This window comes from Pontibacter sp. SGAir0037, assembly GCF_005491705.1.
Taxonomy (GTDB): domain Bacteria; phylum Bacteroidota; class Bacteroidia; order Cytophagales; family Hymenobacteraceae; genus Pontibacter.
In genome coordinates this window covers 2,364,287-2,421,957 of sequence record NZ_CP028092.1, presented here as the reverse complement: position 1 = coordinate 2,421,957, position 57,671 = coordinate 2,364,287, and the positions used below count along the sequence as shown (strand labels likewise).

General features: G+C 41.1%; 57 protein-coding genes and 1 pseudogene (2 of these 58 running past the window's edge). 37 read left to right on the top strand and 21 right to left on the bottom strand.

All coding sequences use genetic code 11. The annotated features are described in order from the left end of the window. The 9 genes from accB to C1N53_RS09830 all read right to left on the bottom strand — a co-directional run. Positions 1-355, bottom strand: the 5' portion of a protein-coding gene (gene accB, locus C1N53_RS09870; RefSeq protein ID WP_137759147.1) for an acetyl-CoA carboxylase biotin carboxyl carrier protein. 149 nt of this gene lie to the left of the window's left edge; only the first 355 of its 504 coding nucleotides appear in the window; the start codon lies at positions 353-355; the stop codon falls past the left edge of the window. A 3-nt stretch (positions 356-358) separates the two neighbouring features. Further along, complete coding sequence (efp, locus tag C1N53_RS09865; RefSeq protein ID WP_137759146.1) at positions 359-922, bottom strand: elongation factor P; 564 nt, start codon at positions 920-922, stop codon at positions 359-361. Between the two features lie 184 nt (positions 923-1,106). Further along, positions 1,107-2,219, bottom strand: coding sequence for a hypothetical protein (locus C1N53_RS09860; RefSeq protein ID WP_137759145.1), 1,113 nt, complete (start codon positions 2,217-2,219; stop codon positions 1,107-1,109). A 179-nt stretch (positions 2,220-2,398) separates the two neighbouring features. Beyond that, complete coding sequence (locus C1N53_RS09855; protein ID WP_137759144.1) at positions 2,399-3,397, bottom strand: beta-ketoacyl-ACP synthase III; 999 nt, start codon at positions 3,395-3,397, stop codon at positions 2,399-2,401. A 137-nt stretch (positions 3,398-3,534) separates the two neighbouring features. Beyond that, positions 3,535-4,476, bottom strand: coding sequence for a phosphate acyltransferase PlsX (gene plsX / locus C1N53_RS09850; RefSeq protein ID WP_137759143.1), 942 nt, complete (start codon positions 4,474-4,476; stop codon positions 3,535-3,537). Between the two features lie 54 nt (positions 4,477-4,530). Beyond that, entirely contained in the window at positions 4,531-4,728 is a 198-nt protein-coding gene (gene rpmF, locus C1N53_RS09845) for a 50S ribosomal protein L32 (RefSeq protein WP_137759142.1), read from the bottom strand. A gap of 53 nt (positions 4,729-4,781) precedes the next feature. Beyond that, positions 4,782-5,333, bottom strand: a complete 552-nt coding sequence (locus tag C1N53_RS09840) for a DUF177 domain-containing protein (RefSeq protein WP_137759141.1) — start codon at positions 5,331-5,333, stop codon at positions 4,782-4,784. Between the two features lie 64 nt (positions 5,334-5,397). After that, positions 5,398-6,420, bottom strand: a complete 1,023-nt coding sequence (gene pdxA, locus C1N53_RS09835; RefSeq protein WP_137759140.1) for a 4-hydroxythreonine-4-phosphate dehydrogenase PdxA — start codon at positions 6,418-6,420, stop codon at positions 5,398-5,400. A 5-nt stretch (positions 6,421-6,425) separates the two neighbouring features. Continuing rightward, a complete protein-coding gene (locus C1N53_RS09830) occupies positions 6,426-7,859 on the bottom strand; it encodes a M17 family metallopeptidase (RefSeq protein ID WP_137759139.1) in 1,434 nt (477 codons plus the stop codon). 156 nt (positions 7,860-8,015) lie between these two features. Between C1N53_RS09830 and rsmA the strand changes: the two genes are divergently transcribed. The 5 genes from rsmA (at position 8,016) to C1N53_RS09805 (ending at position 12,462) form a co-directional block, all read left to right on the top strand. Then, the gene (rsmA, locus tag C1N53_RS09825; RefSeq protein ID WP_137759138.1) at positions 8,016-8,795 is read left to right on the top strand and encodes a 16S rRNA (adenine(1518)-N(6)/adenine(1519)-N(6))-dimethyltransferase RsmA; all 780 of its coding nucleotides are present in this window, start codon (positions 8,016-8,018) and stop codon (positions 8,793-8,795) included. A 4-nt stretch (positions 8,796-8,799) separates the two neighbouring features. Further along, the gene (gene mgtE, locus C1N53_RS09820) at positions 8,800-10,152 is read left to right on the top strand and encodes a magnesium transporter (RefSeq protein WP_137759137.1); all 1,353 of its coding nucleotides are present in this window, start codon (positions 8,800-8,802) and stop codon (positions 10,150-10,152) included. 150 nt (positions 10,153-10,302) lie between these two features. Further along, positions 10,303-11,250: an NAD(P)-dependent oxidoreductase gene (locus C1N53_RS09815; RefSeq protein WP_137759136.1), complete on the top strand. Its 948-nt coding sequence runs from the start codon at positions 10,303-10,305 to the stop codon at positions 11,248-11,250. Between the two features lie 334 nt (positions 11,251-11,584). Next, positions 11,585-12,058 carry a transcription elongation factor GreA gene (greA, locus tag C1N53_RS09810; protein WP_137759135.1) on the top strand — a complete coding sequence of 158 codons (474 nt, stop codon included), beginning with the start codon at positions 11,585-11,587 and terminating at the stop codon, positions 12,056-12,058. 2 nt (positions 12,059-12,060) lie between these two features. Next, positions 12,061-12,462, top strand: coding sequence for an HIT family protein (locus C1N53_RS09805; RefSeq protein WP_137761460.1), 402 nt, complete (start codon positions 12,061-12,063; stop codon positions 12,460-12,462). A gap of 88 nt (positions 12,463-12,550) precedes the next feature. Here C1N53_RS09805 and C1N53_RS09800 read toward each other — a convergent pair whose 3' ends face one another. From C1N53_RS09800 to C1N53_RS09785, 4 genes are all read right to left on the bottom strand, one after another. Next, positions 12,551-13,573, bottom strand: coding sequence for an MlaD family protein (locus C1N53_RS09800; protein ID WP_137759134.1), 1,023 nt, complete (start codon positions 13,571-13,573; stop codon positions 12,551-12,553). Next, on the bottom strand, positions 13,574-14,347 hold the full coding sequence (locus C1N53_RS09795; RefSeq protein WP_137759133.1) for an ABC transporter ATP-binding protein: 774 nt from the start codon (positions 14,345-14,347) through the stop codon (positions 13,574-13,576). Between the two features lie 12 nt (positions 14,348-14,359). After that, positions 14,360-15,175, bottom strand: coding sequence for an ABC transporter permease (locus tag C1N53_RS09790; protein ID WP_137759132.1), 816 nt, complete (start codon positions 15,173-15,175; stop codon positions 14,360-14,362). Between the two features lie 258 nt (positions 15,176-15,433). Next, positions 15,434-15,790: an STAS domain-containing protein gene (locus C1N53_RS09785; protein ID WP_137759131.1), complete on the bottom strand. Its 357-nt coding sequence runs from the start codon at positions 15,788-15,790 to the stop codon at positions 15,434-15,436. A 383-nt stretch (positions 15,791-16,173) separates the two neighbouring features. Between C1N53_RS09785 and C1N53_RS22520 the strand changes: the two genes are divergently transcribed. The 4 genes from C1N53_RS22520 to C1N53_RS09770 all read left to right on the top strand — a co-directional run bounded on the left by C1N53_RS22520 (position 16,174) and on the right by C1N53_RS09770 (position 18,770). Next, positions 16,174-16,335 carry a hypothetical protein gene (locus tag C1N53_RS22520; protein ID WP_168194003.1) on the top strand — a complete coding sequence of 54 codons (162 nt, stop codon included), beginning with the start codon at positions 16,174-16,176 and terminating at the stop codon, positions 16,333-16,335. Between the two features lie 635 nt (positions 16,336-16,970). Beyond that, entirely contained in the window at positions 16,971-17,216 is a 246-nt protein-coding gene (locus tag C1N53_RS09780; RefSeq protein ID WP_137759130.1) for a hypothetical protein, read from the top strand. 537 nt (positions 17,217-17,753) lie between these two features. Continuing rightward, the gene (locus tag C1N53_RS09775) at positions 17,754-18,137 is read left to right on the top strand and encodes a hypothetical protein (protein ID WP_137759129.1); all 384 of its coding nucleotides are present in this window, start codon (positions 17,754-17,756) and stop codon (positions 18,135-18,137) included. 219 nt (positions 18,138-18,356) lie between these two features. After that, entirely contained in the window at positions 18,357-18,770 is a 414-nt protein-coding gene (locus C1N53_RS09770; RefSeq protein WP_137759128.1) for a hypothetical protein, read from the top strand. A gap of 124 nt (positions 18,771-18,894) precedes the next feature. On the opposite strand, the gene C1N53_RS09765 is transcribed toward C1N53_RS09770, so the two are convergent. Both C1N53_RS09765 and C1N53_RS09760 read right to left on the bottom strand, forming a co-directional pair. Next, positions 18,895-19,122 carry a hypothetical protein gene (locus tag C1N53_RS09765; RefSeq protein WP_137759127.1) on the bottom strand — a complete coding sequence of 76 codons (228 nt, stop codon included), beginning with the start codon at positions 19,120-19,122 and terminating at the stop codon, positions 18,895-18,897. 36 nt (positions 19,123-19,158) lie between these two features. Continuing rightward, a complete protein-coding gene (locus tag C1N53_RS09760) occupies positions 19,159-19,779 on the bottom strand; it encodes a hypothetical protein (RefSeq protein WP_137759126.1) in 621 nt (206 codons plus the stop codon). Positions 19,780-19,933: 154 nt separating this feature from the next. On the opposite strand from C1N53_RS09760, the gene C1N53_RS09755 reads away from it, so the two are divergent. The 6 genes from C1N53_RS09755 (at position 19,934) to arsB (ending at position 24,244) form a co-directional block, all read left to right on the top strand. After that, positions 19,934-20,614, top strand: coding sequence for a hypothetical protein (locus C1N53_RS09755; RefSeq protein ID WP_137759125.1), 681 nt, complete (start codon positions 19,934-19,936; stop codon positions 20,612-20,614). Between the two features lie 82 nt (positions 20,615-20,696). Then, entirely contained in the window at positions 20,697-21,212 is a 516-nt protein-coding gene (locus tag C1N53_RS09750; RefSeq protein WP_137759124.1) for a hypothetical protein, read from the top strand. 185 nt (positions 21,213-21,397) lie between these two features. After that, positions 21,398-21,733, top strand: a complete 336-nt coding sequence (locus C1N53_RS09745) for a helix-turn-helix transcriptional regulator (protein WP_137759123.1) — start codon at positions 21,398-21,400, stop codon at positions 21,731-21,733. A gap of 54 nt (positions 21,734-21,787) precedes the next feature. Continuing rightward, on the top strand, positions 21,788-22,315 hold the full coding sequence (locus C1N53_RS09740; protein WP_137759122.1) for an ArsI/CadI family heavy metal resistance metalloenzyme: 528 nt from the start codon (positions 21,788-21,790) through the stop codon (positions 22,313-22,315). 26 nt (positions 22,316-22,341) lie between these two features. Continuing rightward, positions 22,342-23,112 carry a metallophosphoesterase gene (locus C1N53_RS09735; RefSeq protein WP_137759121.1) on the top strand — a complete coding sequence of 257 codons (771 nt, stop codon included), beginning with the start codon at positions 22,342-22,344 and terminating at the stop codon, positions 23,110-23,112. Positions 23,113-23,158: 46 nt separating this feature from the next. Beyond that, positions 23,159-24,244: an ACR3 family arsenite efflux transporter gene (gene arsB / locus C1N53_RS09730; protein ID WP_137759120.1), complete on the top strand. Its 1,086-nt coding sequence runs from the start codon at positions 23,159-23,161 to the stop codon at positions 24,242-24,244. Between the two features lie 106 nt (positions 24,245-24,350). On the opposite strand, the gene C1N53_RS09725 is transcribed toward arsB, so the two are convergent. Further along, entirely contained in the window at positions 24,351-25,457 is a 1,107-nt protein-coding gene (locus C1N53_RS09725; RefSeq protein ID WP_137759119.1) for a lysylphosphatidylglycerol synthase transmembrane domain-containing protein, read from the bottom strand. A 215-nt stretch (positions 25,458-25,672) separates the two neighbouring features. Next, complete coding sequence (locus tag C1N53_RS09720; RefSeq protein ID WP_137759118.1) at positions 25,673-27,238, bottom strand: YdiU family protein; 1,566 nt, start codon at positions 27,236-27,238, stop codon at positions 25,673-25,675. Between the two features lie 313 nt (positions 27,239-27,551). Between C1N53_RS09720 and C1N53_RS09715 the strand changes: the two are divergent. The 5 genes and pseudogenes from C1N53_RS09715 to C1N53_RS09695 all read left to right on the top strand — a co-directional run. Continuing rightward, positions 27,552-28,877 (top strand): annotated as a pseudogene (locus C1N53_RS09715) (alkaline phosphatase family protein); the annotation flags it as partial. 70 nt (positions 28,878-28,947) lie between these two features. Then, entirely contained in the window at positions 28,948-29,223 is a 276-nt protein-coding gene (locus tag C1N53_RS09710; protein ID WP_137758840.1) for an IS66 family insertion sequence element accessory protein TnpB, read from the top strand. Beyond that, positions 29,224-29,568 (top strand): IS66 family insertion sequence element accessory protein TnpB, encoded by a 345-nt coding sequence (tnpB, locus tag C1N53_RS09705; protein WP_137759116.1) that lies wholly within the window; start codon positions 29,224-29,226, stop codon positions 29,566-29,568. Positions 29,569-29,614: 46 nt separating this feature from the next. After that, on the top strand, positions 29,615-31,090 hold the full coding sequence (locus C1N53_RS09700) for an IS66 family transposase (protein ID WP_137759115.1): 1,476 nt from the start codon (positions 29,615-29,617) through the stop codon (positions 31,088-31,090). A 19-nt stretch (positions 31,091-31,109) separates the two neighbouring features. Next, on the top strand, positions 31,110-32,345 hold the full coding sequence (locus C1N53_RS09695; RefSeq protein WP_371415966.1) for a phospholipase domain-containing protein: 1,236 nt from the start codon (positions 31,110-31,112) through the stop codon (positions 32,343-32,345). Between the two features lie 108 nt (positions 32,346-32,453). On the opposite strand, the gene C1N53_RS09690 is transcribed toward C1N53_RS09695, so the two are convergent. Then, complete coding sequence (locus C1N53_RS09690; protein WP_137759113.1) at positions 32,454-33,851, bottom strand: undecaprenyl-phosphate glucose phosphotransferase; 1,398 nt, start codon at positions 33,849-33,851, stop codon at positions 32,454-32,456. An 843-nt stretch (positions 33,852-34,694) separates the two neighbouring features. Between C1N53_RS09690 and C1N53_RS09685 the strand changes: the two genes are divergently transcribed. The 16 genes from C1N53_RS09685 (at position 34,695) to C1N53_RS09610 (ending at position 51,519) form a co-directional block, all read left to right on the top strand. Continuing rightward, positions 34,695-36,002 carry a lipopolysaccharide biosynthesis protein gene (locus C1N53_RS09685; RefSeq protein WP_137759112.1) on the top strand — a complete coding sequence of 436 codons (1,308 nt, stop codon included), beginning with the start codon at positions 34,695-34,697 and terminating at the stop codon, positions 36,000-36,002. After that, complete coding sequence (locus C1N53_RS09680; protein WP_137759111.1) at positions 35,983-36,870, top strand: polysaccharide pyruvyl transferase family protein; 888 nt, start codon at positions 35,983-35,985, stop codon at positions 36,868-36,870. Before C1N53_RS09685 ends, C1N53_RS09680 begins: the two co-directional genes overlap by 20 nt. Positions 36,871-36,879: 9 nt before the next feature. After that, the gene (locus C1N53_RS09675) at positions 36,880-37,758 is read left to right on the top strand and encodes a hypothetical protein (RefSeq protein ID WP_137759110.1); all 879 of its coding nucleotides are present in this window, start codon (positions 36,880-36,882) and stop codon (positions 37,756-37,758) included. Positions 37,759-37,802: 44 nt separating this feature from the next. Then, a complete protein-coding gene (locus tag C1N53_RS09670) occupies positions 37,803-38,684 on the top strand; it encodes a glycosyltransferase family 2 protein (RefSeq protein WP_137759109.1) in 882 nt (293 codons plus the stop codon). A 96-nt stretch (positions 38,685-38,780) separates the two neighbouring features. Then, positions 38,781-39,731: an NAD-dependent epimerase/dehydratase family protein gene (locus tag C1N53_RS09665; RefSeq protein WP_137759108.1), complete on the top strand. Its 951-nt coding sequence runs from the start codon at positions 38,781-38,783 to the stop codon at positions 39,729-39,731. Between the two features lie 81 nt (positions 39,732-39,812). Beyond that, positions 39,813-40,898 (top strand): glycosyltransferase, encoded by a 1,086-nt coding sequence (locus C1N53_RS09660; RefSeq protein ID WP_137759107.1) that lies wholly within the window; start codon positions 39,813-39,815, stop codon positions 40,896-40,898. A 9-nt stretch (positions 40,899-40,907) separates the two neighbouring features. Then, on the top strand, positions 40,908-41,999 hold the full coding sequence (locus tag C1N53_RS09655) for a glycosyltransferase family 4 protein (RefSeq protein WP_137759106.1): 1,092 nt from the start codon (positions 40,908-40,910) through the stop codon (positions 41,997-41,999). 99 nt (positions 42,000-42,098) lie between these two features. Continuing rightward, positions 42,099-42,596 (top strand): acyltransferase, encoded by a 498-nt coding sequence (locus C1N53_RS09650; RefSeq protein ID WP_240773446.1) that lies wholly within the window; start codon positions 42,099-42,101, stop codon positions 42,594-42,596. Next, positions 42,574-43,716 carry a glycosyltransferase family 4 protein gene (locus C1N53_RS09645; protein WP_137759105.1) on the top strand — a complete coding sequence of 381 codons (1,143 nt, stop codon included), beginning with the start codon at positions 42,574-42,576 and terminating at the stop codon, positions 43,714-43,716. Before C1N53_RS09650 ends, C1N53_RS09645 begins: the two co-directional genes overlap by 23 nt. Further along, positions 43,713-44,948: a glycosyltransferase family 4 protein gene (locus C1N53_RS09640; protein WP_137759104.1), complete on the top strand. Its 1,236-nt coding sequence runs from the start codon at positions 43,713-43,715 to the stop codon at positions 44,946-44,948. Before C1N53_RS09645 ends, C1N53_RS09640 begins: the two co-directional genes overlap by 4 nt. Positions 44,949-44,967: 19 nt before the next feature. Then, a complete protein-coding gene (locus C1N53_RS09635; protein WP_137759103.1) occupies positions 44,968-46,329 on the top strand; it encodes a hypothetical protein in 1,362 nt (453 codons plus the stop codon). After that, positions 46,301-47,398 (top strand): glycosyltransferase family 4 protein, encoded by a 1,098-nt coding sequence (locus C1N53_RS09630; protein ID WP_137759102.1) that lies wholly within the window; start codon positions 46,301-46,303, stop codon positions 47,396-47,398. Before C1N53_RS09635 ends, C1N53_RS09630 begins: the two co-directional genes overlap by 29 nt. Positions 47,399-47,434: 36 nt before the next feature. Beyond that, the gene (locus tag C1N53_RS09625) at positions 47,435-48,580 is read left to right on the top strand and encodes an acyltransferase (RefSeq protein ID WP_137759101.1); all 1,146 of its coding nucleotides are present in this window, start codon (positions 47,435-47,437) and stop codon (positions 48,578-48,580) included. Positions 48,581-48,597: 17 nt separating this feature from the next. Beyond that, the gene (locus C1N53_RS09620; RefSeq protein WP_137759100.1) at positions 48,598-49,842 is read left to right on the top strand and encodes a glycosyltransferase; all 1,245 of its coding nucleotides are present in this window, start codon (positions 48,598-48,600) and stop codon (positions 49,840-49,842) included. Positions 49,843-49,854: 12 nt separating this feature from the next. Beyond that, positions 49,855-50,448 carry a WcaF family extracellular polysaccharide biosynthesis acetyltransferase gene (locus C1N53_RS09615; protein ID WP_137759099.1) on the top strand — a complete coding sequence of 198 codons (594 nt, stop codon included), beginning with the start codon at positions 49,855-49,857 and terminating at the stop codon, positions 50,446-50,448. Positions 50,449-50,490: 42 nt separating this feature from the next. Further along, entirely contained in the window at positions 50,491-51,519 is a 1,029-nt protein-coding gene (locus tag C1N53_RS09610; protein WP_137759098.1) for an NAD(P)-dependent oxidoreductase, read from the top strand. Between the two features lie 781 nt (positions 51,520-52,300). Here C1N53_RS09610 and C1N53_RS09605 read toward each other — a convergent pair. Together C1N53_RS09605 and C1N53_RS09600 are read right to left on the bottom strand one after the other, a co-directional pair. Beyond that, positions 52,301-54,430: a tyrosine-protein kinase family protein gene (locus tag C1N53_RS09605; RefSeq protein WP_168194001.1), complete on the bottom strand. Its 2,130-nt coding sequence runs from the start codon at positions 54,428-54,430 to the stop codon at positions 52,301-52,303. A gap of 152 nt (positions 54,431-54,582) precedes the next feature. Continuing rightward, on the bottom strand, positions 54,583-55,389 hold the full coding sequence (locus tag C1N53_RS09600; protein WP_137759096.1) for a polysaccharide biosynthesis/export family protein: 807 nt from the start codon (positions 55,387-55,389) through the stop codon (positions 54,583-54,585). Positions 55,390-56,217: 828 nt separating this feature from the next. Between C1N53_RS09600 and C1N53_RS09595 the strand changes: the two genes are divergently transcribed. Continuing rightward, positions 56,218-57,498, top strand: coding sequence for a WcaI family glycosyltransferase (locus tag C1N53_RS09595; RefSeq protein ID WP_168194000.1), 1,281 nt, complete (start codon positions 56,218-56,220; stop codon positions 57,496-57,498). Here C1N53_RS09595 and C1N53_RS09590 read toward each other — a convergent pair. After that, positions 57,495-57,671 carry the 3' portion of a hypothetical protein gene (locus tag C1N53_RS09590; RefSeq protein WP_137759095.1) on the bottom strand. It continues 99 nt past the right edge of the window, so only the last 177 of its 276 coding nucleotides appear in the window; the start codon falls outside the window, past its right edge; the stop codon is at positions 57,495-57,497. The two genes, C1N53_RS09595 and C1N53_RS09590, sit on opposite strands and share 4 nt — an antisense overlap.

The following is a 57,671-nucleotide window of genomic DNA, read 5'->3' as shown; positions in this document are numbered from 1 at the left end:
TCACTTCGTCGCCAACATTTACAAAGACCGGCTTATCCGGGCTGGAAGAGCGGTAGAATGTACCGATCATAGGAGCTTTAATAGCTACGTATTTGCTTTCATCGTTTGCTGCCGGAGCCGGAGCGGGCGCTGCAGGTGCTGCCGGAGCCGCTGCTGCAGGTTGAGCAACCGGAGCAGCCACAGGAGCAGGGGCTGGTGCCGCAGGGGCAGCAGGCTGAGAAGACTCAATGTATTTTATCTTCTGGTCTGGCTCACGCTTTACCGATATCTTAAACTCTTCAGTTTCAATGTTAACTTTGTTTAGCCCAGATTTGGCTATGAAGTCGATCAGTTCCTGGATTTCTTTAGCTTTCATGTGTTATTTTACTCTCTCTGCGTAAGAATAAGTACGAGTGTCTACTTTAATTTTTTCGTCCTGGCCAATAAACAGAGGTACCTGAATAGTGGCACCTGTTTCCACAATAGCTGGCTTAGAAGCGTTCGTGGCTGTGTCTCCTTTTATACCTGGCTCTGTATACGTAATGGTTAACTCTACAAATGGAGGTATTTCACAGGTAAGCGGAGTTTCTGTCTCGGCATGGAAAAGGATTGTTACTTCCTGGCCTTCTTTCATCAGGTCGGCAAAAGGAACCATTTTCTCCTCCAGAGCAACCTGTTCAAAGGAGCTCAGGTCCATGAAGTTATAGCCAAAATCATCTTTGAAAATAAATTGATGTGGGCGCTGCTCTACACGGGCAGTGGTGATTTTGTGACCTGCAGAGAAAGTGTTATCAATAACTTTTCCTGTTTTAATGTTCTTTAGCTTGGTTCTAACAAAGGCAGGACCTTTACCTGGCTTTACGTGCTGGAACTCGATCACAACATACAGGTCGTTGTTAAACTCCATGCACAGGCCATTTTTAATGTCAGCTGTGGTTGCCATAGTTTACGTTTGAAGTAATGTAAATATAGTAAAAGTATAAAAGTATAGCTCTATTAGCAGTCTTGCAAACAAAGTTAGGCAATAAGCTCGAAAATGCCTTGAAAAAAATATGAGAGCCGTGATTTATACCCATTTCAGGTATCACACAAAATTAAGATAGAAGTTATAACTAAGTTTTTTACTATTATTTCAATCGGTATCCAACCGTAAAGTTTACAATTTTAGAGTCTCTGAAGCCGAAGCCGTAATTATCTATTGATGCTGAAAATTTCATCTTCTGGTGGTATAGGCCTGCACCAATGGTTACATAAGGTATAATATCAATTCCATGTTGATCTGTAGAAAACTGTCCTGTTAATCCAATTTGTAAGAAAGGAATGGAGTTGGAAATGATAGGATCTTTAAGGTTGATCTGGCCCAGGAGCGGAAACCTCACAAAATGAATGGTATTGTTCTCATAAGACTGGCCAAAATAAGTGTAATCGTACTGGAGGTAGAGGTAATTTATACCTAATCTGGATGAGATCCTTCTGCTGACATCTGGTTTTATAATATCCCAAAAGTAACCTAAAGAATAGCCTTCGCTCTTCATAATAGCACTTGAGTTTGGTATAACCAGAATGGCATACCCGGCTTCTAAACCATGCTTTGTGATTGGCTTTACTTTTGAATCGTAAACCATGGATGTTTGCTCGGGAGCTTTACAGGCATTGTACTTTTCAACCACCCTCATAATGGATTTGTCGTTGAATGCCAGTCTGTCCAAATTTTCATTTAAGTTTTCACAATCCGAAAAAGCAAAATTTAAGATGCCAATATACTGCCTAAAGTAGTTTACTTTGTTATTTTCTGCCCAGGATTCGTATTGGCCCAAGGTCATGTACCTATCTTCTTTTTTCAGAACATAAATATGTTTGTTGTCTCTTTTAAGGATGATAAACTGTTCGCTTTCTTTTAACGGAAGCTTGTACAAGCTGCTATAGCCGCTGACCAATAATTTTGCGAATCTGTGCGTTGTACTATTTTTTATTTCGGCTTCTACACTATAAAAATGAATTCTGCTCTCTGTAAACCCGAATCCATCGATATCATCTGGGTAATAGGTTGTAAATGAGCCTGAGTCAGCATTAGGCTTAAATTCAACCGATTGGCTGAGCTCAACGTTGGGAGCACTTTTTATATAACCGTGTATGGTATCGGATTTTTGTAGCAGGTAACCTGGTTCATAATTAAATTTCTGGGCATAGCAGGTGCTGCAGGCAATAAAGGTTAGTAGAATAAGGTAAAGTTTGTACATATGGTGTAAGAATATTGTAATATTATAAGTTTCAAATATATAAAATTTCCTACAGTGATAGCATGTTCATTACAAAATAAAGTTGTCATACAAAATATTTAACATGGCAGCTTTGGCTGGATGATAAAATAAAAAAAGCGACACAAAGGTCGCTTTTACATAGGAGTCTGTGACTTGTTCTATTTCGGATCGTATGCCCACTTCAGGTAGATGGCTCCCCATGTGAAACCTCCTCCAAAAGCAGCCAGCACAATGTTGTCTCCCTTTTTCAGTTGGCTTTCATACTCCCATAAGCAAAGAGGAATAGTACCGCTGGTTGTGTTGCCATAACGCTGAATATTCAGCATAACTTTCTCGCTGCTCAGGCCCATACGGTTGGCCGTAGCTTCTATAATACGCTTGTTTGCCTGGTGAGGCACCAGCCAGGCAACATCATCACCTGTCAGGTTGTTTCGCTCCATTACTTCTGCTGAAACATCGGCCATGCCTTTTACAGCAAATTTAAATACTGTCTGGCCTTCCTGGAAAGCATAATGTTCCCGGGCCTGTACCGTTTCTATTGTAGCTGGTTTACGGCTACCACCTGCTTTCATATGCAGGAAAGGAGCGCCATTACCATCTGATTTCAGTACCTGATCTTGAATACCCAGACCTTCTGTGTTAGGCTCCAGCATAACAGCACCGCCGCCATCACCAAATATAATGCAGGTAGCCCGGTCGGTATAGTCTATGATAGAAGACATTTTATCGGCGCCGATCACAATTACTTTTTTGTACTGTCCGGATTCTATGAATTTTGAACCAGTAGCTAATGCAAAGAGAAAACCAGAGCAGGCAGCCTGTAGATCGTATCCAAAAGCGTTTACAGCTCCTACTTCTGCTGCAACTAAGTTAGCAGTAGCAGGAAATACGAAGTCAGGGGTTGTGGTGGCACAGATAATCAGTTCGACTTCTTCCGGCTGCGTATTGGTTTTCTTTAGTAACTCTTTTACTGCAGGTACTGCTATATGCGAAGTGCCAAGTCCTTCACCTTTCAAGATACGCCTTTCCTTTATTCCAGTTCTTGATTGAATCCACTCGTCGTTGGTCTCCACCATTGTTTCAAGTTCCTGGTTGGTAAGTACGTATTCTGGAACGTAGCCACTTACACCTGTAATAGCGGCAGTAATTTTACTCATTGTTAAAGGGTCTTTGTTGTTAAAGGATTGAGGCGGGCAATTTACAAAAAAAAACTTGGCATAAACCGTCAGTTACCAAAAAAGAACAACTGAAAAGCTTATACCAAGTAGGATATCGCTGGCTTATTAGCCTTAGATTATGCGCTAATGTTTCTTCTAAAGCGCTCTGAAAGGTTTGATGCCACCATTTTCTGAGCCTGAAGTACCATGTTGCAGATGGCTCTTGGAGTAGACACTCCATGGCCAATAACGGCATTGCCATTAATGCCCAGGATCGGGCTTCCACCTACGGCTTCATAGTTAAACTTATCGAAGAAGGGGTCATGCATCTTCTTTTCGTTTAAGATATCATAGATGTTTTCGGCCATCTTTAGGATAATATTTCCTGTATAGCCATCGCAAACGATCACATCTGCTTTATCGTTGAAAAGATCACGGCCCTCAATATTTCCAATAAAGTTAATCGTACTGTTGGCTTTCAGGCGCTGGTGAGCAGCCTGTGTGTTCACAGTACCTTTTCCTTCCTCTTCGCCCAGGTTCATAAGACCAACCTTGGGGTTCGGAATATCCAGTACATACCTGGCGTAGATCGAGCCGATTTCGCCAAATTGCTCCAGCACCTCTGGTTTGCAATCGGCATTGGCTCCAACGTCCAGCATAATACCAAAACCGCCGTCGAGTTTAGGAACCAGACCTCCGATAGAAGGTCTAAGAATTCCTTCAACTGCCTTTACGCTGAACATAGCTCCAACAAGCATGGCACCTGTATTGCCGGCGCTGCAAAAAGCATGAGCTTTCTGCGCTTTTAGCAAACCGTAACCAACTGCAATGCTAGAGTCAGGCTTTTGGGTAAGTGCTTTGGTGGGATGTTCTCCCATTTCAATCACTTGGGTAGCATTAATTACTTTAATGCCAGAGCCTGTATATCCGTATTCTTGTAGCAGCGGATAAATCATTTCTTCCTTACCAATCAGTAAGATTTCATAATCTTTGTCGAGCTGCTCAACGGCTAATAATGCACCCTTAACTACTGCCTCAGGTGCATAATCGCCGCCCATAGCGTCTAAGGCGATCCTCATGTACTGGATTAGGTTAAATTATACAGAAACTACTTTTGCAGCAGATAAAACTGCTTAGATGGCGTTAGTTGTATAATTTTTGATAGCCAGTTTGCCTTTGTGATACAGGTCGCCTTCTACCACATATGCATGGTGATACAGGTGAGGAGTGTCTGTATTAGGGCAAATCGCAATTGCTTTCTCAGAAAGTTTCTGGTGAGTTCTTCTCTTATCCCTTCTGGTCTTCGAAATCTTACGTTTAGGATGTGCCATTTTTAGTTAAATAATTTACTTGCTGTTATTTATTTTTTAATCTGTAATACTCGTTAGTTCAGGTTTCTTAAAGCATCCCAGCGCGGGTCTGTATCATCTTCATCATCGCTGTCGTCACTTTCACCTTCATTAGCTGCTTTGCGGGAAGAGTAAATCAAGATGTCTTCGTCATCGTCTTCATCCTCCTCAGATTCTTCCACAAAACGGGGGTGCAGTTTTTTCATGGGCAGCGACAATCCTATAAAGTCGTAAATGTGCTGAGCCACGTTTATGTTCTGCGTATCGCTGGTAATCTGCCATAAGTCCTCGTCCAGTTCCGTATTCTCCGGCCCATACTTAATGCGGAATACCTCCTGTACATTCACCGGTTGATCAAACTCATCCAGGCTCCTGTCGCAGGTAAGGCGAACATGTCCCTTAATATCAAAATGTAAAGTTAGCAGCGATTCTGTCTTATCCAGCTCCACCTTAGCCTGTAGCTTTCCACCCAGGATCATTTCCTGCTCAAAAAGAGCAAAGAAAGAATCATCTACATCAAACTCGAACTCATGCTTTTTATTGCTGAGTTTAACAAGTCCGATTTCATAATCTCTTAGCTTCTTCACTGCCTTTTTTTATTCCAAGTCGCAAAATTAGCACAATATTCCGACAAAAAAAATACTTCGCTTATTAATCAGCCAGCATTTGTTCTGTGGTGCGTTTTTTTATCACATCGCAGGCCAGAAACAATGCTTCTCTGAAAGAGGTTTCATCGGCAATGTACTTGTCTGCTATGTCGTAGGCGGTGCCATGATCCGGTGAGGTGCGCACAACTGGTAAACCTGCTGTAAAATTTACGCCGCTTTCAAACGCCAAGGTTTTAAAGGGGATCAGGCCCTGGTCGTGGTACATCGATACAACGGCATCTACCTGTTTGAACTGGCGCATTCCAAAGAAACCATCTGCCGGAAACGGACCGAATACCAGGTTTCCCCGTTCTTTCAGGTGTTTGATGGCTGGCTGTATGATGTCTGCTTCCTCGTTTCCTAAAAGACCGTTTTCTCCGGCGTGCGGGTTAAGCCCCAGTACAGCCACGCGCGGTTTCAGAATACCAAAATCATGCTTCAGCGACTCTATCAGGATGGTGATTTTCCGTATAAGCAGGTCGTAGTTGAGTTTTGTCGCAACGTCTTTTACTGGGATATGGCCTGTTACGGTAGCTACACGCAAATCGCCGCTTACGAGCAGCATCAGGCTGTCTGCCGCATCGAAGTAGGTTGTCAAAAACTCGGTGTGGCCGGCAAAACGGAAGTCTTCTGCCTGGATGTTATCTTTATCGATGGGCGCTGTCACCAATCCATCTATCAGGCCCGCTTTCATATCGCGGCAGGCTGCCATTAAAGAATCAAGAGAGGCCTTGCCCGAAGCAGGCGACGGTTTGCCCGGCTCTATAACAATATCTTCTTCCCAGCAACTGATCAGGTTAACTTTCCTGGGAGCCAGTTCCCGTGCCGACTCTGCCAGCTGGTAATGAAAATGATCTGCGCTTAACGCTTTACGCACCTTGTTGAGCACATTTGCGCTGCCGTAGATTACTGGCGTGCAAAAGTTAACGATGCGCTGGTCTGATAAGGTTTTAACGACTACTTCAGGACCAATGCCATTGGTGTCGCCTATACTGATTCCTATTTTAGGTTTATTTCTATTTTCCATTTTACTTAGTTGGCCAGAGATCGGAGGTAATTATAAACCAGCCTTAAACCGGAGCCAGTAGCTAGTTTACCTCTGTAGGAGTCTTCGCTGTGCAGGTAGGCTGTGCCTGCTATATCAAAGTGCACCCATGGGTAACTGGTGAAGGCTTCCAGAAATTTACCTGCTGTGATGTGGCCTGCATCCGCACCTCCAATGTTTTTCAGGTCGGCAATATCCGACTCCAGTTGTTTTTTATATTCGTCCCAAAGCGGAAATTCTACAATGCGCTCATAAACGGCCTCGCCAGTTTGTTTTAAGCCGTTCATCACTTCTTCACCGGCAGTGCCCATTGCTACCAGACCTTCTTTACCAACCGCACGCATGGCTGAGCCGGTAAGCGTGGCAAAATCAATTACTAGCTGCGGGTTATACTTTTGAGCAAAACTCAGCGCATCGGCAAGAATCAGTCTGCCTTCCGCGTCTGTATTGAGTACTTCTACTGTAGTGCCATTGTGCATGGTAATAACATCGCCTGGGGCATAAGCTTTGCCGCCCGGGCGGTTGTCTGTGGCCGGAATAAGTGCAATAACGTGCAATGGCACCTGGTTTTTAGCCAGTGCATACATCACACCGGCCACTGTGGCAGCACCCGCCATGTCAGACTTCATATAGTCCATCGACTGCGGCGTTGGTTTCAGGCTAAGACCACCAGTGTCATATACAACACCTTTCCCAACCAGTATATAAGGCTGCTGGTTTTTGGCATTTTCAGGCTTCCATTCCAGTATATTAAAGGTAGGAGGTTCTTCACTTCCCTGGTTAACAGCAAGCAGCCCACCCATTTTTAAAGCCATAATGCGCAATTCATCCAAGCTCTCTGCCATAAAGCCCGCTTCACTTGCCATTTCGTCGAGCTGCTCGCTTAGCTGGGTAGCGCTCTGGTGGCTGTTAGGCTGATTTACCAGGTCTCGTGTTTTATATACAGCTTCCAGTACATGCTGTAACTCCTGCACTTCCTTTTCAGAGACGTTGGTATCGGCTATGGTGATGGTCTGTAGCTGATGAGGCTTGTGGTTTTTCGTTTTATACCCCTGGAACTGATAATTGCTCAGGAAAAGGCCTTCAGCCAGATATAAACTGGCTTGGGAGCCAGTATAGTCTTTTATAGCAAGAGTCTGTACTTTGTCAGCCTTTAATTGCTTCAGGAGCGTATAACCGGCCTGCCGTAAGGTTTCCCTGGCAGCGCTTTCAGTTTTAGCCTCAGAAGTAATTAGTAAGTATACCCGTTGGGTGTAGCGGTTCAAAGAAATCAGCTTAGCCTCGTTTTCTACCTGTTGTGTTACATAAGAGGCCTCTTCTGAGGAAAGTTCAGCAAGTGAACCTGCTTCGCCGGCCCCCACAATCAGGGCAACGTCCGTATTTTTATCTACCGATGTGTTATAATTGAGTTGTGTTGGCATTTGTCTTTGTATCTTTGAGGGTGCAATATAGTAAGTATCTCATGGATTATGAAAAAGGAGTATGGCTATAGCACAACAGCTTTTTCTTTAATTAAGTAGGTATAACGGTTTTAAGGGCAAAAGTATACATCTCTTTAAAACCATAACAGGTACAACGTGAGTAAGGTAAGTCCGAAAAAACACTTAGGCCAGCATTTCCTGGTCGACCAGAACATTGCCATAAAGATTGTGGAGCAGCTTACGTTGCCTCATGGCGTGAAAGATGTGCTCGAGATAGGGCCGGGTATGGGGGTGCTGACGCAGTATCTGTTGCAGCATCCGGGCTATACGACAACGGTAGTGGATATCGACAGAGAATCTATTGCTTATTTAAAAGAGCATTTTCCCGCTTTAGAAGACCGTATTATTTCTGCTGACTTTCTGAAGACAGACCTTAGCCAGTTGTTTCCGGATAAGTTTGCCATTATCGGCAACTTCCCTTACAATATCTCCAGCCAGATATTTTTTAAAGTGCTGGAGTACCGGGATCGTGTGCCGGAGGTAGTTTGTATGATTCAGAAAGAAGTGGCGGAGAGACTGGCAGCGCCTCCCGGCTCTAAAGCTTATGGTATCTTAAGTGTACTGCTGCAGGCCTGGTACAACATCGATTACAAATTTACGGTGCATGAGCATGTGTTTCATCCGCCGCCAAAAGTAAAATCAGGCGTAATCAGCCTGGTGCGAAACGAGGTGGAAATCCTGCCATGCGACGAAAAACGTTTCTTCGAAGTAGTGAAACTAAGCTTTGGCACAAGGCGCAAAACATTGCGCAACTGCCTTAAAAGCTATAACCTTCCTTCCGAAGTTACGGCACAGCCTGTATTCGACAAGCGCGCAGAGCAACTGTCGGTGCAGGATTTTATTGAACTAACCCAACTGATCGAGCAGCACATTTAAAAGTATGCAGATAGAAATCACACGTGAGTACATAGACCAGGTAGAGGAGGCAATAGAACGCGATGACAAAACCTTTATCCTGGAAACGATGGAGGATATGTATCCGGCAGATATCACGACTGTGTTGTATGAACTCGATACCAACGAGTCGAAATATGTGATGGACCTGTTGCCGGCAGAAGTGGGGGCCGAGATTCTCAGCGATCTTGATTACGATATTCGTACGGATTTCCTACAGTATTTCACCAGTGAGGAAATTGCGCGCTATGTAAACCTGATGGATTCCGATGATGCCGTGGATATTCTGAATGAACAGAGTGTCCAGACACGGGAGGAGGTTATTGCGCTGCTGGATAACGACGACAAGGTGAAGGATATCCTGGACCTGCTGCGCTACGAAGAAGACTGTGCAGGTGGTCTGATGGCGAAAGAGCTTATTAAGGTGAACTTAAACTGGCGGGTGAGGCAGTGTATAGAGGAAATCAGGCGGCAGGCGGAAGATGTGGAGAAGATCTATACCGTTTATGTAGTTGATAACCATGGCAAGCTGGTCGGGCGAATCAGTGTAAAGACATTATTGTTAGCCAAAGACGATAAGCTGGTGCAGGATATTTACAATCCTGATGTAATCTCAATAGAGTCTTTCAGGGACGAAGGGGAGGTAGTGGCCGTGATGCAGCGGTACGACCTGGATGCTATACCGGTTGTAAATATCCAGGGCCGTCTTTTGGGGCGCATTACCATCGACGACGTAATTGACGTGATGCAGGAGCAGGCCGAACTCAGTCGGCAGCTCATGACAGGTATTTCTGAGAACGTAGAGGAAGATGACAGTGTTTTCCGTATCTCGCGTTCGCGCCTGCCCTGGCTGATTATCGGGATGGTGGGCGGTTTACTTGCTGCCCAGTTTATGGGCTTTTTCGAGGCCGATATTGCCATGCTGCCTGCTGTGGCGCTGTTTGTACCCTTAATTACTGCAACTGGCGGAAACGTTGGCATCCAATCTTCATCCATCATTATCCAGACCCTTACCTCCAATGCGGTAATTTTCGAAAACTTTGGCCAGCGTATGTTTAAGGTGCTGATGGTAGCCCTGCTGAATGCCATTATTATTTCGGTGCTGGTGTTTAGCCTGTCGTACCTCTTTCGGCGCGATATTACGCTTTCTATGGTGGTGTCAGTGGCCCTGTTTTCTGTTGTGATGCTGGCTTCGCTTATGGGCACCCTAACGCCCATGGTGCTGGATAAATTCGGGGTGAACCCTGCCGTAGCTGCCGGACCTTTTATTACAACAGCCAACGACCTGCTTGGGCTGGGAATTTATTTTGCTGTAGCGCACATGCTGTATAATCTTTAGCATTGATCCTGAGCCTTGTGGCAGAAGATCAGCATGAGTGTGAGCAGGTTTGAACTGTTTCGGAATCAGCTAAAACAGATACCTTTATTTTTGCAGTTTGTCTTAGTGCTGCGCAAGCTCTACTTTTGCGGCACTATAAAACCCTGATGTATGACAAACCAGATCGCACGTTGCCTCATTATTGACGAAATACACCCCAGTATATTTGAAATGCTGCAGGAAATCGGAATAGAACCTGACTACAGGCCCAATATACTGCCAGGAGAAGTACGGGAGGCGCTACAAGGTTTTGATGGCCTTATTGTACGCAGCAAAATGCGTATAACTGCCGAAACACTGGGTTTAGCCGAACAACTAAAGTTTGTGGCAAGGGCAGGTGCTGGTGTAGATAATATAGATGCAGCGGCACTACAGGAACGGGGTATCGCGCTTATTGGAGCCAATGAGGGCAATAGCCAGGCGGTGGGAGAGCATACGCTGGGTATGCTGCTATCCCTGATGCGCCACATTTCTACCAGCCATCAGGAAGTAAAGCAGCGGATCTGGCTGCGGGAAGAAAACAGGGGAGAGGAGATCAGTGGTAAAACGGTGGGTATTATCGGGTATGGTAACATGGGCCAAAGCCTGGCAAAAGTATTGAGTGGGTTTGGTTGCCGCCTCCTGGCTTATGATCGTTACTGCCCGGATAAAATCAACGATTTGGTTGAGAGTGCAAGTCTGGAAGACATACAGGCTGAGGCAGACATCGTTAGTCTGCATATACCTTATACAGCAGACAATCACCGATTCGCTGACGAAGCATTTTTTAAAGCTTTCAGCAAAAAGATATGGTTTTTAAACACGGCACGCGGTGAAGTGGTAGATCAGGGGGCATTGGTTAGTTCGCTGAAAGAAGGCAAGGTAAAAGGAGCAGGACTGGATGTACTCGAAAACGAAAAGCTAAAGACACTTTCTCCGGACCAAAAGCAGCACTTCGACTACCTTGCTTCTGCCTCCAATGTTATTCTGACGCCTCATATAGCAGGTTGGACCCATGAGTCATACATAAAGATTAACCAGGTGCTTGTGGCTAAAATAGCACAGCTAAGTATCTCGTAATTACAGGCCTTAGCAGAAGATGTAACTTGCAGATGAAGCAACAAAAGAACAGCTTATTCTGTAAAAAGAGCAGCATTTGTGCTGATAATAATATCAGTTGATATGTGGGGCTTGTAAATGAAAATTTGTATATTTGCAACCATCGCCTCTTGAAGAGAGTGCTATGGGTTTTAACTTAATTACCAGTTTATGGTATAGTAAGGCAGAGGAGAGAAGGCTTTATCTGCTTTAAGAAGAGAAAATTAAATAAAATCAACATATTTGAGCAAAAAGAACGGTTATGCAGGCCATAACCGTTCTTTTTGTTTTTGTGTTTTAAACGTAAAGACAAACTATGAGCAAGATTTCTTATTACACGGCAGAAGGTTTACAAAAACTGAAAGAAGAACTGGCCGAGCTCAAAACCAAAGGCCGCGCAGATGTGGCACGTCAGTTGGCAGAAGCCCGCGATAAGGGTGACTTAAGTGAGAATGCGGAGTATGATGCCGCCAAGGATGCGCAAGGGCACCTGGAGCTCAAGATTGCAAAGCTGGAGGAGATTGTTGGAAATGCCAGATTAATAGATGAGTCGAGCCTTGATAACAGTAAAGCGTTGATTCTGTCTAAAGTGAAGATCAAGAACCTGAAAAACAACATGGTAGTTGACTATACATTGGTGGCTGAAGAAGAAGCAGATCTGGCAGCAGGTAAGATTTCAGTTAAATCGCCTATTGGAAAAGGCTTGCTCGGAAAGTCGGTTGGCGAGGTTGCTGAAATTACGGTGCCGGCAGGTAAATTACAGTTTGAAGTATTAGAAATCAGCCGTTAATGATGGAGCAGTCCATTTTCTCTAAAATCGTAAATGGCCAGATTCCTGCTTACAAAATAGCAGAAGATGAGCGCTACCTGGCCTTCCTGGATGTTTTCCCGACAACCAAAGGGCATACGCTGGTTATACCCAAGCAGCAGATAGATTATATTTTCGACCTGGAGGATGAACTGTATCTTGGCCTGATGGCCTTTGCAAAAAAGGTAGCAACAGCTATAGAGAAAGCAGTACCCTGTGCACGTATAGGTATGGCTGTAGTTGGCCTGGAGGTGCCACATGCACATGTTCACCTGATTCCTATAAACAGTATGCAGGATATGAATTTTGCCAATAAACAGCAATACTCGAAAGAGGAGTTTGAGGAGGTGCTTGAAAAGATAAAAGCAGCCTACTCACAGCTATAAAATAATATTAGCTTAAAAAGGGAAGAGGAGCTGATGATTGGTTTTCACCACCGTCAGTTCCTCTTCCCTTTTTAAGCTTTAGCCGAAGCTATTCCTGATCAGGAACAGGGGCCGGAGGCTCAGGCGCTTTTTCCTGGTCTGCCTTTTGTATATCCTGTTGCTGCCTTCTGAAGTACCCTCTGAACAGAAAGTTGCTTTGAAGCGCTTTCATGTTCTCGTCGAGTTTATGCGAGCTGCTTTCCAGGTTATACATGGTTTTACGGATGGTTGCCGCAAAATTAACATCGTTTAGCAGCATACCCAGCGCATTGTCGTTTGTGGTTAAATTCTCGCTGGCGCGTTGTAAGCTGGCCGTCATTTGCGAGGCAGAAGTGCTTGCTTCCTGTAACTGAGCAATAGATGCCCTTAGCTGACTATATACTGTCGTATCGGTTAAAAGCTCATCTACCAGGCCACCCTGTGAATTTAATTTGGCTGTAAACCTGCTCAGCGACTGCGATGCCCGCACCGTGTTATCAGACGTTTGCTGCAGGCTGGCGACCATGGCTTTAAAGTTTTGAGCAATGGCAGTGTCGGTTAGCAGTGCACCCACCGTGCCTTCTCCACGCACAATTCTGGAGCTGAGTTCTTTAAAGTCGCCGGTAATGGCAACCAGGTTCTGGTTGTTTTCCTGCAGCGTCTCCATTAAATCATCGGTATTAAGCGGGTTTACAGCAGCAAGTACATCGCCATCTTCTACAGGAGGAGCTTCCGGTGTACCGCCTTCTATTACTATGTTTTTGTTGCCTATAAAGCTTTCGGAGCTGATTCTGGCTTTGGCGTTTTTTCGCACAAACTCATGATGGCGTTCCTCGATATTCATAGTAATTTCTACCTGTGAATCGCCGTATAAGTTGATACCACGAATGGTGCCGATCTTAACTCCTGAGAACCAGACATTGTTGCCCTGCCGGAGGCCGGCCACATCATCAAAAATTGCTCTGACGGTAACAGTGCTGATAAACCGCTTCTGCTGGCCAGCCAAAATAAAAATGCCTCCTAAAAAAATGATGATAGCCAGGAGTACAAAGATTCCTACTACCACTGATCGTTTATTTTCTATTGCGCTCATTTAGTCTATAAAGTTGTAATTATAAAACGCTTGTACCCGTTTATCGTCTGTGTCAAAAACTTCTTCGAAGCTTCCCTCGCGCTGAAACCACCCATCCAGCAACATTACAATTCTGTCGCCTGTGGTTCTGGCACAGGTTAAGTCGTGTGTAATAATAATAGAAGAAGTATTAAACCTGCTTTGCACGTTGTTGATCAGGTTATTAATATCTATACTGGTTATAGGGTCCAGGCCAGCTGTAGGCTCATCATAAAGCATAATTTCAGGCTTCAGGATGAGCGTTCGGGCAATGCCGATCCGTTTACGCTGCCCACCGGATAATTCAGAAGGCATCTGGTTGATTGCCTGCGAGAGTCCAACAGCATCAAGAACGTTTTCAATCAGGTTGTCCCGTTCTTTGACTGTCATATTCTTGGAATGCCGCACCAGCGGAAACTCAAGGTTTTCTTTCACCGTCATACTATCATACAGGGCACTGTTCTGGAAAGAAAAACCTATTTTCAATCGTAGTTCGTCCAGCTCTTTGGGTTTAATCTGATCGATTCTTTTCCCAAGTACATTTATTTCGCCTTCATCTGATTTTAAAAGCCCGGATATAATCTTGATAAGTACAGATTTACCTGTGCCGGAGCGGCCAAGCACAACCAGATTTTCCCCTTTATACAGGTCCAGGTCTACTCCCCGAAGCACTTCAAAATCATCGAAGGCCTTTTTCAGGCCCCGGATCGAAATTACCTTCTGTTCTTTATCTATGTCAGGAGTTTGTTTTTGCATGTTTCAATCGGTTTAAACTGTACGAAGGGCATTTACCACCTGCAGAATCAGGAGTTCTTCTATGAAAATGAGAAACATTGCCGTTACCACCGAAGAGTTTGCTGCCTTACCTACCCCTTCAGTTCCTTTGGAGGAGTTATACCCTTTGTAACACCCGACCATACCTACGGTAAAACCAAAAACAAAGGCTCTTACAACAGAAGAGAAAATGTCGAGAAAGGTAATGGCTTCGAAAACCTGCGTAAAGTAAGTTGTCAGGCTTGTTAGTTCGTTTTGGTGTATGTTGATATAACCACCCATCAGCGACACAAAGGTAGTGTACATGGTCAGGGCCGGAATCATAAAAGTGGTGGCCAATACACGGCTCACTACCAGAAACTTAAAAGGATTGGTAGCTGAAACCTCCATCGCGTCTATCTGTTCGGTTACTTTCATGGAGCCAAGCTCGGCGCCGATACTGGAGCCAACACGACCAGCGGCTATAATAGCTGTTACGAGAGGCGCCAAAGCCCTGACAATGGCTACCGCAATAAGTGCAGGTAACAAGGAAGTAGCGCCAAAGTCGGCCAGAGAAGGGCGCGACTGGTTCGTAAACACAATACCAATGATAAAGCCGGTTAAAGAAATCAGGGGCAGGGATCTTACACCAACTTCGTAGCACTGCCTGATTATTTCTTTAAACTCATAAGGCGGCAGAAAAACTTCTTTAAAAAAGCGGGTAACAAATGCGTAGACGCCATACAGCTCAAGAAACATGCGATCTATACGTCGCGAGATGAGATATTTTCTGGTTTTAGTATTTTGAGCTTTTTTATCGCTGGAGTCCATTCGCTTTTAGTTGAGAAATTGCAGCCTTACCCTTAAAAAGCGGCAAATTAGGCTTATTTTTTTAATTTACCCATACATACGAATTGCCAGATGTTGTTGGTTATACCAGCTGCTATATTTTATAGGCAAAGCTTTGAAGCTTAACAGGTCCGGAGTTGTTAAAAAGCTTAAGCCTTTACAAAAGTATAAAAATTTAATGCTCGGCTTAGCGGCTATCGTACAGCCGCTAAGCCGAGATCTGAAAAAGGTTGTGATGTCTTATACCAGTTCCTCTTCCGGTATTGGCTTTAAAGCGTCTTCGAGTGAGGGCACAATGGTAAACATGCTGTCCAGGTTCAGGATTCTAAGCAGGCGTTCTGTAATTGTGTTGATGCCAAAAAGAACCAGGTGTACGTTTTCTGTTTTAAGCTGGAGCAGCATTCCAACATAAGTTGTAAAGCAGGTGTCGGAAACGCTGAATTTGCAGACTTGCGAGGAGTCGATGCATATTTGCTTGATTTTATTTTCCGGCAGGCTCTGAATTTTCTGTTTTAGTTCCGATAAATTCTCAGGTCTGATTAATCCTGTTACTTCAACTACTTCTGTATCCTGGTGAGAGTATATCTTGATTTTCATAAGTATTAATCTTTTTGAGGTTAAGCTAAGGCAAATGAAGGCCTATAGTTACTGCACCTATACTGTTAAATAGTTATCTTCTATTTTTATATATTGTGTTTTGTTTATACGAGGTAATTCTATATTTAGATGAGATTGGTGATAAGTAATTGATAATAAGTTTTTCAAAAAGGTTTGTAGAGTAGATTTAAGAGCAGCTATTGTGTAATTGTTTGTATTTTATTAATAGTAGATAGGTTGATTTTTTTAGTGAAGCCCGATTTGGAATGCAGCTTGATGTGCAGGAGCTGCTAATATAGGAGATATCATATTCTGCATTAATACGTATATCAAATAAGTATTAATAGCATAGTCTATAAACTGCACTTCCCGTTAAAGAGTGCATGGCGGAGCTGGAGGGGGATAAAGCAGGAGGTGAATATGCTCCGTCATTTAATAAATTTGATAAGATATTACTGAATAAGAATATGAGTAGCTTAGTAGAAAAAAGCAGAAGGCTTCTGCTGGTTTTAGTAGCATTAGTTGCTGAATCTGATCATAATTAATAAGCTGAGTTAAGGCTGCTAATATGCTAGTATAAGTTTGACTGCAGCCAGTATACATATGGTGTATCAGTCGAATCACTTAAAAAGTCCTTTCTCCAGGAAAGGGTACTTGAACCGGGCTAAGCAAAGCATGGGCTAAATGTTATTTAGCAATGGTGCGAAGGCTCAGGAAGCTGCTTTTCCTGCAAACCTTTGTAGTGCGTAATTGTAAGAATTCGTTTTACTGCCTACGTTTATGTTGTAAAAAATATCCTTAAAAAATTAATATACCTGAAGGCTGAAGCTAATTACTTAAAAAGGTTTGGTATATACAATATAATTTTAAAGTTATTGATTTTCAATTGATTATATGGAGATTGAATTTAAACTGGAACAATTTTTCTTAGAAAATGTTGCTGCTATAGCTATTTAATAAAAGCTGATGCTTTTTCCGGAAGATCAGAAATTTTTGTGCCGGTTCTTGTATTTTTACATTATTGCGCTTAAATTGCATTATCTAGTTTAAGGAATAGCATAAGTTGTTTATTTGTAGTAGCATAATTTTGAAGTAGATATTATAAATTGTAGTGATTAAGTACTTGCTTTTTTGTTATGCTTTAGTTATTCAACATTATTTTAGACGTAGCTTTTAGCCAATGTTAGACATTCTCAATTTCGTTGCAGTTTCTGGAATTTTTAATGTATTGTTTTTCTGGTATGCATCTACTAAAATGAAATCCAAAGCCGATCCGGTTAAAACATTTATTGTTTCTTTTATCTTTTCTATACCACTTAGTTTGCTATTAATTGGCGTGTATACTACTATGTTAATTTATGCCTTCCGAAACGGGATGAACGAAGATGCTATGTGGGAGTATATGGAGCAGGAAGAACTACAGTAAATATTCGCTTTAACTATATAAAGAACTTTTCTCTGTTTAGGGAATTTACAACAAAAGCCACCTTACGAGGTGGCTTTTGTTGTTTTAACCATATACACTCCTCTGTTAAAAGTATATTCCTGATCTTTCTTATCCATGTTTTTCCATTGAAGTTAGGAATCTCCGATAAAGGGAGAAGTTTTCGATAAGACGCAAGTTTATTTATAACTATAATTTTTCATCCTGGTATTGCATGCTGCCTTCAATTATGAAATTCTATTAATTGTCATTCAATTGGAAAAATCATATTTTTATTTATTAATATATATTGGATGAAAATTTGTATAGATTTTAAATTAAGGATATACTATAAAAGTATATTTTGCTTAAATTATATTGATAAATAATGAGTTATGTTGGGAGTGTTTTACTTATAGAATAGTGCTTTATTACGATAATTGTACTGAAATTAAGTATAAATTCTTTGATGTTCTAACAGCCAATCGAAATTATTCTCGTAGAAGGTAAGGTAAAGTACAATTTTAAATGTAAACGACTATGAGAAAATCTTGGATATCAGCGTTAGCTATTGCACTTATTACCTCGTCGGTAGCTTTCACTTCTTGCAACGATGATGACGCTACACCTGGCACAACGACAGGTGGAACAACATCCGCTACAACTACAGGTGGCACAACTACCGGAACCACCACTGGTACGACAACAGGAACTACCACTACTGGTACAACGACTGGAACAACCACCAGTACAACAACCGGCGGAACGACATCCGGTACTACAGGTGGTGATACTACCGGCGGTACGACAACAGGTACCACTACTACTGGCGGCACAACAGCAGGTACAACTACTACTGGTGGCACAACCACAGGCGGAACGACTACGGGAGGTACTACCGGTGGTGGAACAACTGGTGGTTAATTTTGAATAGTTCTATAACAAGCAAAGAGGCAGCCCTTACAGGCTGCCTCTTATTTTAAATAATGAGCCTCCCGCTTAGCCAGAATTTTACCTGTAGAGTTAATTAATGGCTTGCAATGCAACATTTTAACTCATTTACGTAGAGCTATATAAATTTCGTATCAAATTATTCATATAATCGTTTAACGGGGAATATTATTCATTTAAAGTCAATTTACTATGAAAAAGAATTGGATTACAATGGTGGCTGCAGCTTTCCTGTGTTCATCTATGATGCTGACCTCTTGTGGCAACAACACAGATTCAACAACTGGTACAACTGAAGGAACTACTTCCGGTACCGGAACAGATGACATGGGAACCGGTACAACTGCTGGCGGCACCTATGAAGATGATACAACTGGTACAACTACTACTGGAACAACCACTGGCATGACTACCGGTACCACAACAACTGGTACAACAGCAGGAACTACTACTACTGGTACTACCTCGGGCACAACAGCAGGTACTACTACCGGAACAACTACAACAGGTACTACTGCTGGAACTACAACTTCTGGTACAACTGCCGGAACTACTACCGGTACAACTACTGGCGGCACTACTACTGGTGGATCAACCACTATGTAGGATAAGCTTTAACGCTACTGAGAGTATGTTGCTGAACCTCTAAGGTAAAAGATTGATTTACCTGCAGGCAACAAAAAAAGGTCAGATAAACATCTGACCTTTTTTATTAAACTTTACCTTTCGGTTAACGGCTTCCGGAATTACTGCCAATGTCCTGGCCACCATCCTGCACACTTACACCTCCCTTACGCCCGCTTTGAGTTGGCTTAATGCCGCCTATTTCACCAGCTTGCGCTTTAGCATCTGTTACATCTTCTTTAGGAACGGGGTTTATGTTCGGCACTTTGTTGCCTTCATTTACCGTTTTGTTTACGTTTTCATTATTCAATTTATCTTTCTTATCTGAATTCATAGCTTTTGTTTTTTAGTTTAAAAAGAAGTTTAACTATTAATAGCGGTCATCCTCTCTGTACCTGTCGTCCGGCCTGTTGCGTCTATTGTCAAAGTTGTCCGGCCTGCGGGTACTGTAGTTTCCATGGTAACTATGGCGTCGGCCGCTTAACGGATTATACATGCGGTTCGCATCCGGATCGGCGTTGTTGTCTCCATCATATCCAAAGCTTAAAGAACCTGCCATGTTGCCGTAGTTTTCGCCGCGTCCGCTTCTGTAGTTATCAGAACCGTAGTCATTATTAAAATTGCTGCTGTAGCGCTCCCGGTTGTCATAACCCCTGTTCATTCTGTCGTGTACAGAATCCCGGGTGTTACGGTAGTCGTTCCCGCTGCTGTAGTCGTCTCGCTCATTAAACCGGTTGCGGCCAGATACGTTATCTTGTCGCCCTTGCTCATTGCGGTAGTTGTGCTGGTTGCGGTTGCCACTTCTGTCGAAACCATTGTAGGTCGATTGGTTATGGTGGTCGCTTGTATTATCAAAACGATAAGCGCCTCTATAGGAATCTTCTTCATCCTTAGCTGCATTATTACCGAAGCGATTATTGTTTCTATATCTGTTATCCTGATCACGATCATCAAAATCGGATCTTCTTCTATTCCAATTATCTCTTTCCATTGCATTCTGTTATTGGTTGTACTTTCTTTTTAACGGCTCAGATTGGCTTGGGTTTAAGCAAAAAGGCTCAGTTTTGGCAGATATTACTAATCTAAAGCGGCCAAAAGCCGTAATAAAAGAATGAAAGTTTAGTATTACACGTAATAGAAGAACTATGAGAAACGAACAAAATAATAGCCGCGATAACCGATATGATGAGAGAGAACCACGTTGGCTGCACGAGCAGCGACACGGAGAAAGGTCTTCGCGGGGAAATTATAGAACCAATACTCATTTCAATGCAGGATATGATATAGGATCAAACGATCCAACCAGTTTTAATACAAGTGAAGACCATAGCTACACTTCTCAGCAGGGAAGATTTCAGCCTGGAGGTGCAACATACAGTGGAGATGATTATACCCGCAACAGTCGCAGCCAGAGCGATAATATGTATGGTATGAGCTATGTGCCAAACGATGATCGCAACTCCTCCCGCCATTACGACCCCCGTGCGGACTACAGCAACTCTGATTATGATGACATGCGCCAAAAGGGCCGTTCACATGATCGGTATGGTATGCCGGATGAGCGCTTTGGGCACGATGTAAGCAGGCGCGGCAACCAGCAGGACCCGTATCTGGGCAGGAGCTCCAGAGGCGACTACGAATCGTACAGGCGCTATGAGCAAGGCAACAGCATGTATGACAACGATTACAGCACTGGTTTCGCCGGCCGTAACCATACAGAAGGGAGGGACCACTTTGGAGAAGACCGCTATTATAGCAACCTGGACCGCTGGAACGGCGAAACCCGTCGGAGAGACCGTTACGACAACGACCGTAACAGCCGCTAAGCTCAGGCTGTTTAAAGTATAAATACAAAGTGTGGTAGCTCAGTTTTAGCCTGGGCATTTACTTGTTTAAAAAATTAAGACCATGAGAGACAGAGAAATGAATTATGGAAACTTTAACCAGCGTCGCAGAGATCACCAGGACGATGATCGATACCGAGATAATCGCTGGATAAGGGATAATTGTAACAGCAGGGATAGAGAAGACAGGTTCAGGGTAGATTCAGAAGATTACAGCAATTCGGACCAACGACGCAACAGCCGTGAAGATTACTACCAAACCATGTATGAGACAACCAACTATAGTGGGGTGCCACGTAGAGAGAACTATGGGTTACCCTATGGTAGTGAGAACGACGTAGACAGGATAGACTATTATTCCAGAACAGAAGGACCATACAGACAGGAACGCCATCACTTCCATTACAACATGGGCAATAACCCTAATTATGATAACCCGGAAGAAGGAGACCGTTACCGCGACTTCGACAGCCGGGGCAACCATGGCTTCAGGCATGATGCCGCTTATGGAAGTACTGATGAGTTCCGTGATTTTGGGGATGATACCTATGGCCGGGACCGAAGAAGCAGGAACAGGTAAGGAGCGTATGTAATCCATTTTAAATAACTAACGTATACTACGCCATACATTAGTATTAAATTTCCATCTGAGAAAGGCCATAGCGAAAGCTGTGGCTTTTTTTGTGTAAATAAATTCCTGGCGCACATTTGACATTTATTTAACTATGTCGTATGTTTGCGTCATACTTCAAAAGATAAATCAGAATGACTTACACAAAAGCTATGGCGTTTGATTTGGAGCAGCAGGAGGTAGCTAAGCTGGCAAAGGTTTTGTCGCACCCGGCGCGGGTAGCCATACTGCAGCACCTGGCACAGGCAAAAACCTGTATTTCGGGTGATATATCCAATGCACTGCCTTTAAGCAGAACCACAGTATCGCAGCATTTGCAGGAGCTCAAGAACGCTGATCTCATAAAAGGTGAGATTGATGGTCTTACAGTCTGCTATTGCATTAATCAGGAGCAGTTTGAGCGGGCAAAGCAATTGTTAGAAAAATTCTTTGGTAACATCAGTAGCTGCTGTAACGGTTGTGACTGTTAAGCCTGAAGCTTTTTGAATGAGTTTAATATTTCTGTCAATATAAAGGTAAGAACTATGCGTAACCCTGTATTTCCAAGAATGCACGTGAGTCTGTATGTAGCAGACTTAGCTAAAACAATATCATTTTATAACAGTTTTTTTGGCCAGGAGCCTGCAAAGGTGATGCCTCATTATGCCAAATACATGCTCGAGAATCCTTCACTGATTATCTCTTTTGTAGAGAACCGGGAGCGCGTACAGCAGAACTTTGGGCACCTTGGCTTTCAGGTGGAAACGCAGCAGGAACTGGAAAGCAGGTTAGCGGTTGCCAGAGAACAGCAGTTGGTATCGAAAGAAGAAACAGGTACTGCCTGCTGCTATGCAGTGCAGGATAAGTTCTGGGTAACAGATCCGGACGGCGTACAGTGGGAGGTGTATTATTTTCATGAGGATGCAGCTTTCAACGATCCGCACTACGAGTTGCAGGATGCCTCTGCCTGCTGTATGCCTGCCACAGAACAGAAACCTAAAGTACAGTTAGCTTCGCTGGGTTTCCTGGATGATAGTGCTGCTTCCTGTACACCTGAAAGTGGTTGCTGCTAAATGGTAAGCTTTAACATAACTCAAATATGAAAATTGCTTTTTTTAGCGATATACATGCAAATATGCCTGCTTTAGAAGCAGTGCTGGCCGATATAGATCAGCAAAAGCCTGACTTTATCTATTGTCTCGGAGATCTGGTCGGGTATAATGTGTGGGCAAATGAGGTGGTGGAAACTATCAGGAGCCGATCTATTCCTACACTGGCAGGTAACTACGATGAAGGCGTAGGCCTGGGTAGCCCTGACTGCGGCTGTGCTTATAAAACCGAGGATGATAAAGCCCGTGGGGTATCATCGATTTCTTATACCAACAGCATTATATCAGACCAGAACCGGCGTTATTTAAAGCTTTTACCAAGGCACATCTGTCTCGATTTTGAATTGCATGCAGGAGAAAAACTAAGCCTGCTCATGGTGCACGGCAGTCCTCGTAAAATAAATGAGTACCTGTTCGAAGATCGTCCTGAGAAAAGCCTTGTGCGTTTAATGGAAGATGCCGGGGCAGATATCATGCTGTTCGGGCATACACATAAACCTTATCATCGCAAATTGACTTCGGAAACAGACGGTAAAACAAGGCATGCGATTAACCTGGGTTCTGTAGGCAAGCCGAAAGACGGTGATATACGCGCCTGTTATGTACTGTTAACGCTGGATGAAAAAAGCAGTTTAACAGAAGCCGGAAGTATACAGGTAGAGTTTGTGCGGGTAAAGTATGACTTAGAAAAAGCCGCCAGAGCTGTAGAAGAAAGCCCGCTTCCGAACGAGTTTGCAGATATGTTGCGGAAAGCCTACTAACGTGTTGTCACACCAGAAATAATACAGTCTGATAAACGGACATTTTATGCGAAATAATTGTAATCCCACGGTGAACCGTAAGAAACTGTCTTTTCTGGATCGCTTCCTGACGCTGTGGATTTTTTTAGCTATGGGTATAGGAGTAGCGTTAGGCTATTTTGTACCAGCAATGGAAGGTTTTATCAACTCTTTTCAGCAAGGTACCACCAATATACCTATTGCCATAGGGTTAATACTGATGATGTACCCGCCTCTGGCGAAGGTTCGCTATGAGCAGCTGGGGAAAGTTTTTAAAAATGTAAAAGTGCTGTCGGTTTCGCTGGTGCTGAACTGGCTCATAGGGCCTGTGCTGATGTTCCTGCTGGCTATACTTTTCCTCCGGGATTATCCTGGGTATATGGTCGGACTTATTATGATTGGTATGGCGCGTTGTATCGCCATGGTAATTGTATGGAACGAACTGGCAGAAGGAGACAGAGAGTATGCCGCCGGGCTGGTTGCTTTTAACAGTATCTTTCAGGTACTGCTTTACAGCATATTTGCTTACCTGTTCATTACCGTGCTGCCGCCGCTTTTTGGGTTGCAGGGTGAAGTTATTGAAATCAGCATGCCGGAAGTGGCAGAAAGCGTAGCCATTTACTTGGGTGTTCCTTTTCTGGCCGGTTTCCTGACACGCCTTGCGTTGCGGCGCATTAAAGGAGAGGACTGGTATCAGAATAAGTTTATACCTGCTATCAGCCCTGTTACGCTTGTTGCGCTGCTGTTTACGATTGTGGTTATGTTTAGCCTGAAAGGTAATACGATTGTAAATATTCCTTTTGATGTGCTACTGATTGCTGTACCCCTGGTTATATACTTTGCCATTATGTTTATGGTAAGCTTTTTTGCCGGGAAGTATGTGGGGGCAGATTATTCTCAGAATGCCTCCATTGCGTTTACGGCTGCAGGCAACAATTTTGAATTGGCTATTGCGGTAGCGATAGGTGTTTTCGGAATCAATTCTGACCAGGCTTTTGCCGGTGTGGTAGGGCCGCTGGTTGAAGTACCGGCACTAATACTTTTAGTGAATGTTGCTTTCTGGCTGAAGCGAAAGTTTTATGACAAGCCTGCAACGGAAGTTGCTGCGCGATAATTTACAGTTCTTAAAAGAAGAGAGCCAGCAGTTCCTGATTGCTGGCTCTCTTCTTTTAGAAACAGATATGCCGAAGGTTAACTTAAAAGTATAGTTATGTATTATTCTATTTTGTAGTCCGGCTCTCTATTGGAACAGGTGTTTTATTAACGGCTACAGAACTGGAATTGTCTTCCTCTTTAGAAAATACTCTGTCTGCCCATCTTGGAAAGACAAAAGCGCCAATAATCAGGTATAGGTAATAGGTGAATAAGCGATATACCAGAATGATGATAGCCGTAAAGCCAGCAAGATAAGCACCAAAAAAAGCAGGGAAAGACATTTCGGCAAAACCTGCTCCGCCTGGCGTTACAGAAACAAACAGTACGATTTTATACACCAGGTTGCGGGAGAAAATAACTACATGGTCCATCATCTCCAGGTCTGTGAAAGCAGCGATCAGGCAGCTGATAATGGCATACCTGGCTGTCCAGACGAATATGGTAGATATGCTTGCCTTAAACCAGTAACCAAAGGTTTTATGCTTCAGGTGTTGCGAGGCAATTAAGAGTTCATTGGCATGCCTGAACAAGCTTTGTTGCCACCTTCTAAATATTTTAAAGCTGCCTAGTTTCAGAAGAAGCTTTTTAACTGCTCTTGGATGCACGAAAAGTGCGTAGAACATCAGAAAAGCGTAAGAGGCTATAAGCAGGTAACTGATAAAAAAGGCGATACCTAAGCTATCTCTTACAGTCTCACTTAAACCAATTAGTTCTGGCAGTAGATTTCCACTGGTAAAAAACAGAATCAGGGGAAAAACTAATACAAAGTAGAAGTTATCAAGCATAGCAGTAACCATAACCTGAGATAAGGATTTACCCAACGGTACGCCTTCTTTATAGAGGATGTAAGAGGCAATGGTAGAGCCGCCTACAACAGAGGGAAGTGCACAGGAAGCAAACTCCCAAAGCATAATTACTGAAAGGCTTTGTTTCCAGCTCAGAAATTTATCTGTAATCAGCCTTATTCTGTACACATACCCCCAGTCCCGGACAAGCAGGAGGAGTAAAGCCATACCAATCCAGAGAAGATGGGCATTTGCCAAGGTTGAAAACTGATCGGGATCATAATTCTCATAAATCAAAAAACCCATTACGCCTAACCCTAATAATACGGGAAGCATAATTCTTTTGGCGGAGAAATACCGCTGCAGCTTTACTCTATTCAAACTCATAGCAATACAAACTCAAATTTCAGTCCAATTAGCTGGAATAGCAAAACATTTTGGTAGAAGTAGGTATTTAAAGGGTTAAAGATCAGTGTGCTATGAGATTTTGGATTAAAAAAAGCTTTAATAAGAAGAAATTGTTTGAGCAACTGCTATAGAGTTATAACAGCTGCTCAAAGAGTAGTTTTGGAGATTAACTTATATTATAAGATACAGTGAAGTTAAGAGCTGCAGGATAGCATAGAACAACCTGCTTTTTGGCTGGCCCAGGCAGGTCTTTTAGCGAAAAATTTATCGTATTTTGCCGAATAAGGTTCTTTCAGCGCATCCTGCAACTGAAGGAACAAATCGTTATTTCCCCTTTCAAGCTCTTCTATGGCTTGATGTAAGAGGTAGTTTCGTAAAATAAACCGCGGATTGTGCTCCTGCATACGTTTCCTGGCGTCTTCCTCCGAAATGGAATTCTGTGTAAGCCTCTCCATATACTGTTGCATCAGGTTAAAGAGCAGTTCGCTTTCTGCTTTATCTAGGGTATTGTAAAAACTTTGCTGAAAATGATGCACCGTTTCCTCTTCGCCAGCCAACTGCGCAGGAAGGTTGATGAGTAACTGGAAGAAAATAGTCATGTCCGGTTTGATGGTGGAAAGCATTTTTTCAAAAGCCCTGATCAGCTCGACATCCTGCTCTCTGAGCAGATCAAGTCCAATTTTATTTGCCATCATTGTATAATATTTCTCCCAATAGATGTTATCGTAAGCTTCCAGTGCTGCAATCAGTTGCTCAGTTCCGGAAAGGAGTGGAGCTATAGCGCTTGCCAGGCATCCCAGGTTCCATTTTGCTATAGCCGCCTGCTTCCCGAAGGCATACCGGCGGCCGGGCAGATCGGTGGTATTGGGGGTGAAGTTAGGATCATAATCGTCCAGGAAAGAGTAAGGGCCGTAATCAATGGTCAGACCCAGAATGGACATATTATCAGTATTCATCACACCATGTACAAAGCCAACCCGTAACCATTCTACCATTAAAGCGGCAGTTCTTTCTACTATCTCTTTGAACCAGGCCAGCACCTTTTCTTCTCCTTCTCCGGCAATATGGGGGTAATAGCGGCTGATTGTCCAATCGGTTAGCTTTTGAAGGTTCTCCTTCTCTTTCCGGGCTGCGAGTATTTCAAAGTTACCGAAACGTAGAAAGCTGGGAGCCACGCGCATCACAATTGCACCCGGCTCGAAGGCTGCATTCCCGTTGTAAAACATATCGCGCATTACCTGGTCGCCGGTAGATACCAGGCTCAAGGCGCGTGTTGTAGGCACACCTAAGTAATGCATGGCTTCACTCATCAGGTATTCGCGTACAGATGAGCGCATAACTGCTCTGCCGTCTGCCCTGCGTGAGTAAGGAGTAGGACCTGCCCCTTTTAACTGCAGTTCCCAGGCTTTTCCGGCAGTAGTTTCCCATTCACCTAAAGTAATGGCCCGCCCATCACCCAGCTGTCCGGCCCAGTGGCCAAACTGATGTCCGGCATAACAGGCAGCATAAGGATACATGGTTTCCGCTATGCGATTGCCGCTCAGCAGCTCAACTTCTTCCTGAGACGCGGGCTTTAGTATACCGAGTTCTTTAGCCAGTTCTTCCGACCATGCCAGCAGTTCCGGTTGCTTAACCGGAGTAGGAATTGCCTTGCTGTATAATACGCCTGGTGTCTGGCGCGGCTGTTTATCTCCGGACTCGTCTCCGGGAAATGTGTCTGTAAATACTTTTTTATATTTTTTGGAGCTTAGGCTCTGCATATATTCCTGTTTTATTTGTTACTTGGTTAAAGTCTATCCAGGTGGAGTGACCATTGTTTTATGACAACAAGTTTACGCAAGTAATAGTTGACTTTTAGAAACAATAGCGAAAGATGCGAAGTCAGGTTTAATCTAACTGCTCGGCTGCGCGAGTACTTATTGCGGCCTATTGCCTTTCCGATCTAAAAATGGCCAAAAGTTTACCCTCCTTGCTATATTTAACAGCCGCTTAATATTTCATTGGTTACATTTAGTACCGTAACATCCTGCCAGATTTTACAAGGTTTGTGGTGAAATCTTTACTATATACTGTATGTCAGATTCAAGAAGAGAATTTATTAAAAAGGCGACGTTGCTAACAGGTGCAGCTGGATTATTTTGTGCCATGCCGGATTCTATACAACGAGCACTAGCGATACAAGCAGAACCCGGAAGCACTTACCTGGATGCAGAGCACATTGTGTTTCTGATGCAGGAAAACCGTTCCTTCGACCATTCTTATGGATCGTTGCAGGGTGTTCGCGGGTTTAATGACCCACGAGCTATTGAGCTGCCTAACAAAAATAGTGTGTGGCTGCAGTCCAATGCTGCCGGAGAAACCTATGCACCGTTTCGCCTGAACATAAAAGAGACGAAAGCTACCTGGATGAGTGCTTTGCCGCATGCCTGGGCAGACCAGGTAGATGCCCGTAATAATGGGAAGTATGATAAATGGCTGGACATTAAGCACTCTGGTAATAAAGATTATGCGCACCTGCCTTTAACAATGGGCTACTACAACAGAGCTGATATACCCTTCTACTATGCCTTAGCGGATGCTTTTACCGTTTGCGATCAATATTTTTCATCAGCCTTAACCGGCACAAGCCCTAACAGATGCTTTTTCTGGACAGGCACTATACGTGAAGAACAGCACGAGAAGGCAAAAGCGCATGTGTGGAATGGCGAAATAGACTATAAAGACCTGCGGTGGACCACTTTTCCGGAGCGCCTGGAAGAACTGGGTATCTCTTGGAAAGCTTATCAGAATGAGTTAAGCGTTGGAGTAGGTTTTGACGGCGAAGAAGATGACTGGCTGGCTAATTTTACTGATAATGACCTGGAATATTTTACCCAGTACCATGTGAAGCTGCATGCAAAGCACCTGGAGTACGTGCAGAGGAAATTTAAGGTGTTGGAAAGCGAAATAAAGGAGTTGGAGGAGGCTCTGCGCGGCAGGCAATCAGGTCAGGCAGAAAAAGAGAAGCTGGAAAAGAAAAAAGCGGAATTTAAAGGTCTTCGCCAATACCAGGAGGAGTGGAACCAGGAGCGCTTCGAGAAGCTCTCGGAAAAAGAAAAGAGTATTCACCGCAAAGCTTTTGTCACAAATCTGAATGATCCGGATTATCATCAGTTGAGTACCTTAACGTATGATGATGAGGGAACACAGCGGGAGGTAAAGGTTCCTAAAGGGGACATCTTACATCAGTTCAGAAAAGATGTTGAAGCAGGAAAATTGCCTACAGTTTCCTGGTTGGTTGCTCCTTCTAATTTTTCTGATCATCCTGGTTCGCCGTGGTATGGTGCTTGGTATGTATCTGAGGTGATGGATATACTTACCAAAAATCCGGAGGTTTGGAAGAAGACCATCTTTATTCTGTATCCGGCCGACCAAGTGCATATTTTGTAGTTGAGTTGCAGGGCTTAGTTTTGCTGGTAAAAAGAGAGAGATGACCCACCAGGAAAAGATGCTCCACTTAGTGGAGGTTTATGAGCAAAGCGGGCAGAGCCAGCGGGCCTTCTGTCAGGAGCAGGGCCTAAAAGTTTCTCAGTTTATCTACTGGATCCACAAAGTACGGAAGGAAAAGCAGCCGGCTTCCGGTTTTATGCAGCTAAGCGCTGAGCGAGCAGCTAGCTACCTGGAGGTAATTTATCCCAATGGCGTGCAGGTACGGGTCGATTCCCGGGACCTGGCCCTTGTGAGCCGCCTGCTGCACCTTTACTAAATGCTCAGCCTCACCTCCTCCCTCCGCTACCTGCTCTACCGAGGCAACTGCGACATGCGCAAATCCTTCGACGGCTTGTGCGGTCTGGTAGGATCGGAACTGGGCCGCAGTCCCACCAGCGGTGAAGTGTTCGTGTTTCTCAACCGCAAACGTACCCATCTCAAGCTGCTCCACTGGGAACACGGGGGCTTTGTGCTCTACTACAAAAGGCTCGAGCAGGGCACCTTCCCTTTACCGAAAAACACCACTACTGGCGCTATAAGCTGGAGCGAACTGGTGCTGATGGTGGAAGGAATCGAAGTGGTGAAGAGCAACCGCAGGAGAAGATTTTCTTTGCCACCATAAACGCATTATCCTTGGTGCCATGGCTGTTTTTGCTTATTTTTAGAGCATGCAAACGGTACTGGAAAACCTCTCCAAACAGGAGCTGCTGGAGCTTATTTCCAGCCGTGACGAGAAGATCGCCTACCTGGAGGCCCAGGTGGCCATGTACCGCCGCATGCAGTTCGGCCAGAGGCGCGAGCGCTTCGAGGGCGACGCCTCCCAGTTCCAGCTTCCCTTTGAAGCTGCGGCCAAAGAGGTAGAAGAGCAGCACCAGGAGGTAAAGCAGAAGATCGACTACGTGCGCCGTCGCCCCCGCCACCACGGTCGCGCCAAGCTCCCTGAGCACCTGCCCGTGGAGGAGGTGGAGATACACCCCGAAGGAGACCTCTCCCAGATGGTGTGCATCGGCAGGGAAGTCACCGAGGAGCTCGAGTGTGAGCCGGCCCGCTTCTTCATCCGCCGCTACATCCGCTATAAGTATGCCGCCAAAGACAAAGAAAGCGTGGTGATCGGCCAGCTGCCGGAACGGGTGATCGACAAGGGCATTGCCGGGGCCGGACTGCTGGCCTCCATCCTGGTGGATAAGTACATGGACCATCTCCCGCTCTACCGCCAGAAGCAGCGCTTCGCCCGGGAGGGCATCCAGATAGCCTCCTCCACCATTGAGGGTTGGACCAAGGAGGCGCTCTTGAAGCTCGAGCCGCTCTACGAGCAGCTGGTGTTCGAGACCAAGGCAAAAGGCTACCTGCAGGTGGATGAGTCGCCGATCAAAGTGCTGGACTCGGATAAGAAAGGTGCCGCCCATACCGGCTGGTACTGGGTCTACCATGCCCCCCTGGACAAGACGGTGCTCTTCGACTACCAACCCACGCGCGCTGCGGTGGGGGTAAAGGCCATGCTCGATGGTTTCCGGGGCTACCTGCAAACCGACGGGTACGCCGTGTACGAAAAGTACGGCAGGAAAAAGGAGGTCACCCACCTGGCCTGCTGGGCCCATGCCCGAAGAGAGTTCGAGCGGGCCCTGGAAAATGACAAGGCAAGGGCTGGCAAAGCGCTCACCCTCATCCAGCTCTTGTATGCAGTGGAAAGGAAGGCAAAAGAAGAGGGGCTGGAGGCAGCAGCCATTAAAGAACTACGGCTCTCCGAGTCGCTGCCGGTGCTCAACGAGCTGGGCAAATGGATCTTCGAGGAGATCAAGAGCACGCTGCCCAAGAGCCAGATCGGCAAAGCCATGGCCTACGCCTACGCCCGCTGGGACGCCCTCTCGGCCTACCTCTACGACGGCAGCCTGCACATCGACAACAACGGGGTGGAGAACGCCATCCGGCCGCTGGCCCTGGGGCGCAAGAACTACCTGTTCGCCGGCTCACATGATGCTGCAAAGCGGGCCGGTATGATCTACTCCTTCCTGGCCATATGCAAAAAGCATGAGGTAAACCCCTACCAGTGGCTAAAACACACCCTGCAAAACATCATGTCCATCAACCACAAAAACATCAAAGACCTCTTGCCGCAGAACTTCAAAAACAAAGCAAATATGTAGTTCATAGGGCCGATACTTTATTCTGAACTACGATGAGAATGATGGGTACTTTGACCATGTGCCGCCTTTTGTGCCTCCCCATACAGGCAGGCCTGAAACTGGCTTAGCTTCTGCTGGTATAGATACACGTGTAGAATACGTAACAATGGAGCAAGAGAAGCAGAGAGGATACCCAGAAAACAGCCTTCGGGAAAGCCCGATTGGCTTGGGCTATCGGGTGCCGATGGTGGTTGCCTCGCCCTGGAGCCGTGGCGGCTGGGTAAACTCCCAGGTGTTCGACCACACTTCCTGCCTGCAGTTCCTGGAAACTTTCTTGGGTAAAAAGACAGGCCGGAAAGTAGCTGAACCTAATATCAGCGACTGGAGACGTGTTGTGTGTGGCGATCTGACTTCTGTGTTCAGGACATACAACAACGAAAAGATTACAGTGCCTGATTTTATTCAGAAAGTAACCTTTATACAAAGTGTGCACCAAGCCAGATTTAAGAAGTTGCCGTCTGATTTTAAATCTCTGACAAAAGAAGAGGTAGAAGCGAATAACCTCAATCCTGCTTTGTCGGCTTTTATGCCACAGCAGGAGCAGGGCATTCGTTCTTCGTGTGCTATTCCGTATCAGCTGCATGTGAATGGCAAGCTTAGCCCCGATAAGAAATTATTTACCATTGACTTTGAAACCAGGAAAGATGTTTTTGGCGATCTGACAGCTGGCGCTCCCTTTATGGTTTATGCCCCGGGTACATACAAGCGGGCAAATGCAGTAGAAGAACAAATGGCAAACTGGTCTTTTGCCGTTAAGGCTGGTGACCGCCTGGTTAATACCTGGCCGGTGGATGCTTTCGGGAGCAACAACTACCATCTGCGGGTTTATGGGCCAAACGGATTTTTCAGGGAGTTTATAGGCAATGCCCAGGATCCGGCAGTTGAAATCAGCTGTGACTATGAGCGCAGCAGGATAAATAAGAAAAGGCTCGCAGGCAATATAGAGTTGAAGATTGTAAATACAAGTAAAACGCCTTTTACCCTTAACATAACAGACCATGCCTATAAAGCTAATAACCACACATTGGTTGTGCAGGCAAGTGGATCTGGTCGGGAGGTGCAATCTGTTCGTCTAAATTTGAAACAGAGCTTTGGCTGGTACGACTTCAGTATAAAAATAAACGGGAATAACACCTTCGAAAAAAGATTCGCAGGACGTGTTGAAACAGGTAAGCCAAGCTATAGCGATCCCTTTATGGGCAGAGCAGTTGTGTAGTTGGGTAGTGATAGCTAACTATTCAACTACACAACTCATGCTCTAATAAAAAACTGACCTGTGCAGGTAGATCTTGACTTTTACTGAAGAAAATCGCTAAGAAATAATTCAATAAACATTGTCATTTTTTTTCAGTGACTGCCAGAAGGTTAGGAATATTATTTTCATATCCAGTAATACCGACCAATTTTCCAGATACCAAAGGTCAGCTTGGACACGATTGATCATAGAAGTTGTTTCCTTGGTTTCTCCTCGGAACCCATTCACTTGTGCCCATCCTGTTATTCCAGGCGTAAGGAAGTGCCGCACCATATAGTTATCAATGAATTGAGAATAATCATGTGTATGTTTCAGCATGTGAGGCCTAGGACCAACAACGGACATATTACCTAATAAAACATTGATAAATTGAGGAAGCTCATCAATGCTTGTCTTTCTGATGAACTTACCTAGCTTGGTAACTCTTAAATCATCTTTGGAGGCTTGTACACTATCGCTAGTGCTATTTACTTTCATGCTTCTGAATTTCAGACAATAAAAAGGCTTGTTGTTTTTTCCTGATCGTAGTTGTCTAAAAAAGACCGGCCCTTTAGAATCTAATTTAATTGCTAAAGCAACAATAGGTATAAACCAGCTGAGTATAAAAATTATTACAGATAAGGAAAAAACGATATCAAATAGTCTTTTTATAATTTCATTTGCCTTATTTTCTAATGGTTCCTGTCGAGCCTTTAGTACCGGTACATACCCGAATAGCTCTACTAAAAAATTACGTTGGATGGATCCTTTTACATCTGGCACAAGTCTGAAGCGAATCATATTCTTATCAGCCTCTTGCATTAGTTTTTCAATTTTTTTACTATCACTATAGGATAAAGCACAATAAACCTCATCTACATTATTGGCACATGCATAATGAATACATTCTTCAACAGGACCTAAGTAATTAATATGAGGTGGCATTTTCGAGTTATCATCGTCAAAAATGCCCTTTATCTGGTAGTTCAAATCGAGCTGCGGGTTAGAAACTATATGATTATATAAATCAATTCCACCAGATCCTGCTCCTACTATTACAATACTGCGATACCCTGGCCAAAATCTGCGCCGGTGCTTTCTCAGCAATAGTAAAAAGCACCTTATGCTTAATATGAATGCTGGAAAAAGAATAAAAAAATATAAATAAGGTGTAGGAGGTACATAAAGATGAGGGAGTGCGTATTTTAATAAAGCTGCTAATGTGGTAAAAACCAATAATGAGCCAATAGTAGCATTAATAATTAAAGCTGCTTTGTGTTTTAGCATATAGCTATGATCATAAGAAATACTTGTGCTAAAAAACCAGCAGAAGTTAAGCAGTAAGATTGTTAATCTTGAATCATACACGTTCCACCAATCTACATCAATACCTGCTATGAAAAACGATCCGCATAAAATGCCATTCAGCAGTGAATAATCAACTACGACATTAATCCATCTAAGTAAGGTAGAATATTTTTGTGCCATAGAATGTAAGGTTTACATTTCAATTAAGGTTGTTCGCCAGTTTAATGGTGAAAGTTATTATGCTGTTTAGCGAAACAAGTGTTAAAATCGTGCCATATTTATATTAAATATTTGTAAAATGCTTAAATTGCCTTATTAGTTTAATATATAGGATTATGACTTGGTATTATTGTTCTTAATAGAAATAGCAAAGTCTTTCTCTGGTAGAATGATTCCTAAAATGGCAAAATGTGTATCAATATGAGATAAAGTAGTAGCCTATTAGATAGCATAGAGCAGAGGGGATACGCATATATGGTCGGAAGCTCATCCTATAAGGCATAGTATAACATATACTCTTTTATGTTTGCTCTTAAAATAAGATTAATAAATCATTGATCATGTACTAAAGGAATGCAACATAGCTACCATCCATAATTTAGTAGGTGCATTCTCCTGATAATCGAAATACTAGCCTTACTTATATGTAGTAGCTTGTGTCAAAATGGGAAAAAATGTTTCAAAATGAAAACAAGACACAGTTTATTATGAGATTAGTTATACTTATGCTATGTGTAAAAGTTCTATTTGTGGCTAATTTTATGATTATCCAGGTATAATATTGATGTTTTTAAATATTGGCATAGTATTTCTAATGTAAATTGTCAGAGATTAAGCCACTATAGCCTCAGTTGGCTAGCATTAAATCTTTGTTAGTTATTGTTTTATGTATATAAGTGCTGTAGGAGAAAGTAAATCTTTCCTATAAATCCCAAAGAATACTTTTGATCTCTGCAGATTGTTAAACTATCAATTTACAATTGTGTTAAATGAAACTTTTAATATTTGGTTTCCAGCTCTAAGATGATAGGAAAGATAGCACTAGGTGTACAGGAAGAGCGAGAAACTATAAGAAAGTGGGTTAAAGTTCTCGGAGCATTTTTATTAGGACAAGGAGCAATTCAATTTGTACAGTTGCTGAGCGGGTTTTTGTTAATAAGGTGGTTAACTGTAGAAGAGTATGCTCAATATAGTATCACATTTGCCTTTCAATCAACTGCCCAAATGCTAGTTGAGCTTGGGTTTTCAGGTGCCATAGTAGCGTTAGTCGGACCTAAAATTCATAATAAAGAGGTTATTGGTGAATATATAAAAGCTGGTAAATACTATAGGAACAGATTATTTATAATAGTTGGCTTAATCTGTCTAATTGTATTTCCTCTGTTAAATTTTCATCACGGCTGGCCTTTATATATAACGTGTATACTGCTATGTTCAATCTTATTTAATTTATTTTTTTCTGGGCTAAGTGCATATTATACAACTCCGCTTAGAATGCATAAAAGGTTAAAAGATCTTTACTCTGTAGAGCTTAAAAGTAGTTTAGGAAGATTATCAGTGTTAGGACTATTAGCTCTCTTTTCAGGATTAAATGCTTGGATAGCAGCAATATTATCTAGCCTTACTTTGTGGTATAATGGTAGAGCCTTTAAGGAAAAAGCAGGTGTATTGATTGCTGAACCGGAAACTAGTTCTCAGGCTGCTCGAAAAGAAATTTACAGCTATATAAAGCCTGTCATTCCAGGTATTATTTACTCGGCATTCAGTGCCCAAATTGCGCTTTTTATCATAGGAGTATTCGGTAAATCTGAAAGCATAGCTGAGGTAGGAGCACTGGGAAGGTTAGGGCAGTTGTTTTTGATATTGAATGCAGCAAGTTCAATTCTTGTGGCACCCTTTCTGGCAAGGCAATCAGATAAAGTATTAGTAAAAAGATACCTCAACATAATGGCCGGAGCTACTGTGCTTGCCACCGGTATAGCTGCTTTCGCTTATGTATTTCCTGAACCATTATTGTGGATTATCGGAAGCAAGTATGCTCATCTTGAGAAAGAAGTAGGGCTGCTGATACTGAACTCCTGCATCATGATGCTTAATGTTCTTATGTGGGACATGAATTGTTCACGCAAGTGGATATGGACTTGGATACCCATAGTAAGCATAAGTAGTAATATTGTACTTCAGGTAGTGTTGGTATTTTGCATGGACCTTAGCACTACTTATAACGTGCTGGTTTTCTCTATAATTCTAAGTTCATTCAACTTGTTGAATAAAATATTAGTCGCATTCATAGGCTTAAATAAAGTAAAACATGAAGCTAATCTACTTTAGGGAGAATAAAAACTTTGGTGATGCCCTTAATCCTATCATCTTTGGTAAGTTCCTTCCTGATTTTTTTGATGAGGATGATAGCACAGTATTCTTAGGGATCGGATCAATTCTTCAGTTCAGAAGAGATGCTAAACATAAGATTATATTTAGTTCAGGTTTTGCTTACGGCGAGTTACCAACCATAGATAGTAGCTATGATGTGCAATGTGTACGAGGGCCATTAACCGCAAAAAAATTAGGTATCAGCGAAAAGCTAGCTATAACTGATGGTGCTGCACTATTAAGGGCATTCAATATGAAACACCCTATAAAGAAGTATAAATTCTCATTCATGCCTCATCATGGGAGTTTACATTTCTACGATTGGAAGAGGGTATGTGAGGAAGTAGGCTACCACTTTATTGATCCCTTGGGTGAAACAGATGATGTTTTATCTCAGATTTTGCAATCTGAAGTGGTTATTGCAGAGGCTATGCATGGAGCCATTGTTGCAGATACGCTTCGGGTGCCCTGGATTCCTGTTAAGTTCTACAAAAGCATAAATGAGTTTAAGTGGTTAGACTGGACTCAGTCTCTGAATTTACAATATGAACCAACAGTACTCAGGCCTCTGTATGATAAAGCTTCTGTTTCTAAAAAAATAACAACCAGGTTCGGCAATATTCCCGACTTTATTATAAAGCAGAGTGCACAGTTATATACCTCATATCAGGATGCTTTCTTACAGAAGTCAATTATCAGAGATTTTGCAAAATTAAGACACAGTAGAATTTTCTTAAGTAGAGAGACGCTGTTAGATGAAAAGGTTGAAAGATTGCTGTATAAACTTGAGCATGTTCAGCTGAAATACGAGAGAATCATCAAATAAAAATGAACTATGAAATTAGATAAAATCATAACCCTTGCTAATAAGAATGTGGAGTTGCAGTTTCTTGCAATGGAGAGATCTTTACGTGCGACAGGTTGCCAGCTTCCAATCTGGGTTATTCCTTTTGATGATAATAAATTTGATTTGCCTGAAGGTGCTGTTTGGTGGGAAATTGAGCCTTTACTTGCATGGTCAAAGAGCCATAATATGTTCTCGATGTGTCGGAAATATCAATGCTTTTTAACTGACAACTACCAGTATGTAGATTCTGATATTATATTTCTGAGAAACCCGGAGGAGGTTCTGGAGCCTGTCGATGCATTTATTACTTCGTGTACTCATTGGAATAATCCTGATCATACATACAACGATGAAACCAAAGCTTATTTTCTATCTAAAAGTACAACCTGGCAAAAAAATATTTTTAATGCCGGTCAATTCGCATGTGATAGAAAGCTATACACTTTAGAAACTCTTAAGACAACCTGCGAAGGTACATTTAGGAGCACATTAATTGATAAAATTCAAGTTTACAAAGATCAGGTAGCTATTAATCTTTTAGTCAGTTTAACTGGTGTTCCCATTATAAACCTCTCTTTACCGCCATACAATATGCAATCTACATGGGCTGGTGATTATAAAGAAGAAGGTTTTGAAGAAGTGTATTGGGGAGCTGGAAATGTTAAGCCTTATATTGTTCACTGGGCTGGTGTCCCGACGCATAGAAAGCTTGCAATAAACAAGTATTTCTTAAAGCAGCTAACTGCGGAAGAAGCTTTGTTGTGGAACTCAAAGACAGAAGCTGAGTTGCGCCATGATAATGCAATTTCAATAAATAAAATCAGGGGCAAATTACACAGAATCAGGAAAGCGCTTAAACATGCTTAAACTGTTATTCTGAAGGATATTAAACATTCATATCTGTTGATCTCATGCTGGATAGTAATAAGACAAATTCAGACCCATTTATTTCTGTCGTTATACCCACAAGGCACCGCAATGATTATCTGGCTCAATGTTTAGATTGTCTGCATCCTGATGTTCAATCACTAAAAAGTGATAACTATGAAGTTATTGTTTCAGACGATGGCTCCTTAACAACTTCGGAGAGCATGATTAAGGAAAAATACCCATGGGTGAGGTGGGTTGCAGGTCCACGTAAAGGACCTGCAGCTAATCGGAACAATGGTGTTCAGCATATAAGAGCTCCATGGATTGCCTTTACTGATGATGATTGTTTACCGAATTCCAATTGGATTGAGGCTTATGTGAAGGCAATTAAAACCAATCCTTCACACAATGTTTTTGAAGGAAAAACAATGCCAGATCGTGAGCAACAGCGATTTAATGAGGTATCTCCCAGAAATGAAAAAGGAGGGTACTTATGGAGTTGCAATTTGGCTGTAAGGGCAAACTATTATAAAGAAATTGGTGGCTATTGCGAAGATTTTCATTTCGAATTAGAAGATATCGAGTTCAGAACCAGAGTTATAAAAGATGGGCAAGAGCTGATTTTTGTTCCTGAGGCTTCTGCATGCCACCCATGGCGCTTAGTTAATTACCATTATAAAGTTGGAATAGATAGTGTTCTGACACTGCTGAAACGGCATCCGGATCATAGAAAGTACTATTCTTTAACAACGCGGCTTAAAATTCTTATTCCTCAATCAATCAACATTATACCTTATGCCTTTAAGTATAAATTTCGAGGCCTTAATTACGCGATAATAGATTTATTGTATGAAATAAAAAGTGCATTCTTAATTCAGTTTATGCTTTGGAGGCATGATAGAAGATTAAGAACTCAGAGATAGTAAATAAGTGCTCTTAACATAAGACAAACTGATATTTCTGGAGATCATAAAGCATAAAATAAGGCAGCTGTCATTCATTATCTAAATTCAAATTTTATGGCTAAATATTGTGTATTTGGAGGAGCTGGTTTCATTGGTCAGCATGTAGTTAATAAACTGCGGGTTCAGGGGCACGAAGTAATTATAGTAGGTAACAGCAGAAGAAATGATGCTCAACATTATGATTGGTCGAGCTTAGATTATATTGATTTAAAGCGCATTTTAAAGGGAGTGGAGGGCGTTATTAATCTGGCTTATTCTTCTACCCCAAAAACCAGCTTTGATGATCCTATTGCAGATATAAGAGACAACTTACCTTTTGCCATTAATTTTTTTGAGTGGATGGGGCAGTTCCCGATTAGTCGTATCGTTATGGTTTCGACAGGTGGAGCTATCTACGGTAACACCAATGAAAATCCAACTTCTGAGCTTGCAGAAACGAATCCTATTTCTCCTTATGGTATAACAAAACTTGCTGTAGAGAAATATGCACACATGTACTTTAAGCATAAAGGGTTACCCGTAATCTCTGTTAGGCCGGGAAACGCTTATGGTATCGGGCAAACTCCTTTTTCAGGCCAGGGCTTTATTGCTACGGCTACTTATTCAATTTTAGAAAATAAGGCTATTAGTATATTCGGGAAAGAAGGTACAATACGTGATTACATACATGTAGAGGATGTGGCTGAAGGAATAATTGCGGCCTTGTATGCAGGAAAACCTGGTGAAGTTTACAACATAGGTACTGGTATCGGTACATCCAATAAAACCATTTTGGATTATCTTTTTAAGATGGCTCTAGGCGATGGTTTTATGCTACCCGAGGTGTATTATAAGGAACTAAGGCCTTTCGATGTGTTAGAGAATGTACTCGATACGACTAAATTAACAAATCATTCAGGTTGGAGGCCAAAAATAGACCTTTCAGATGGTGTTCAAGAATATTGGAACCATGCTATGGCTAAAGTTTCAAACAGCAGCCTAAATAAAGTGCAGTGGGAATGTTAATTCTAAATGCGGAAAGAATATTAGCTACAGATTTTGACAACAATTTTATCTCTCTAAAAACGAATACTTTTATTATAATCTATGAAATCTGAAGCTATTATTTTCCTCTGTTCATTTGAGGAAATAAACAGAGAGAGAAAAGCTTACTTCGAGGCATTTTCAAAGCTTGTGGAAGTAATTTTCTATGATGGAAGCTTAAACATGCTTGCAAAAGAGATAAGCAGGCTTAGGCAAATAGACGTTGAGCCTATCTTAATACTTTATCCTAATCCATATTTAACTGATATTCCGGATGAAATTGTAGAAATTGACGTTCCAACTGCTTGTTTTCATATAGATACTTATCATGGAACGAAGAGCAGGATAAATGAATCTATGCTATTTGATTACGCCTTTGTTTTCCATCCAGGGTATGAGAAAATTTTCAGAGAAGCAGGACATCCTAATGCATTTCTGCTTCCTCATGCAGTAGAGGGACATCTATACCCTGAGTATAAAATAGCCAGAAAATATGAGGTAGGTTGGGTAGGACGATTAGATGGGAAATTGTATCAGAAGCGAAAGGCTCTTGTTAACCTGATTCATAAAAAATTCTATACTAATAACATTAACCTTTTCTACAATCAGGATGATCTAATAGGTGTTTACACAGATTCTAAAATTGCGGTTAACATATCCAGAGATGATTATTTGCAGGACGCAAATCTTAGGTGTTTTGAAATAATGGCTGCGGGAGCGTTATTAATTACTATGGCTCCTACAGAATTAACTGCACTCGGCTTTGTAGATGGGAAGCATTTTGTTACCTATCAAAACGAAAAGGATTTGGTTGAGAAAATAGCTTATTATCTGGCACATGAAGATGAAAGAAATTCTATAGCCAAGGCTGCTTACGAACTAGTACATCTGGAGCATACTTATCAAAACAGAGCTGCTTACATTCTGGATGTTCTGAAGAAAGAGAAGAGAGAATCAGGCGCACCTGCCAAAAGCTGGACTCCAAAGAAGATAAAGGAAATTTATTTTGAATATGCGACTCAGCAACATAAACTCGATCGAGCTTTCAGATATGGAGGGAATCTTTTAAGTATGCGGGACACCAGAATACCATGGATAGTTTACAGGCTACTGAAGGCAGTTTATGTAGAGTTCAAACTTTTATTTTAGGAAAAAATAATGGCTAAAATCGTACATATAGCAGATATAGATCTCAATCCCACTTCAGGAATGGGTAGAGTAGGATACCATTGGAAAATCGCATTTGAAAATGCAGGACATGAGTTTGTACACATTGGTAAGAAAGAGATAGGCAAAACAAGCCATCCTTCCCAATTTCCTCGGTTGGCCAGATCCTATTTTATTGAAAAACTAAATGGTACTGCAGATGTTATTTTAGCTCATGAACCTGTTAGTGGCTTTTTTACAAAATATCAAATTCCTGTTGTTCTTTTTAGCCATGGCATAGAACAAAGAGAGTGGGAGCTACGCCTTTCAAAGTACAAAAGGTATTATGAGCCTGTTAGTTTAAGAAGCCGTGTATTATTTCCGTTGTGGCGTTTGCGCCCGTGTAATAAAGGATTACGTGGGTCTAAAATTCTTCTACTTTCTAATTCTGAAGACAAGAGTTTTGTTGCGAAGCGGTTCAAAAGGAGGGATCAGGATACCTTTGTGTTTCGGAATGGTATTTATCCCGGCTATTTCAAAAATAGCAAAAGCGATCTGGAAGAAACTGAAACTTGTACCATCGCATTTAATGGCACCTGGATCAAAAGAAAGGGAATTGATTTATTAGTTAGAGCTGCTTCAATTTTAGCACAACGAGGAGTTAAAGTAAAGTGGTTCCTTTTTGGAGTAGTGTTTCCGAAAGATCAGGTACTAGCAGCGTTTCCTGAAAATTTACATGATCAAATTGAGGTAGTTTCTCTTTATAAGCCTGAAGAGGAGCAGGATTTATATAGTAAAGCAGAAATTTTTGTACTTCCCAGTTTTTTTGAGGGACAATCTCTTGCTTTACTTCAGGCTATGGCTTCACAGATGTGCTGTATAACATCGTCTTGTTGTGCACAGATTGATTTGATCAAACATATGCAAAACGGCTTACTTTTTAATCCGGGTGATGCAACTGATCTGGCAAATCAATTACAGTTTGCCGTTGAAAATAAATCAACCAGACAGAAATTAGCTGCTAATGCGCAAGCCTCTGTACAAGATTACCGCTGGGAATCAGTTTCGGAAGAAATTGTAAACATAGTAAAAGCAGTTCTGTAGATGGTATGGCAAGTTATACATAAAGGAATTTTCAGAATCATGATGTTCGGAAGGTACATCAGAACTAAGGTTCAGTTATGGCCAAGTTTACTTGCAGGCTTGCGTGTAGGAAGAGGAAGTACAGTTGATAGCCCCATTTTTACCTGGCCACATCAGGTTCAGATTGGAGATGACTGTGTAATCGAAAGGGATGTTTTCTTTAAATACGATGGCGTTTGGTCAGAAGGCCCTTCCATCATTTTAGGAAATAATACTTTTGTTGGCACTGGGTCAGAATTCAACATCAGTGATAAAATAACTGTTGGTCAGGATTGCCTGATAGCCTCAGGGTGTAAGTTTGTAGACCATGATCATGGGTATGATTTTCGACATTTACCTATCAGACTTCAACCTCCGCAAGAAGCACCTATTATAATTGAAGAAAATGTATGGTTAGGTTTCAACGTGGTGGTTTTAAAAGGAGTTACTATCGGAAAAGGGGCTATTGTGGCTGCAGGTTCTGTTGTAAATCAGTCTATTCCTGAACAGGAAATTTGGGGTGGTGTTCCGGCCCGTAAAATAAAATCCAGAAAATATGAAAAAAGTACTTCTGCTTAATGGTTGCCTAGAGCCTGGTAAAGATGGCGTAGGAGACTATAGCTTACTTTTCGCAGCAGAATTACAAAATCTAGGTCTTGAAGTTCTTTTGTGTAGTTTACATGACTCTTTTATAAAAAAGGTGTCGCAGAAATACTCTAATGGTTTAAATATTACCAGAATACCTGCTACACTTAGTTGGCATAAAAAAACAAAGCTGCTTGAGAGCCTTATTGATGCATGTAAGCCAGATCATATTAGCTTACAGTTTGTGATCTATGCCTTTCACACTAAAGGCCTACCTTTCAGGGCAATGTATTACCTGCAGAAAGTGCTTAAGAGGTTTTCGTCCGTTAGCCTTATGATGCATGAACCATGGATCGGCCGTTCATATCAAGAGCCAGCCAAAAGAAGAGTTATTGGCTTCATTCAGCGGAACATGATAAAAAAATTTATCGCTGAGGTAAGCCCTAAAGTAATACATACAAGCAATTCAGCCTTCCATAAGCTATTGGCCTACTATAAGATTGATGTAAAGATATTACCTCTGTTCAGTAATATTCCCTATATACCACATGCACGTTTACAGGTAGAGGCCTGGATGTTAGCAAATGACTGTATAGGCGTAGGAGAGCAGCTGAGAATTGGAATATTCGGACGAATTCCGCAGCAATGGAATCTTAAAGGACTTTTGGAATGGTTAAGCAAAGAAAATGAAAATGCAGTACTGCTACATATTGGTAAGGCTGATGAGGACCAGGTCAGGAAATTAAGTGACGAAATCAATAGTACTATACCTTCATTAAAGGCTTATTTTCTTGGAGAACGTGACACCGATTTTGTTTCTGGTTTTTTACAAACCATAGATGCCGGTGTGGCTGTTACGGCTACACAAATTTTAGGCAAGAGTGGAGTAGCTGCAGCTTACCGTGAGCATGGGCTTCCAATTATAATTGCCGGTTTGGATGAAAACTTTCGCAAGATTAATCTGGAGACCATCCTGCAGGACGATTGTATTTCGCTTAACCACTCGTTGGACAGCCAGCGGTTGAAATTAAGAAGGCGTGAAGCTACTAATACGCGCTGTCAGGTAGCCAGACAATGGGTTCAAGATGTACAGACAACTAAAGTATTAATATGAAAGTACTAGTCTCTAATCCCTTCAAAGCTTATGCCCACCAACTTAGCTATGCGTTGCAACAGGTAAACAGCCTTAGCTGTTTTGCAACGAGTGTTTGGTATACGCCCAACAGTTTTGATAAACAATTCAGCTTAATCCCAAGCTTTCTTAGAAACAAGCTTGCTAAGCAGTTTCGGAGGAGATCTTTTGATAAACTAAACACGGCATTAGTAATTACATATCCGATACCTGAGTTAATCAGGCAAATCATGCTAAAGTTTGGGTTTGTTGGAGAAAGGTGGTTTTTCTATGTAGAAAGGATTCATGATAATCATGTTGCAAATAAGTTAAGCCTTATTAAGCCAGGAGTTGTCGTAGGGTATGAGAAAGCCTCTCTGCAGACCTTTCGGAAGGCTAGAGAAATGGGAATCACAACTATCCTGGATTTAGCTCAGGTTCATTTCCGGCATATAGAAGCTATAGATACTCGGTATGGTATATTAAAGGGTTTGATTGATAGTCCATCGCTGTTAAAGCGTATAAACAGGATAAAGGAGGAAGAATATCGCTATGCAGACTATATACTTGTTTTATCTGAATATGCCAAGCAAACGCTGCTTCAGGAAGGTGTTCCGGGAAATAAAGTAAAAGTGGCAAATTTAGGTTTTGATCCAAACCGCTTTCAACTAAAGAAAAAATTTCCAACTCAAGGCACTTTCAGATTATTGTTTGTTGGAAGTGTGATGCGCAGAAAAGGCATTGAATTGCTTTTAAAGGCTTTTAAAGAATTAGCCTTAGCCGATACGGAATTAGTAATAATCGGTGCCATGGGAGATGCATCTGACATTATGGAGCAGTATAAAGGATCTTATACCTACATTCCTTTTCTCACTCACGATGAGCTGGTAAAGCATTATCAGCAGGCAGATTTATTTGTTTTTCCATCCTACCTGGATAGCTGGGCAATGGTTGTATTAGAGGCTATGGCCTGCGGAACACCTGTAGTTGTTACAGAAAATACCGGGGCAAAAGAAGCAGTGAAAAAAGGTGGTGGGTCCATTATCCCAATCCACGATCTGGAGGCAATAAAGCAAGAGGTGCTTTTTTATTATTACAACCGGGATCAGGTAGAAGAATTAGGTAGAAGGGCAGCTGCAATTGCAAGTGAATATACTTGGAAAGCTTATTACTCTCAAGTGGTTACTAACATCAGTGAATGCAGTAAAGAAACCACATTTCAAGAATTAGTATAAATTCCTTTTAGGTTAGATTGTGGCTACATTAGAAATAAATAAGTTAGAAGATACTGTAATACCGCTTGCAGCAGACAGTAAGACTCAGTTTATAAAAAAATCAATAGTGGTAGTTTTTCTACTAATGATTTTTGATGGGGCTTTACGTAAATGGGCCTTGCCTTCGCTAAGTACCCCGCTTTTATTGCTAAAAGACGCAGTAGTTGTACTCGTTTATGCATATGCACTATACTATAGGATGTGGCCCAGCAGTACCTCTGCTAAAATTGGATATACTTTATCTATAGTTTTTTTGCTGATAATTCCTTTTCAAGTCTTTCTAAGGGATTTGCCCCTCTTTCCGGTATTTTATGGGTGGCGCAATTATTTCTTTCTTGTACCCCTAATTTTTATAATGCAGGAATACCTGGAATGGAAAGATATCAAGCATATTGCACGACTTATGTGTCTTATAGCTATTCCTTCGGCTATTTTAGTATTTATCCAATATACTTCACCTCCAGATGCTTTCATTAACAGGAGCGTAGGGGGTGAGTCTGAACAGAATATATTTTATGTGGTGAAGGATGTTGTGAGACCTTATGGCTTCTTTTCTTTTACAAATGGGCATGCCCATTACTCCATTCTTGCTCTTTCGCTAATTCTGTTTAATTTTTTATTGCCTTATCATGAGAGATTTCTTGATAAAATACTTAGTCTCATCGTGCTGATGGCTGTATTGGTGAACATTGTGGTAAGTGGTTCAAGAACTAATTTTTTAGAAGCCGGGATTGTCTTTGTAACCCTTTTTCTGTCTGGTGTTTACCTGTTTAGAACACCTGTCGGCTTTAAAATAACAATTGCGACAATTGTTGGAGGTTTACTTTGCGCAGCTTTTATTATGCTATTTTTTAGTGCTAATATAGATCAGATGCAAGAACGGCAGGAGGTAGCAGCACAGGCGGAAGGAGCCATTACGAACAGAATGTTTAAAGATTATACTGTGGTTTTCACAGGCCTGCCTAAAAACATTCCTTTTCTGGGGTATGGGCTCGGAATGGGTACAGCTTATGCCTGGATTGCCTTTGGAAATACAGAAAATGTATACTTAGAATCTGAGTGGCTAAAAGTAGTATTCGAATCAGGAATTTTTTTCGGCTTTTTCTTTCTCATCTATCGCATCGGACTTAGTCTCTATGTGCTGGGGCATGCTTTTAAAATGCTTAGGTTTCACCATAGCCCCGTCTTATTATTATTGCTTATGTCAATTTTTCGGACGGTTATAGCTGGGCAAATGACATTTAATAACACAACATGTTACTTTGGCTGGCTTACTATTGGGTTGTGTTTGGCTATAGTTAAAGAATTTAATCATGACAACAGAGAACAGCAACAGATATAACAATCGAAGATTACTTCTTGTGGTGGACTACAACCCGGAAAAAGGAGGAGTTGCCAGGGTAGGATACCTGATGTACCGACAATTAGCTCCTAAAGTAACTGTTTCTCTTTTTGGCAAATCAAAAAGAAATGAACGAGTTATCGGTTGCGATGGGAATGTTGCGCTTTTCTTTTTCTATGTTTTGTACTACATGGTTTTTAAAGACTGTAGAGAAGTTTATTGTGATATGCTTGGCAAAGCTACTGCGTTGATTTTTATGCCTAATGTCTTTATCTCAAAGTTTGTAATATTCCTGCATGATGAGGAAGCTTGGTTTCGGGCAAAAGGCCGGCATTATATGGCTATGCGCAAAGCGACGCACCTTGTTTGCAATTCTAACTACACATTTCAGCGTTTCATTAAAACGCATCCTGAATTTTCTGATAAAACGAAAGTATGCTTATTAGCAGGAGTACCCACCAGTTTTTACAACACCTATACTTTAGAGGACTCGGAATTCTGGCCTTGGTTCAGTACAAAGCCAAAGTATTGTGTTTTCGTATCCCGGCTATGGAAGAAGCACCGCTACAAAGGTTACCTGGAGTTGTTAGACGCTTTTGCAGCACTTCACTATAACTACCCGGATTCGAAACTTAAATTGGTTATTATAGGAAGGGGAGATGATGAGAGATACGTAGCATCCAGGATACAGCAGTATGGGCTTCAGGACAGGGTTTATTTATTTAATAATGTTAATGATAAAGACTTGGTTCTCTTTTACCAGCACTCAGAGGCCTTAATGTTTCCTAGCTCAAGAGAAGGCTTTGGCTATGTATTTCTGGAAGCGATGTTTGCGAAGAAAGCATGTATTGGTTTAAAAGGCCAACCAGCAGAGGAGATAATTGAAGAAGGTAAGTCTGGTTTTCTGTTGCAAGATAACCAACCAGAAACCCTTTTAAAAGTCTTAAGAGATATTGATGAATTTCCTGAAAAGTACTCAGCAATGGGCGAGATAGGGTACGAAATTTACCATAATAAATTCACTTTTGAGCATTTTAAAGAACGTTTTGAGTCTTCAATTGCCGTTTAATCAAAACTTCAATATAGTTTAAACTATTATATTGATATGGAGCACAACAAAGTTTTTTATTGGTTAGATCTTATCAGAGGTATAGCAGCATTACAAGTCTGTATAGGACATATTAGAAGTCTTTTCTTTCAAGATTATGCCGATGTTGATAAAAGTGTTTTTACTAAAGCCTTTTATTTTCTTACTGGATTTGGACATCAAGCAGTTGTTATCTTCTTTGTGCTTAGTGGTTTCTTTATAATAAGGAGCATTTATACTGCTTATGAAAACTCAAAGTGGTCATTAAAAAACTACTTGATAGATAGGCTGTCAAGGCTTTGGATAGTCTTGATTCCTGCTCTATTTATCACATTAGTATTAGATGTCGTTGGTACAGGGCTATTGCCGGAGTCTCCAGCATATTTAGGAAAGATTGAAAACTTGGCTGACATCAATCCTAATGATAAGCTTCATGCTGGTGTGCTAATTGGTAATTTGTTTTTTTTACAAACCATCTTCATACCAACTTATGGTTCAAACGCTCCCTTGTGGAGTTTAGCTTATGAGTTTTGGTACTATATTATTTTTCCTGTTCTATTTATGGCCTATAAAGTAGAAGATGGTTCTTATAAGAAGATTTTGCTCTGTTTGATCGGATTGCTCTTACTTATAATGGTTGGTAAAAGTATTGCGCTTTATTTTTTAATATGGCTGATGGGAGGTGCAAGCTATTTCCTGCTGAAGCGGTTTAATACCAGATTTTTATCAAAGCCGCACATATTGCTTACTATAATAACCATGTTTGCGGTTGTTCTTAGCTGCGTGCGTGTTGGAATACTACCAGTTTTTTTCAATGATTTTTCATTAGGAGTGGTTACGGCAATTTTGGTTGTGGCTTTGGTAAACTGTAACATGAAGTTTTCCTTCTTAAGAAAAATAGCACTGTTCATTTCTAATATTTCTTTTACACTTTACCTTACACATATGCCATTTGCAGTTCTGATTACTGGACTTATAGTAGAGCAGAGGGTGGCATGGGATATCGATTCATTTTTTATGTTTATTCTTATATGTGTTACCACCATAGCCTATAGCTATACAATGTGGTTACTCTTTGAGAAACGTACTCCGGTGGTAAAAAAATGGATAAAGGCTAAAGTAAACTCTACTAGAAAAGAGACAGCAACTACTGTTAAAGCTTAATATAAACTGTCGTTATAATGAAAATACTTCATATAACTCCAAGTATGGATTTAAGTACGGGTGGGGTATGCCAGGCTGTAAGAACCATGATAAATGGCTTAAGGGAGGAACAAGTTTATAATGAAGTAATATGCTTAGATTCTCCTGATGCTCAACATCTGAACGACTGCCTATTTCCGGTTCATGCTTTAGGGCCAGGAAAAGGTCCTTGGCGGTATAGTTCGAAACTTACGAAATGGCTAGTAAAAGAATTGCCGTCATTTGATGTGGTTATTGTGCATGGCATGTGGCTTTATTATAGCCATGCGGCTATAAAAGCTATAAAAATACTTAGGAAGCGACAAAGCAGCAACAGTTGCAATATTCCTAAACTTTACCTGATGCCACATGGCATGTTGGATCCATACTTTCAACGTGCAAAAGAAAGGAAGTGGAAGGCTATTCGGAATACGGTTTATTGGAAGTTGGTTGAAAGAGCTGTTGTTAACGATGCCGATGGACTACTTTTTACATGTGAAGAAGAGTGTAGATTGGCTAAAGAACCCTTTTCACCATATAAACCAAAAAAAGAACTTATTGTTGGATTAGGTGTCGAGAATCCACCTGCTAAAAATTTTGTAATACAGGAAGCCTTCGAAACGAAGTTCCCCTTTTTAAAAGATGAACCTTATGTTCTTTTCCTTAGCCGTGTGCATGAAAAGAAAGGGGTAGATCTTCTTATCAAAGCTTATGCTCAGCTTAAGAGAAAATACCATCATGAGATGGTGTTAAGCTCAGGTTTAGAAGATTTCATGCCTCCCTTTCCTAAACTAGTTATTGCGGGTCCGGGCCTGGATACTACTTACGGAAAAGAGATGGAAAACCTGACATTAATTGAAGGGTTGAAGTCTGATATACTTTTTCCAGGTATGCTCACAGGAGCTGATAAATGGGGCGTTTTTTACAATTGTGAGGCCTTTATCCTGCCAAGTCATCAAGAAAACTTTGGTATTGCGGTTGTTGAGGCAATGGCTTGTGGTAAACCTGTTCTCATTTCTGATCAGGTAAATATATGGAGGGAAATTGTGGCTGGAGGAGGTGGTGCTGCAGAACCTGACACTCTAAAAGGAACCAGTAAATTATTAGCAGAATGGGTGAAGATGACTTTCGATGAAAAACACTGTATGGGTATGAAAGCCAGAGATTCATTCCAAAGAGATTTTTCTGTTAAGGCTGCTTCAAAACGTCTGCTTTCAATGCTCTTTAACAATACTTCAATATAATGTTATAAGATAATGGCTGTAATTAGTAAAGCAGAGGTAGGTCATAAACTGGTTTATCAGGATTTAAGCACTTTTGATGTTCCGGCTTCTTTCAGAGGTAAATCTAAACTATTAGTGCAGTTGTGGTGGATAGTGCAAGGTACTCTTTTTTCTATGTCGCCGCAGGTATTTTATGGTTGGCGAGTACTCCTGCTTAGGTTTTTTGGAGCACAGATTGGTAAAGGAGTTAAAATAAGATCTTCTGTTAAGATAACTTACCCATGGAACCTGGAGATTGGTAACCACTGCTGGGTAGGAGATGATACTTCTATTTATAATTTGGGAAATGTAAGAATAGGTAATCATGTAGCTATTGCGCATAAAGTGTATATAAACACTGGAGGCCATGCTTATGACAAAATAACCTTCGATATATTTAGTAAGCCTGTTTATATTGAGGATGAGTGCTGGATAACAAATGACGTTTATATAGCACCCGGAACTACAATTGGAAAAGGAACTATTGTTAGTGCGAGAAGCTCTGTGCTAAAGAATTTGCCAGCTGGTAAAATATGTGTTGGAACTCCGGCCGTACCAATTAAAGACAGGACTATTTCTGATAGATAAATAAGAAGTGCACCTTATTACTCAAAAGTAATTAATAAAATAATGGGAAAATATGTGGTTACAGGAGGTTCCGGTTTTATAGGAACTAATTTAGTGAGTAAGCTTATAAACGAGGGGCACGAGGTGCTCAACCTGGATATAGCAAGACCTCAGAACGAGCAACAGTTCCCTTATTGGCGCCAGGTGGATATCCTGGAATTTGAAAAGCTTAAGGTTCTAATTCTACTTTTTAATCCTGATGTAATTATACATCTAGCTGCTGTAACAGATCTGGATGGAACGACCTTAGATTATTACAGGGCCAATTTTGACGGCACAAAGCATATAATCGACATTGCAAATATGTTACCTTCCATTAAGAAAGTAGTTTATACTTCTTCAATGTATGTGTGCAAACCTGGTTATGTACCTCTAAATTATGACGACTATAAACCCCATACACTGTATGGTGAAAGTAAAGTTAAAGCAGAATTACTAGTTAAAGAGAGTGTAAATATTAATCATAACTGGGTACTTATCAGACCTACTTCTATATGGGGGCCTTGGTTTAATATTCCCTACATTGATTTTTTTAATGTAGTGTATCAAGGTAAATACTTTGACTTTGGTAATACCTGTACCAAAACTTATGGTTATGTGGATAATTCGATTTACCAAATACAAACGCTCATCGATGCAGAAAGCAGTTGTTGTAAAACATTTTACATCGGAGATTTTGAACCTATACAGATATCAGAATGGGCGAATGAAATCTCTATAGCCATGGGTAAAGGAAAAATAAAGAGAATTCCTTTTAGCGCCATACAACTGGCAGCTCTTACGGGAGATGTTTTAGCTAAATTGAAAATTAAATTTCCTATGACAAGTTTTAGGTTAAGTAATATGACTACTAATAATACTTTTCCACTACAGGATTTATTTCAAATATCAGGTCCTGTTCCTGTAAGTAGGCAGGAAGGAGTAAGAAGAACATTAAATTGGTTAGTCAATAATAAGTCATATAAAATTAGACCCGCGTCTGTTTCTTCCGAAGCAGTATCTAATACCTATCCGGTTAGTTTGACAGAGTAGCTACTTGCCTGTTATTTCGGTTTACATAATGTTTCTTCTTTGTTGATCAGAATGCAATACCAGTTTTTCTTATTCCCTAAACTACTGGACATTAGAATCTACAACCGTATAAGATATTAACTTGTACTACTAATGTAAAGAAGACGCTGGTCAGCAGACGAGATTTTAAAGACCTTTTAAAAGCAGAGAAGGGAATAATAACGGCTATTGTCCCCAAGCACGGCATTTACAGCACTTTATTTATGAAGTCAATCACATACTCTGAGATTGACTTCATAAATAAAGTGCTGTACCATTACAACAGAACTCTGAGGTTGAGCCTGATAACTAATTGCAGCAGCTAGTCCAAAGCTGGTTTATTCCGGCAGTATCTCTAAGTAAATCATCATCTATTTTGATTTTACGCACGTAGCTAGTGCGCATTAAAGTTACTGCATCGAATTTGTCTTCCCATTGTGGAAGTTGTTTTCCCTGCCAGATAAGAGCTTGAAAGCCTGCAGAAAGTTAAAGAGGTTTTAACAGGTTCACTAACTTCTACAACCAGAACAGACCTGAGTATGCCGCTTCCAAACCAGTTCCTGCTGCAACAGCAGACAAGCTAAAAGGATGAGGATTATATCGCTAAAGGAAGAATGTATTGTACTTCAAAAATGAATGAATAGCAGAATTTATATTTTTGAAAGAGGAGGGTTGGGTGCTATTTTTTAAGAACCTTTATAAAAAAATGTAGTGCTCCTCTCTCTAAAGATAAGAAGCACTACAGAATAGAAGTTACTATTGATTATTTTACGATGAAATCTTTCGATGAATTTGTTCTATAACTTTTGGCATAGTACTTAGAAGCATATTTAACCCGCTTATCTTTCACATCATTAAGAATAATAGAAATGTGTTCAATCTTATTTATATGAAGAAGTTCTCGTATTGTAGCCAGAGCAGATATTTTAGTGAATTTTTGGCGAACAACAACAAATATTTGATCTGCCAGTGCCATTAGTTCAAAAGCATCAGAAAAAGCAGCAACTGGAGGTGTGTCAATAATAATATAGTCAAAATGTTCTTTTAATACATCTACTAACGTCTGCATTCGTGGGTTAACCAACAATTCCGCTGGGTTATGCGGTGTTTTTCCTGCCCTGATAATATGCACATTGGTTTCATCTTTCTCTATTATATCATCTATCGATGCGAGTTGTGCTAAGTATTCACTAAGGCCTAACTTTTCAGATGGAGTTCCGTTGGTTTTGACACGTAAATCGGCATTAATCCAAACGACTTTCTTATCTGTAATTGCTAATATCTGAGAAAGATGATATGAGCTAAATGTTTTCCCCTCACCACTCATAGAGGAAGTAACAAGCAAAACCTGTTTAGGTTGTGGTAAGTATTGAAGATTTGCCCTGAATGACCTGAATGATTCCAGCACATTACTATCTATCATTCCCACTGAACGTTTGTTTTTATGAACAACTGAGCATATTATTGGCATCGGAAGCATTCTTTCTACATCATCTTTCGAACGAACTTTGTCACTTAGGAAATCTAGTACCAAAAGAATACTTACAGGCAAGATCGTGCCTAGCAGCAAAGCAATAGAATAATTTCGTAACGGGCTGGCTGAAACAACTCCTTCGTTTATCGGATGATTTATGATGCTGTAATCCGAAACAATCGTGGCGGCGTTGATCCCAGCTTCAATCCTTTTCTCCATAAATAACAGATATAAGTTTTCGTTCAACCTATGGTCCCGCTTTATATTCACTAACTCTCTTTCTGCTTTAGGAATACCTTGTAGAGAAGCCGAAAACATAGAGATTCTGCTATTCATGTCCTTCAGGCGGATGTTATTCTTGCCTTTAAGGCTTTTAACATTATAGGTAATGTTATCTTTAAGATCTTTTATTATTTTTTTCTTTTCTTGTAAGAGTGGATTTTTTGTGATTTTGTCATTGGCAAGCAGCTTAACTTCCAACTGAGCATCTACTAATTGGTTTAATAGCTTAGCAAGTACAGGATCCTGTCCATCTATTGGCGCCGGCATCATCAGTTGGTTTATTTCAGATTCACTCGATACAGATTGTATCAGGTAATCTAAATAGCGGTTGCTTAGCAGTAAGTCAGCCTTTTGTTTTTCTAACTCTTTTATGTTGGTGTATAGCTGATTCCCTTCTACATTAAGATCAACAGTTGCTTTTTCATTTTTAAACCTTTGTAACTGACCTTCGATCGCCTTTAATGAATCGGTGTTTTCTGACAGTTGCTCATCAATAAATTTTGCAGTACGTTCAGAATTAAGTCTTTTACTCTGGATACTTTGATCAATGATGTTTTTGACAAACGAATTTAAGAATTCTATCTCCTTATCCGGGTTTTCTCCCACCACTGAAATATTGATGATGGATGATTTTTCATCGAATGGAGAAATCTTGACCCGTCCCTGGTAGTCGCGAACTAGTTGGAGAGGGTTGTTGACTTTGAAGATGATATGATTATACTTAACAAGTTCGCTATAATCCTCAAGGTTTACAGTAAATATAAATCCGTCTATATTGGCTTGCTTATTAAAGGCTAATTGATGCCTTATTTCATCACCAATTTCAATAATATACCTCGTGCTGTCCAATGGTAAGCATTTCCATTCCTGCTCGTAGGGTAAGAATGTAGAATTGACATCAATTGATAATTTAATTGGAGAATTTTTATGTAGTTCTATTTTTTTAAGAGGATTACTGTAGTAATATGAAACAGCAAAATCAAGATCACTGATTGTGGAGGTGAGCAGGGGAAATGATTTTAATAAAACCGTCTCATCCGGAAGGTTAAGAGAGTTACTACTTCCGTGGTTAAAGATTAGGGCAGTTGGATCTGCTGAGACAATAGCCTGCTGTTTTTTTACTTGTAGTGTTGTCACGACATTATATCGTGGCAGAGAATATTTGTTATAAAAATAGGCACAGGTTATACATACAGTGACGAACAGTAGAATAATGTACCACTTAGATAATATGCGCTGAAACAACTGAGTTGGATCAAAGCTTTGATTAGTTGGAGGCTTTAAGTTCATTATAAAATTCTTGATAAGAGTAGAGAAAGCGATGTAATAATGCCAACAGTTGAGGTTAGGAAAAAGAGCTGGTTTTCCCTGGCGCCCCTAGCCCCCAATGGATCCACAATTATGACGTCTTCAGAGCGTAAGTGGTAATATTCGCTTGCAAGAAGATCTGCCTTTAAAACATCTATATTAATGATTTCTGTTTGTCCTTCTTTATTTTTCCTTACCAGTTTGATGTTAGAGCGATCCGCAAAGCGTGTAAGGTCGCCTGCTGAACCTAAAGCTTCGAATAATGTTATTTCTTCTCCAACTTTAGTAAAATGGCCGGGCTTGTTTACTTCACCTAGTATTGTAAACTCAAATGGGGTCCTTAACTCAATGCGCACTAAAGGGCTTTTCAGATACTCTTCTAAAAGAAGTCGTATTTTATCTTGTGCTTGCTTAATAGTAAGATTATTTACTTCCACTTGTCCTATTGCAGGTAATTCCACAAAACCCGCTCTGTCTATTGTAAAAATAGTAGCAGGATTTTGAGCATCCTCGGTACTTCTGCTGAATATGTTAAACTGACCTGGAGTCAGACTGAAAATATGAATAGAAACTACATCATCTGGTTTAAGTCTGTATTCCAAGCTGTTTGAAGCAAAGGATTTAGCATTAGTCTGTTTTACTTTACTAGCTTCCTGCAAATACAGTAGCTTTTTCCTGGGTACACATGAAAAAGCTGTAACCAAAACAAAAATGTAAATTATAAATCTAAGTGGTGTCTTTAGTTGCAGTAGGATTCTAGATTCGAAGGTTTTTTCTTTTAAAAGCATGTTTGATGCATTATCTTATGTATTGCAGTTTATTGTAGATAAATCTAAGTTTTGAGTTCGCTATATTATGTGATTGCGTATGTAGCTTTTAGTTGATGTTAGTATTTCATTAAAAAGTAAAGAAGGAGAAGGTAAAGGGTGAACTCTAATTATTAGAGATATGCTTACACTTTGCTCAACAATATTTGTAATATTTATTCTTCATTTATGATATTATAGGTTGAAATAGTAATCCTTAGTTTCAATTCTAATAATCATGCCAATATTCCTAATTAAATATATAATATAGGTCTATTTAGTCTCAACATTCAGCTAAAGGCGGTTAGTATGAGCAAAATATAACCAATGTTGTTTTATAATAGGAATTATTGAATCGAAATGGGAAAAATTTAGGTTTTATAAAGTGTCAAATTGGGATATCATGATTCAATTTGGCACCCTGTAACTTATTTTTACCTCTTTAAAACACATCTAATAAGATTAAATGTATTTTTGATATACCTTTTCTGCTTTATTATTTGCTGTTATACATATAGCATATCGTTGTTATAATTTTTGGCATAGTATTTCTTGTAAAGCTTATAAATACAATGGGTGGTCTTTCCGCTATTATGTTTTATGTTCCGATTTTGTCTTCTTGTTTTAAAGAGTATATAATCTGATAGCCACTACACATAAGTTTTACTGCCACAGATAATTTAAATATGCAAAGCTAAGTTACAATACTCACAATCGATTGTAAGAGCTAAGTTATCTCTGCTTGTTCATCTTCTATTAATTATTTGTGCACGATTTTATTAGGTTGCTTGATCTATAAGAAAAAAGGAAATGAAGAAAATTTTGATGATTGGTTATAATTTTCACCCAGAGCCAACAGGTATTGGTAAATATAGTGGTGAAATGATTAGTTGGCTCGCAAAAAATGGGTATGATTGTACCGTTCTTACTTCTTATCCTTATTATCCTTACTGGAAAGTACAGGAACCATATAGAAGCGACAGGTTCTGGTATAAGACAGAATATTATGATATTGATAAGGTTAAAGAAGGTGGTAAACTTAAGGTTATCAGATGTCCTCAGTATGTTCCTGCTAACCCTACGGGTTTAAAGAGAATGATACTTGACCTTACTTTCCTGTTAACTGCTGGATTAAAGTTACTGCAGTTTATTTTCACTCAAAAGTTTGATACAGTAATAGCTATAGCACCATCATTTCAGTTTGGTCTTTTAGGTGTTCTTTATAAGAAGCTGCGTAATGCCAAATTCTTTTACCATATACAGGACCTACAGATTGAGGCTGCTCGCGATTTAAGAATGATAAAATCAGAAAAGATTCTCAAAGGGTTGTTCTCCTTAGAGAAATATATTTTAAATCAAGCTGATTATATCAGCAGTATTTCGGAAGGAATGATTCAGCGAATCAGGCATAAAGCAAATAAGGATGTGCTTTTATTCCCAAACTGGGCTGATATAAACTTCTTCTATCCTGTACAGGATAAGTCAGCATTAAAAGTAGAGTTTGGTTTCAAACCTACAGATACCATTATTTTATACTCAGGTGCAATGGGAGAGAAGCAAGGGCTGGAGGCTATACTTTATGCAGCAAAAGAGCTGAGTACCATGGAAGGAGTAAAATTTCTAATATGCGGTTCCGGTCCTTATAAAGAGAAGTTACAGAGCTTATCTGGAAGCTTAAATCTTACAAATGTCATTTTTTACCCACTTCAGCCAATCGAAAAGTTTAACCAATTTCTAAACACGGCTGATATTCATTTAATTATTCAGAAAGCAAATGCAAGTGATTTGGTAATGCCTTCAAAGTTAACTAACGTACTCGCGGTTGGTGGATTAGCTTTAATAACAGCTAATCGTGGGTCTGGGCTTTACGAACTTGTTAATAAATATAAGATGGGCCTGTTAGTTGATGCAGAAAATCAAGCAGCTCTGACCGAGGGTATAAAACTTGCAATTTCTGATAACAATGAGAAGCACTGCCAAAATGCTCGTTTATATGCAGAGCGATATCTATCTAGAGAAATAATAATGACATCATTTGAAGATAGTGTAATAGGAAGAGAAGAACTTGCTGAAGCATATGCATTATGCTAAACAGTATCCTGGCTATTACTACTTATGTCAGATCTTATATTGGGTGAGAAATGCTTTTTAAGTTTATTTTTTACTAATTCATTTTCGGCCTTGCTTTCGTTATTTAACTCAGACGGAGAATGCGTTGTTTTTTGTATATCATGCATCACTTCTAAATGCAAGGCTTCATATGC

Excerpts from the sequence above, each read along its gene's own strand:
- greA (WP_137759135.1), top strand. The coding sequence starts at position 11,585 with ATGAGCAAGATTTCTTATTACACGGCAGAAGGTTTACAAAAACTGAAA.
- C1N53_RS09785 (WP_137759131.1), bottom strand. The coding sequence starts at position 15,790 with ATGAAAATCAAGATATACTCTCACCAGGATACAGAAGTAGTTGAAGTA.
- C1N53_RS09735 (WP_137759121.1), top strand. The coding sequence starts at position 22,342 with ATGAAAATTGCTTTTTTTAGCGATATACATGCAAATATGCCTGCTTTA.
- pdxA (WP_137759140.1), bottom strand. The coding sequence starts at position 6,420 with ATGGAAAATAGAAATAAACCTAAAATAGGAATCAGTATAGGCGACACC.
- C1N53_RS22520 (WP_168194003.1), top strand. The coding sequence starts at position 16,174 with ATGGCGGAGCTGGAGGGGGATAAAGCAGGAGGTGAATATGCTCCGTCA.
- C1N53_RS09780 (WP_137759130.1), top strand. The coding sequence starts at position 16,971 with ATGTTAGACATTCTCAATTTCGTTGCAGTTTCTGGAATTTTTAATGTA.
- C1N53_RS09610 (WP_137759098.1), top strand. The coding sequence starts at position 50,491 with ATGGGAAAATATGTGGTTACAGGAGGTTCCGGTTTTATAGGAACTAAT.
- C1N53_RS09640 (WP_137759104.1), top strand. The coding sequence starts at position 43,713 with ATGAAAGTACTAGTCTCTAATCCCTTCAAAGCTTATGCCCACCAACTT.
- C1N53_RS09700 (WP_137759115.1), top strand. The coding sequence starts at position 29,615 with ATGCAAACGGTACTGGAAAACCTCTCCAAACAGGAGCTGCTGGAGCTT.
- efp (WP_137759146.1), bottom strand. The coding sequence starts at position 922 with ATGGCAACCACAGCTGACATTAAAAATGGCCTGTGCATGGAGTTTAAC.
- C1N53_RS09660 (WP_137759107.1), top strand. The coding sequence starts at position 39,813 with ATGAAATCTGAAGCTATTATTTTCCTCTGTTCATTTGAGGAAATAAAC.
- C1N53_RS09765 (WP_137759127.1), bottom strand. The coding sequence starts at position 19,122 with ATGAATTCAGATAAGAAAGATAAATTGAATAATGAAAACGTAAACAAA.
- C1N53_RS09680 (WP_137759111.1), top strand. The coding sequence starts at position 35,983 with ATGAAGCTAATCTACTTTAGGGAGAATAAAAACTTTGGTGATGCCCTT.
- C1N53_RS09860 (WP_137759145.1), bottom strand. The coding sequence starts at position 2,219 with ATGTACAAACTTTACCTTATTCTACTAACCTTTATTGCCTGCAGCACC.
- C1N53_RS09595 (WP_168194000.1), top strand. The coding sequence starts at position 56,218 with ATGAAGAAAATTTTGATGATTGGTTATAATTTTCACCCAGAGCCAACA.
- C1N53_RS09815 (WP_137759136.1), top strand. The coding sequence starts at position 10,303 with ATGACAAACCAGATCGCACGTTGCCTCATTATTGACGAAATACACCCC.
- C1N53_RS09600 (WP_137759096.1), bottom strand. The coding sequence starts at position 55,389 with ATGCTTTTAAAAGAAAAAACCTTCGAATCTAGAATCCTACTGCAACTA.
- C1N53_RS09855 (WP_137759144.1), bottom strand. The coding sequence starts at position 3,397 with ATGAGTAAAATTACTGCCGCTATTACAGGTGTAAGTGGCTACGTTCCA.
- C1N53_RS09770 (WP_137759128.1), top strand. The coding sequence starts at position 18,357 with ATGAAAAAGAATTGGATTACAATGGTGGCTGCAGCTTTCCTGTGTTCA.
- C1N53_RS09690 (WP_137759113.1), bottom strand. The coding sequence starts at position 33,851 with ATGGCACAAAAATATTCTACCTTACTTAGATGGATTAATGTCGTAGTT.
- C1N53_RS09790 (WP_137759132.1), bottom strand. The coding sequence starts at position 15,175 with ATGGACTCCAGCGATAAAAAAGCTCAAAATACTAAAACCAGAAAATAT.
- rpmF (WP_137759142.1), bottom strand. The coding sequence starts at position 4,728 with ATGGCACATCCTAAACGTAAGATTTCGAAGACCAGAAGGGATAAGAGA.
- C1N53_RS09675 (WP_137759110.1), top strand. The coding sequence starts at position 36,880 with ATGAAATTAGATAAAATCATAACCCTTGCTAATAAGAATGTGGAGTTG.
- C1N53_RS09795 (WP_137759133.1), bottom strand. The coding sequence starts at position 14,347 with ATGCAAAAACAAACTCCTGACATAGATAAAGAACAGAAGGTAATTTCG.
- C1N53_RS09750 (WP_137759124.1), top strand. The coding sequence starts at position 20,697 with ATGAGAGACAGAGAAATGAATTATGGAAACTTTAACCAGCGTCGCAGA.
- C1N53_RS09625 (WP_137759101.1), top strand. The coding sequence starts at position 47,435 with ATGGAGCACAACAAAGTTTTTTATTGGTTAGATCTTATCAGAGGTATA.
- C1N53_RS09760 (WP_137759126.1), bottom strand. The coding sequence starts at position 19,779 with ATGGAAAGAGATAATTGGAATAGAAGAAGATCCGATTTTGATGATCGT.
- C1N53_RS09755 (WP_137759125.1), top strand. The coding sequence starts at position 19,934 with ATGAGAAACGAACAAAATAATAGCCGCGATAACCGATATGATGAGAGA.
- C1N53_RS09830 (WP_137759139.1), bottom strand. The coding sequence starts at position 7,859 with ATGCCAACACAACTCAATTATAACACATCGGTAGATAAAAATACGGAC.
- C1N53_RS09775 (WP_137759129.1), top strand. The coding sequence starts at position 17,754 with ATGAGAAAATCTTGGATATCAGCGTTAGCTATTGCACTTATTACCTCG.
- C1N53_RS09630 (WP_137759102.1), top strand. The coding sequence starts at position 46,301 with ATGACAACAGAGAACAGCAACAGATATAACAATCGAAGATTACTTCTT.
- C1N53_RS09725 (WP_137759119.1), bottom strand. The coding sequence starts at position 25,457 with ATGAGTTTGAATAGAGTAAAGCTGCAGCGGTATTTCTCCGCCAAAAGA.
- C1N53_RS09620 (WP_137759100.1), top strand. The coding sequence starts at position 48,598 with ATGAAAATACTTCATATAACTCCAAGTATGGATTTAAGTACGGGTGGG.
- arsB (WP_137759120.1), top strand. The coding sequence starts at position 23,159 with ATGCGAAATAATTGTAATCCCACGGTGAACCGTAAGAAACTGTCTTTT.
- C1N53_RS09800 (WP_137759134.1), bottom strand. The coding sequence starts at position 13,573 with ATGAGCGCAATAGAAAATAAACGATCAGTGGTAGTAGGAATCTTTGTA.
- C1N53_RS09615 (WP_137759099.1), top strand. The coding sequence starts at position 49,855 with ATGGCTGTAATTAGTAAAGCAGAGGTAGGTCATAAACTGGTTTATCAG.
- C1N53_RS09805 (WP_137761460.1), top strand. The coding sequence starts at position 12,061 with ATGGAGCAGTCCATTTTCTCTAAAATCGTAAATGGCCAGATTCCTGCT.
- C1N53_RS09655 (WP_137759106.1), top strand. The coding sequence starts at position 40,908 with ATGGCTAAAATCGTACATATAGCAGATATAGATCTCAATCCCACTTCA.
- mgtE (WP_137759137.1), top strand. The coding sequence starts at position 8,800 with ATGCAGATAGAAATCACACGTGAGTACATAGACCAGGTAGAGGAGGCA.
- C1N53_RS09720 (WP_137759118.1), bottom strand. The coding sequence starts at position 27,238 with ATGCAGAGCCTAAGCTCCAAAAAATATAAAAAAGTATTTACAGACACA.
- plsX (WP_137759143.1), bottom strand. The coding sequence starts at position 4,476 with ATGAGGATCGCCTTAGACGCTATGGGCGGCGATTATGCACCTGAGGCA.
- C1N53_RS09645 (WP_137759105.1), top strand. The coding sequence starts at position 42,574 with ATGAAAAAAGTACTTCTGCTTAATGGTTGCCTAGAGCCTGGTAAAGAT.
- C1N53_RS09745 (WP_137759123.1), top strand. The coding sequence starts at position 21,398 with ATGACTTACACAAAAGCTATGGCGTTTGATTTGGAGCAGCAGGAGGTA.
- C1N53_RS09685 (WP_137759112.1), top strand. The coding sequence starts at position 34,695 with ATGATAGGAAAGATAGCACTAGGTGTACAGGAAGAGCGAGAAACTATA.
- tnpB (WP_137759116.1), top strand. The coding sequence starts at position 29,224 with ATGCTCAGCCTCACCTCCTCCCTCCGCTACCTGCTCTACCGAGGCAAC.
- C1N53_RS09740 (WP_137759122.1), top strand. The coding sequence starts at position 21,788 with ATGCGTAACCCTGTATTTCCAAGAATGCACGTGAGTCTGTATGTAGCA.
- C1N53_RS09710 (WP_137758840.1), top strand. The coding sequence starts at position 28,948 with ATGACCCACCAGGAAAAGATGCTCCACTTAGTGGAGGTTTATGAGCAA.
- C1N53_RS09670 (WP_137759109.1), top strand. The coding sequence starts at position 37,803 with ATGCTGGATAGTAATAAGACAAATTCAGACCCATTTATTTCTGTCGTT.
- C1N53_RS09665 (WP_137759108.1), top strand. The coding sequence starts at position 38,781 with ATGGCTAAATATTGTGTATTTGGAGGAGCTGGTTTCATTGGTCAGCAT.